56 protein-coding genes and 1 pseudogene (2 of these 57 cut by a window edge) are annotated in these 55961 nt (G+C 58.7%); 34 read left to right on the top strand and 23 right to left on the bottom strand.

Features of this window, described 5'->3' with window-relative positions; all coding sequences use genetic code 11:
* Nucleotides 1-1046: the 3' portion of an alpha/beta hydrolase domain-containing protein gene (locus LOY35_RS14440; RefSeq protein WP_258623824.1), read on the top strand. It extends 424 nt beyond the left edge of the window; 1046 of the gene's 1470 nt are visible here — the last part of the coding sequence; the start codon falls outside the window, past its left edge; it ends in the stop codon at nt 1044-1046.
* A gap of 57 nt (nt 1047-1103) precedes the next feature.
* Here the strand turns inward: LOY35_RS14440 and LOY35_RS14435 are convergent, their stop codons facing one another.
* The 3 genes from LOY35_RS14435 to LOY35_RS14425 all read right to left on the bottom strand — a co-directional run bounded on the left by LOY35_RS14435 (nt 1104) and on the right by LOY35_RS14425 (nt 4648).
* A complete protein-coding gene (locus LOY35_RS14435; RefSeq protein ID WP_258623822.1) occupies nt 1104-1667 on the bottom strand; it encodes a cytochrome b in 564 nt (187 codons plus the stop codon).
* Nucleotides 1668-1773: 106 nt separating this feature from the next.
* On the bottom strand, nt 1774-3228 hold the full coding sequence (locus tag LOY35_RS14430) for an aldehyde dehydrogenase (RefSeq protein WP_258623817.1): 1455 nt from the start codon (nt 3226-3228) through the stop codon (nt 1774-1776).
* A gap of 43 nt (nt 3229-3271) precedes the next feature.
* Entirely contained in the window at nt 3272-4648 is a 1377-nt protein-coding gene (locus tag LOY35_RS14425) for an aspartate aminotransferase family protein (protein WP_258623808.1), read from the bottom strand.
* 206 nt (nt 4649-4854) lie between these two features.
* Between LOY35_RS14425 and LOY35_RS14420 the strand changes: the two genes are divergently transcribed.
* Both LOY35_RS14420 and LOY35_RS14415 read left to right on the top strand, forming a co-directional pair.
* Complete coding sequence (locus tag LOY35_RS14420) at nt 4855-5817, top strand: helix-turn-helix domain-containing protein (RefSeq protein ID WP_258623804.1); 963 nt, start codon at nt 4855-4857, stop codon at nt 5815-5817.
* 327 nt (nt 5818-6144) lie between these two features.
* Nucleotides 6145-7593, top strand: coding sequence for an APC family permease (locus LOY35_RS14415; RefSeq protein WP_258623802.1), 1449 nt, complete (start codon nt 6145-6147; stop codon nt 7591-7593).
* 4 nt (nt 7594-7597) lie between these two features.
* On the opposite strand, the gene LOY35_RS14410 is transcribed toward LOY35_RS14415, so the two are convergent.
* The gene (locus LOY35_RS14410) at nt 7598-8467 is read right to left on the bottom strand and encodes a LysR substrate-binding domain-containing protein (protein ID WP_258623799.1); all 870 of its coding nucleotides are present in this window, start codon (nt 8465-8467) and stop codon (nt 7598-7600) included.
* Between the two features lie 112 nt (nt 8468-8579).
* On the opposite strand from LOY35_RS14410, the gene LOY35_RS14405 reads away from it, so the two are divergent.
* Nucleotides 8580-9194 carry an urea carboxylase-associated family protein gene (locus LOY35_RS14405; protein ID WP_258623797.1) on the top strand — a complete coding sequence of 205 codons (615 nt, stop codon included), beginning with the start codon at nt 8580-8582 and terminating at the stop codon, nt 9192-9194.
* Between the two features lie 86 nt (nt 9195-9280).
* Nucleotides 9281-10222, top strand: a complete 942-nt coding sequence (locus LOY35_RS14400; RefSeq protein WP_258623796.1) for a LysR substrate-binding domain-containing protein — start codon at nt 9281-9283, stop codon at nt 10220-10222.
* Here the strand turns inward: LOY35_RS14400 and LOY35_RS14395 are convergent.
* Nucleotides 10212-11609, bottom strand: coding sequence for an amidase family protein (locus tag LOY35_RS14395; protein WP_258623794.1), 1398 nt, complete (start codon nt 11607-11609; stop codon nt 10212-10214). The two genes, LOY35_RS14400 and LOY35_RS14395, sit on opposite strands and share 11 nt — an antisense overlap.
* Nucleotides 11606-12274, bottom strand: coding sequence for an FMN-dependent NADH-azoreductase (locus LOY35_RS14390; protein ID WP_258623792.1), 669 nt, complete (start codon nt 12272-12274; stop codon nt 11606-11608). The genes LOY35_RS14395 and LOY35_RS14390 overlap by 4 nt, the downstream gene beginning before the upstream one ends.
* Before the next feature lie 322 nt (nt 12275-12596).
* On the opposite strand from LOY35_RS14390, the gene LOY35_RS14385 reads away from it, so the two are divergent.
* The 3 genes from LOY35_RS14385 (at nt 12597) to LOY35_RS14375 (ending at nt 15510) form a co-directional block, all read left to right on the top strand.
* A complete protein-coding gene (locus tag LOY35_RS14385; protein WP_258623790.1) occupies nt 12597-14027 on the top strand; it encodes a cytosine permease in 1431 nt (476 codons plus the stop codon).
* Between the two features lie 38 nt (nt 14028-14065).
* Nucleotides 14066-14617 carry a VOC family protein gene (locus LOY35_RS14380; protein WP_258623789.1) on the top strand — a complete coding sequence of 184 codons (552 nt, stop codon included), beginning with the start codon at nt 14066-14068 and terminating at the stop codon, nt 14615-14617.
* Between the two features lie 98 nt (nt 14618-14715).
* Nucleotides 14716-15510: a creatininase gene (locus LOY35_RS14375; RefSeq protein WP_258623786.1), complete on the top strand. Its 795-nt coding sequence runs from the start codon at nt 14716-14718 to the stop codon at nt 15508-15510.
* Here LOY35_RS14375 and LOY35_RS14370 read toward each other — a convergent pair.
* Nucleotides 15499-16443, bottom strand: a complete 945-nt coding sequence (locus tag LOY35_RS14370) for a LysR family transcriptional regulator (protein WP_258623784.1) — start codon at nt 16441-16443, stop codon at nt 15499-15501. The two genes, LOY35_RS14375 and LOY35_RS14370, sit on opposite strands and share 12 nt — an antisense overlap.
* 131 nt (nt 16444-16574) lie before the next feature.
* On the opposite strand from LOY35_RS14370, the gene LOY35_RS14365 reads away from it, so the two are divergent.
* The 3 genes from LOY35_RS14365 (at nt 16575) to LOY35_RS14355 (ending at nt 20207) form a co-directional block, all read left to right on the top strand.
* A complete protein-coding gene (locus tag LOY35_RS14365) occupies nt 16575-17900 on the top strand; it encodes an MFS transporter (RefSeq protein WP_258623782.1) in 1326 nt (441 codons plus the stop codon).
* A gap of 51 nt (nt 17901-17951) precedes the next feature.
* The gene (locus LOY35_RS14360; protein ID WP_041023536.1) at nt 17952-18701 is read left to right on the top strand and encodes a creatininase family protein; all 750 of its coding nucleotides are present in this window, start codon (nt 17952-17954) and stop codon (nt 18699-18701) included.
* Between the two features lie 87 nt (nt 18702-18788).
* Nucleotides 18789-20207, top strand: a complete 1419-nt coding sequence (locus LOY35_RS14355; RefSeq protein ID WP_258623779.1) for an aldehyde dehydrogenase family protein — start codon at nt 18789-18791, stop codon at nt 20205-20207.
* A gap of 60 nt (nt 20208-20267) precedes the next feature.
* Here LOY35_RS14355 and LOY35_RS14350 read toward each other — a convergent pair whose 3' ends face one another.
* Genes LOY35_RS14350 through LOY35_RS14335 form a run of 4 tightly spaced genes read right to left on the bottom strand, consistent with a single transcriptional unit; the run spans nt 20268 to nt 22061 of the window.
* Complete coding sequence (locus tag LOY35_RS14350) at nt 20268-20441, bottom strand: DUF1289 domain-containing protein (RefSeq protein WP_258623776.1); 174 nt, start codon at nt 20439-20441, stop codon at nt 20268-20270.
* Nucleotides 20442-20443: 2 nt separating this feature from the next.
* Nucleotides 20444-20800, bottom strand: a complete 357-nt coding sequence (locus LOY35_RS14345) for a hypothetical protein (RefSeq protein WP_258623775.1) — start codon at nt 20798-20800, stop codon at nt 20444-20446.
* A gap of 41 nt (nt 20801-20841) precedes the next feature.
* The gene (gene dmeF, locus LOY35_RS14340) at nt 20842-21765 is read right to left on the bottom strand and encodes a CDF family Co(II)/Ni(II) efflux transporter DmeF (protein WP_258623773.1); all 924 of its coding nucleotides are present in this window, start codon (nt 21763-21765) and stop codon (nt 20842-20844) included.
* Between the two features lie 20 nt (nt 21766-21785).
* On the bottom strand, nt 21786-22061 hold the full coding sequence (locus LOY35_RS14335) for a metal/formaldehyde-sensitive transcriptional repressor (RefSeq protein ID WP_258623770.1): 276 nt from the start codon (nt 22059-22061) through the stop codon (nt 21786-21788).
* 154 nt (nt 22062-22215) lie between these two features.
* On the opposite strand from LOY35_RS14335, the gene LOY35_RS14330 reads away from it, so the two are divergent.
* From LOY35_RS14330 to LOY35_RS14310, 5 genes are all read left to right on the top strand, one after another.
* A complete protein-coding gene (locus tag LOY35_RS14330; protein ID WP_258623768.1) occupies nt 22216-22380 on the top strand; it encodes a hypothetical protein in 165 nt (54 codons plus the stop codon).
* Between the two features lie 20 nt (nt 22381-22400).
* Entirely contained in the window at nt 22401-23366 is a 966-nt protein-coding gene (locus tag LOY35_RS14325) for a threo-3-hydroxy-L-aspartate ammonia-lyase (RefSeq protein ID WP_258623766.1), read from the top strand.
* 136 nt (nt 23367-23502) lie between these two features.
* Nucleotides 23503-24774 carry a dicarboxylate/amino acid:cation symporter gene (locus tag LOY35_RS14320; protein ID WP_258623764.1) on the top strand — a complete coding sequence of 424 codons (1272 nt, stop codon included), beginning with the start codon at nt 23503-23505 and terminating at the stop codon, nt 24772-24774.
* A gap of 39 nt (nt 24775-24813) precedes the next feature.
* Complete coding sequence (locus LOY35_RS14315) at nt 24814-25956, top strand: asparaginase (RefSeq protein ID WP_258623762.1); 1143 nt, start codon at nt 24814-24816, stop codon at nt 25954-25956.
* A gap of 66 nt (nt 25957-26022) precedes the next feature.
* A complete protein-coding gene (locus LOY35_RS14310; protein WP_258623758.1) occupies nt 26023-26409 on the top strand; it encodes a RidA family protein in 387 nt (128 codons plus the stop codon).
* A 64-nt stretch (nt 26410-26473) separates the two neighbouring features.
* Here the strand turns inward: LOY35_RS14310 and LOY35_RS14305 are convergent, their stop codons facing one another.
* Together LOY35_RS14305 and LOY35_RS14300 are read right to left on the bottom strand one after the other, a co-directional pair.
* Entirely contained in the window at nt 26474-27100 is a 627-nt protein-coding gene (locus tag LOY35_RS14305; protein WP_258623757.1) for a transcriptional regulator, read from the bottom strand.
* A gap of 52 nt (nt 27101-27152) precedes the next feature.
* Complete coding sequence (locus LOY35_RS14300; RefSeq protein WP_258623755.1) at nt 27153-28061, bottom strand: LysR family transcriptional regulator; 909 nt, start codon at nt 28059-28061, stop codon at nt 27153-27155.
* 96 nt (nt 28062-28157) lie between these two features.
* Between LOY35_RS14300 and LOY35_RS14295 the strand changes: the two genes are divergently transcribed.
* From LOY35_RS14295 to LOY35_RS14285, 3 genes are all read left to right on the top strand, one after another.
* Nucleotides 28158-29294 carry a DSD1 family PLP-dependent enzyme gene (locus tag LOY35_RS14295; protein ID WP_258623753.1) on the top strand — a complete coding sequence of 379 codons (1137 nt, stop codon included), beginning with the start codon at nt 28158-28160 and terminating at the stop codon, nt 29292-29294.
* A gap of 175 nt (nt 29295-29469) precedes the next feature.
* Nucleotides 29470-30162: a type 1 glutamine amidotransferase domain-containing protein gene (locus tag LOY35_RS14290; RefSeq protein ID WP_258623752.1), complete on the top strand. Its 693-nt coding sequence runs from the start codon at nt 29470-29472 to the stop codon at nt 30160-30162.
* Between the two features lie 72 nt (nt 30163-30234).
* Nucleotides 30235-30660, top strand: coding sequence for a DUF1810 domain-containing protein (locus LOY35_RS14285; protein WP_258623751.1), 426 nt, complete (start codon nt 30235-30237; stop codon nt 30658-30660).
* Between the two features lie 3 nt (nt 30661-30663).
* Here LOY35_RS14285 and LOY35_RS14280 read toward each other — a convergent pair whose 3' ends face one another.
* The 7 genes from LOY35_RS14280 to LOY35_RS14250 are packed head-to-tail and all read right to left on the bottom strand — an operon-like array spanning nt 30664 to nt 38806.
* A complete protein-coding gene (locus LOY35_RS14280) occupies nt 30664-31926 on the bottom strand; it encodes a TIGR02270 family protein (protein ID WP_258623747.1) in 1263 nt (420 codons plus the stop codon).
* A 37-nt stretch (nt 31927-31963) separates the two neighbouring features.
* Nucleotides 31964-32872, bottom strand: a complete 909-nt coding sequence (locus LOY35_RS14275; protein WP_258623746.1) for a hypothetical protein — start codon at nt 32870-32872, stop codon at nt 31964-31966.
* Nucleotides 32873-32882: 10 nt separating this feature from the next.
* Nucleotides 32883-33965 carry a PAAR-like domain-containing protein gene (locus tag LOY35_RS14270; RefSeq protein ID WP_258633633.1) on the bottom strand — a complete coding sequence of 361 codons (1083 nt, stop codon included), beginning with the start codon at nt 33963-33965 and terminating at the stop codon, nt 32883-32885.
* Nucleotides 33965-35005, bottom strand: a complete 1041-nt coding sequence (locus tag LOY35_RS14265) for a beta-ketoacyl synthase N-terminal-like domain-containing protein (protein WP_258633631.1) — start codon at nt 35003-35005, stop codon at nt 33965-33967. The genes LOY35_RS14270 and LOY35_RS14265 overlap by 1 nt, the downstream gene beginning before the upstream one ends.
* Entirely contained in the window at nt 35002-36114 is a 1113-nt protein-coding gene (locus LOY35_RS14260; RefSeq protein ID WP_258623740.1) for a DUF2169 domain-containing protein, read from the bottom strand. Before LOY35_RS14260 ends, LOY35_RS14265 begins: the two co-directional genes overlap by 4 nt.
* 14 nt (nt 36115-36128) lie before the next feature.
* On the bottom strand, nt 36129-36587 hold the full coding sequence (locus tag LOY35_RS14255) for a DUF6484 domain-containing protein (RefSeq protein WP_258623738.1): 459 nt from the start codon (nt 36585-36587) through the stop codon (nt 36129-36131).
* 17 nt (nt 36588-36604) lie between these two features.
* A complete protein-coding gene (locus LOY35_RS14250; protein WP_258623730.1) occupies nt 36605-38806 on the bottom strand; it encodes a type VI secretion system Vgr family protein in 2202 nt (733 codons plus the stop codon).
* Nucleotides 38807-39172: 366 nt separating this feature from the next.
* On the opposite strand from LOY35_RS14250, the gene LOY35_RS14245 reads away from it, so the two are divergent.
* The 10 genes from LOY35_RS14245 (at nt 39173) to LOY35_RS14200 (ending at nt 48909) form a co-directional block, all read left to right on the top strand.
* Nucleotides 39173-40267: a DUF2169 domain-containing protein gene (locus LOY35_RS14245; protein WP_258623726.1), complete on the top strand. Its 1095-nt coding sequence runs from the start codon at nt 39173-39175 to the stop codon at nt 40265-40267.
* On the top strand, nt 40264-41295 hold the full coding sequence (locus tag LOY35_RS14240) for a hypothetical protein (protein WP_258623724.1): 1032 nt from the start codon (nt 40264-40266) through the stop codon (nt 41293-41295). The genes LOY35_RS14245 and LOY35_RS14240 overlap by 4 nt, the downstream gene beginning before the upstream one ends.
* Before the next feature lies 1 nt (nt 41296).
* Nucleotides 41297-42286: a DUF4150 domain-containing protein gene (locus LOY35_RS14235; RefSeq protein ID WP_258623723.1), complete on the top strand. Its 990-nt coding sequence runs from the start codon at nt 41297-41299 to the stop codon at nt 42284-42286.
* 32 nt (nt 42287-42318) lie between these two features.
* Nucleotides 42319-43170, top strand: coding sequence for a hypothetical protein (locus LOY35_RS14230; RefSeq protein WP_258623722.1), 852 nt, complete (start codon nt 42319-42321; stop codon nt 43168-43170).
* Nucleotides 43171-43378: 208 nt separating this feature from the next.
* On the top strand, nt 43379-44335 hold the full coding sequence (locus LOY35_RS14225; RefSeq protein WP_258633630.1) for an AraC family transcriptional regulator: 957 nt from the start codon (nt 43379-43381) through the stop codon (nt 44333-44335).
* Nucleotides 44336-44483: 148 nt separating this feature from the next.
* On the top strand, nt 44484-45842 hold the full coding sequence (gene benA / locus LOY35_RS14220; RefSeq protein WP_258623716.1) for a benzoate 1,2-dioxygenase large subunit: 1359 nt from the start codon (nt 44484-44486) through the stop codon (nt 45840-45842).
* Nucleotides 45839-46324 (top strand): benzoate 1,2-dioxygenase small subunit, encoded by a 486-nt coding sequence (gene benB / locus LOY35_RS14215; protein WP_258623715.1) that lies wholly within the window; start codon nt 45839-45841, stop codon nt 46322-46324. Before benA ends, benB begins: the two co-directional genes overlap by 4 nt.
* Before the next feature lie 65 nt (nt 46325-46389).
* Nucleotides 46390-47403, top strand: a complete 1014-nt coding sequence (gene benC / locus LOY35_RS14210; protein WP_258623713.1) for a benzoate 1,2-dioxygenase electron transfer component BenC — start codon at nt 46390-46392, stop codon at nt 47401-47403.
* Nucleotides 47404-47435: 32 nt separating this feature from the next.
* Entirely contained in the window at nt 47436-48197 is a 762-nt protein-coding gene (locus tag LOY35_RS14205; RefSeq protein ID WP_258623710.1) for a 1,6-dihydroxycyclohexa-2,4-diene-1-carboxylate dehydrogenase, read from the top strand.
* A gap of 340 nt (nt 48198-48537) precedes the next feature.
* Nucleotides 48538-48909 carry a hypothetical protein gene (locus LOY35_RS14200; protein ID WP_258623709.1) on the top strand — a complete coding sequence of 124 codons (372 nt, stop codon included), beginning with the start codon at nt 48538-48540 and terminating at the stop codon, nt 48907-48909.
* A gap of 232 nt (nt 48910-49141) precedes the next feature.
* Here LOY35_RS14200 and LOY35_RS14195 read toward each other — a convergent pair whose 3' ends face one another.
* Nucleotides 49142-50425, bottom strand: a complete 1284-nt coding sequence (locus LOY35_RS14195) for an OprD family porin (protein WP_258623708.1) — start codon at nt 50423-50425, stop codon at nt 49142-49144.
* Nucleotides 50426-51515: 1090 nt separating this feature from the next.
* Here LOY35_RS14195 and LOY35_RS14190 point away from each other — a divergent pair.
* Entirely contained in the window at nt 51516-52025 is a 510-nt protein-coding gene (locus LOY35_RS14190; RefSeq protein WP_258623706.1) for a hypothetical protein, read from the top strand.
* Between the two features lie 46 nt (nt 52026-52071).
* On the opposite strand, the pseudogene LOY35_RS14185 reads toward LOY35_RS14190, so the two are convergent.
* A pseudogene (locus LOY35_RS14185) lies at nt 52072-52167 on the bottom strand (IS5/IS1182 family transposase); the annotation flags it as partial.
* A gap of 123 nt (nt 52168-52290) precedes the next feature.
* Here LOY35_RS14185 and LOY35_RS14180 point away from each other — a divergent pair.
* The 4 genes from LOY35_RS14180 to LOY35_RS14165 are packed head-to-tail and all read left to right on the top strand — an operon-like array spanning nt 52291 to nt 54623.
* Nucleotides 52291-52449: a hypothetical protein gene (locus LOY35_RS14180; protein ID WP_258623705.1), complete on the top strand. Its 159-nt coding sequence runs from the start codon at nt 52291-52293 to the stop codon at nt 52447-52449.
* Nucleotides 52450-52466: 17 nt separating this feature from the next.
* Entirely contained in the window at nt 52467-52691 is a 225-nt protein-coding gene (locus LOY35_RS14175; protein ID WP_258623703.1) for a DUF2188 domain-containing protein, read from the top strand.
* Nucleotides 52688-53116 carry a DNA methylase gene (locus tag LOY35_RS14170; RefSeq protein ID WP_258623702.1) on the top strand — a complete coding sequence of 143 codons (429 nt, stop codon included), beginning with the start codon at nt 52688-52690 and terminating at the stop codon, nt 53114-53116. The genes LOY35_RS14175 and LOY35_RS14170 overlap by 4 nt, the downstream gene beginning before the upstream one ends.
* Nucleotides 53117-53165: 49 nt before the next feature.
* Entirely contained in the window at nt 53166-54623 is a 1458-nt protein-coding gene (locus tag LOY35_RS14165; protein WP_258623700.1) for a S41 family peptidase, read from the top strand.
* A 105-nt stretch (nt 54624-54728) separates the two neighbouring features.
* On the opposite strand, the gene LOY35_RS14160 is transcribed toward LOY35_RS14165, so the two are convergent.
* Nucleotides 54729-55961 carry the 3' portion of a methyl-accepting chemotaxis protein gene (locus LOY35_RS14160; RefSeq protein ID WP_258623699.1) on the bottom strand. 393 nt of this gene lie beyond the right edge of the window, so 1233 of the gene's 1626 nt are visible here — the last part of the coding sequence; its start codon lies off the right edge, out of view; it ends in the stop codon at nt 54729-54731.

Genomic DNA, 55961 nt, shown 5'->3' with positions numbered 1-55961 from the left:
GCGTCAACAGGCCGGCGAACGATCCCAAGACCCTGGATTGGGATCCTGAGCCTCGCAACCTGAACCTGGACTTCATGCGGCACTACGACTACAAGCGCTACGCCCCACTTGGCAGCTACTACGACAGTGACCGGTTCCGGCGCGGCAACGGCCCCGATCAGTATCCGCCGCAGTCCCTGGGCATTGCCGCGCAGCTCGCCTTGCTGCTCAAGTCCAACCTTGAACAGGGCCCCGCACCGGGGCTCGACGTCAAGCGCATCTACGTCAATACCTGGGCAATCAACGGGCAGCTCTGGCTCGATTATCTCGATCAGGGCCGTCATCAGCAGTGGCGCATGCCCGACGGGCGCCCCTTGATAGACGCCTACATGACGGGGCACGTTGTTTATGGTGACCTGGGCGGCGAGGTACTGAGAGTTCCGCGACAGATGCCCGAGGATGCGCCTTTCGTGACGGTCTACAGTCAGACCGAGGTGGTGCACGATGCCCGTCAGGCGATCGCTCTGCCGGCCGATACGGATCATCCGAAGCTGCGTTACTACGAAATCACCGGCATGCCGCACCTGCGCCTGGCCGACCAGGGCACGGACGGAGCGGAGCCGCATCCGGCTGACGGCGACAAACGCAACGATCCGCAATGCCAGACCCTCTATGACGAACCGGTGGAGACGGTCGTGTCCGCCATTTTGGACGGGATGGATCGCTGGGTGCGCGAAGGCACTCCGATGCCCAAGGCTGCGCGGGTGCGTCGCGAGGGAGCGTCGGTTGCCCGCGATCCGCAGACCGGTAATCTGCTGGGAGGTGTGCGTCCGCCGTGGATCAAGGTGCCCAGTGCCACCTACCTGACCGACCAGGAGACTGGTTGCGGTTCGGCTTTCGACACCAAGGTGCCGTACTCTGCGCGGCAGTTGAAGGCGCTCTATGGCAGCTATGCAAACTATGCGAGTCGTTTCGACAATGCGAAACAACAGGCGATCAAGGAGGGGTATCTGTTGCCGGAGGATGCGGTACGGGTAAAGGCCGTGGCGTTGCCGGAGGACTTTTGACGGCTGCCTCCACACCGAGCAATGAAGCGTGGGCGTTTGCGCCCACGCTTCATTCAATTACAGCATGCGACGCAGTACGTCTTTTTGCGGATCCCGGTCGAGGAACCGATGCTTGAGGGCGCCGGCGATATGCAGCAGGATCAGGACGAGCAGGGTATAGGCGAGTACTTTGTGCAGCCATTGGAACACGACGAACCAATCGTCATTTTTCGGGAGCAGCTCCGGGAGGTTGACCCCGAAGAAGAACACCCCGTCGCTCATCGTGTACGTGCTCGACATGGAGTAACCCATCAACGGCACGATCACCAGAAGCCCATACATGACCCGTTGCACCAGGTTTGACATCACCTGCTCAGGCCCGGTCAGCGTGTGCAGCGGCTTCGGCAACCTGGGTGTCATGTAGCGCAGGGCGATCTGGACCAGCACCACCAGGAACGTCAACACCCCGAAGGATTTGTGCCAGGGGTAATAGAGCTCGTACTTGCTTGCCACTTCATCATTCATCCCGGTCATGTGCCAGCCTGCCCAGAGGAGACCGGCTACGAGCAAGGCACGCACCCAGTGCAACAGCAGCAGGGACGTTGGATACCGATCAATTATCTCTTGATTTGTGGTGTTCATCGCAGTCGCCTCATCAATCATCAAAGACATCGGGAATGCACTTTGAACCACCACCCTCGGCGCCTCGCAGGGTTTGGAGGGTGGTTCGCTCAGTGCACTATTGTTCTCAGGCAGGTAGTAGTACGGTGATGACCTTCTCCTCGGTATAGGCCAGTGCGCCGCTGAACCCTCCTTCACGGCCAATACCGCTGTCCTTGACGCCGCCCCAGGGCAGGTTGGCATCCAGCGGGCTCCAGCAGTTCACGCCCACGGCGCCGGCCTTCACCGCGGCGGCGACGCGATGGGCACGCACCAGGTTGTTCGTCCACACCGTGGCCGCAAGGCCGTAGCTGGAATCGTTGGCCAGTGCGACAGCTTCTTCTTCAGTGTCGAAGGCGATCACCGTGCCGACCGGGCCGAAAATCTCGTCCCGGGCGATCGCCATGTCATTGCGGGCGTTGGCGAAGATCGTCGGCCGCACGAACCAGCCCTGCTCAGGGTGCGATACACCGCCGGCCAGCAGCGTCGCGCCTTGATCGATGCCCAGTTGGATGTAACGGTTGACCCGATCGAACTGCGCTTTCTTGGCCACCGGCCCCATCTGCACATCGGGCTGCCGAGGGTCGCCTACCTTGACGGCACACGCGGCGTTGGCAAGCGCGGCGGCGAAGCGCTCTGCGAGGCTGCGCTGGACCAGAATGCGCGAACCGGCGGCACAGACCTGGCCCTGGTTGGCGAACAGGCCGAGGGTACAACCAAACAGCGCATCGTCGAAGGGGGCGTCGTCGAAGACAATCTGCGGGCTCTTGCCGCCCAGCTCCAGGGCCACGCGCTTGAACAGCACGCCGGCGGTGCGCTGGATCTCGCGTCCGGCCTCGGGGCTGCCGGTGAAACTGATCTTGGCGACATCCGGGTGTTCGCACAGGGCGCGGCCGACTTCCTCACCGTAACCGGTGACCACGTTGATCACACCGTCAGGGAAACCCGCTTCCTGGGCCAGGGCCGCCAGGTGCAGGGCGGATTGTGGCGTTTCTTCCGACGGCTTGATCACCACGGTGCAGCCTGCCGCCAGCAACGCGGCGAGTTTCCACACGGTGATCATCAGCGGTGAATTCCAAGGCACGATAGCCCCGACCACGCCTACCGGTTCACGTACCGTGTACGAAAGGGTCTTGGTGCCAAAGTAACCGCCGGAAGGGATGGTGCGACCTTCGAGCTGATTGGCCCAGCCAGCGGCGGCGCGCAGGTTGGCGAGCACGTTGGGGATGTCCAGGCGACGCGGCTCGATCGGCGAGCGCCCGATGGCGTCGGCGTCCATGTCGGCGAGCAGGTCGGTGTCGCGTTCCACCAGGTCCGCCAGTTTCAGCAGCAGCCGGCCGCGCTGGGCGCCGTCGAGCTGACTCCAGGCGCCACCTTCAAGCTGCTTGCGGGCGGCCGCCACGGCACGGCTTACATCCTCGGCCGTGCCGCGCGCGGCGCTGCCGTAGATCTGTTCCGTCACGGGGTTGATAAGGTTCGTTCGACGGCCGTCGGAGGCCTCGAAGGAGCCGCCTTCGATGAAGTGATTCAGGTGCTGAGTCATTTTTGGATCCATGAATGATGGGCAGTGGGCGAGTAGACCCGCCTCATGCCTTGAGGGAGGCCAGGGCGTCGCCGAAGATGTCCAGCGCCTTGAAGAACAGCGAGCGTGAGATCGTCAGCGAGGGCATGACACGCATCACGTTGCTGTAGCGACCGCAGGGGATCATCAGCACGCCGTGGTTCAACAGGTAGCCCATGAGTTGGCCGATCTTGGCGCCTTCCAGCGGTGCCTTGGTGGCCGGGTCTTCGACCAGTTCGATGCCGATCATCAGGCCGCGACCGCGCACCTCACCCACGAACGGGCTCTTGAAACCACGGATACGCTCCTGTGCTTCCAGCCCCAGGGTGTGTGCGCGGTTGAGCAGGTCGAGCTCCGGATCCTGCAGGATGCTGATGTTGGTCAGGGCCACGGCGGCGGACAACGAGTTGGCGGCGAAGGTATTGGGTACCGAGCCGTCAGGGATCGCGGCAGCCAGGTCCGAACGCATGATCAGGCCCGCCATGGGCAGGTCGCTGCCGATGCCCTTGCCGAAGGTGAGCATGTCCGGCTTGACGCCCGAGTGCTCGACCGCCCACATCTTGCCGGTACGTCCGGCGCCGGACTGCACTTCGTCGACGATCAGCAGCGCACCGCTGCGGTCGCAGGCCTTGCGCAGGAGTTGCAGGAACTCAGGCGAGGGCGGCACGTAGCCGCCTTCGCCCTGCACCGGTTCGACGATCACGGCGGCCACGTCATCGGCGGCGGTGTAGGGGGTATTCAGCAAATAGTCCACGTAGTCGCCGGCGATCTGCTCGGCGCTTTTGTGGGTGGTGTCGAAGGGGAAGCGGTAGGCGTAAGGGTAGGGCGCGTGAATGACACCGCCCATCATGGCGCCGTAGCCCTTGCGGTAGGCAGTACCTGTCGTCAGCGCGCCCGATGCGTTCCACACGCCGTGGTAGCCTCCATGGAAGGCGATGATCTGGTGCCGCCCGGTGATGCGCTTGGCGAACTTGACGGCGGCCTCCAGCGCGTCGCTGCCGCTTTGGGTGAAAAAGGTGGTGCAGTCGCCGCGCAAGCCATCGGGCGCAATCTCGGATATTTTGGCTGCCAGCTCGGTGCGTCGGGTGCTGTTGACTTCCAGGGCGTGCATCAACACTTCGGACTGTTCGCGAATGGCCTGCACCACTTTCGGATGGCAGCGGCCTACGCTGCTGACGCCCACGCCAGCGGACAGGTCGATGTAGGTGTTGCCATCCGGATCCTTGAAGGTCGCGCCGAACGCCCGGTCCATGGCCACCGGCATCCGTCCGCCACCGCGTGCCATGGACTCGGTACGCGCCGACAACGCCAGGGCCTCGCGGGTCATGGGGCCGGGGAGGGTGCTGGAAATAATTCGCGGGGCATCCGCGAAGTGGAGGGACTCAAGTTTGGCTTCACTCATGACGATCTCTCTGGGTCTCGGTTGTAGTGTGCCGATCATCTCCAGCGTCAGCCTCCAGCCGGTAGCCCGAATCGGCACATGGATGAATTGCGTTGAAGAGGCAGGTGGATATTCCGTTATGGAATTTTGCAAAATTCCTTTAATGTGCGAATATCGGTAAAGAAGGCAGGATAACTACAATAATATTTATGAGGCTTTCGCATATTATGAGAAATATCCACATAAACCACTTTCGCGACGTCCACCTCCATGCCGCTACTGTCCAGGAGTGGAGCCAGGACTACAGCCAGCTCACCGCCGGTTCGGCCGAAAGTACGCTCATGCAGCTGACCACCGCGCATTGCCACATCTTTCGCGAGCAGATCAACCAACGTGTCGTGCAGCACGGCGTGGCCCCTCGGGGCAAAATGTGCTTCGCGGTGCCGATCAACGTCCCGGGCGCGGTTCGGATGCAAGGGCGCGAGGTGGATGACAGCAGCCTGTTCTTTCTTCACGGTGGCGAAGAGTTCATGTTCCATATGCCGATGGGCATGGAACTGCTGTCCATCACCTTCGAACGGGAATTGTTCGAGCAGGCGCTGGCACAAACGGCTTCGGCAAAGGAAATCAGCCAGCTGCTGCGTCAACCGGTGATCAGGGTTTCCACGCCACACTTCGCGCAGGCGCGTCGTCGTTTGCTGGCTATATTCTCCCAGGCCCTGGCGAACGAAGAGTTCGACAATGTGTGGGAACAGGAATTGGAACAGGCCATGCTCGGCGAGATGCTGCAGCTCATGACCGATCCGGCCTGCGACAAGTACCAACGCACCACGAGCTCCACCCGCAGCTTCATTGTCGAGAAATGCCACCGCCTGACCACCGCCGAAATGAACAACGTGCCCAGCGTGGACCAGTTGTGCCAGCGACTCCAGGTGAGTCGGCGTACCGTGCAGAACAGCTTCCGCGCGGTGGCCGAGACGACGCCGCTGAACTACCTGCGCTCCGTCAGGCTCAACGGCGTGCGCCGCACCTTGATGTCCACCCAGGCGTCGCATCTCTCGATTGGCGATGCCGCGGCCCAGTGGGGCTTCTATCACCTGAGCCACTTCGCGGCGGAGTACCAGGAGCTGTTCGCGGAGCTGCCATCCCATACCAAGCGCGCAACCATCCCCGATTGCGCCCTGGCCTGAGCGCGGATTCAAGTCGCGAAGCAACCCCTGTGGCGAGGGGATTTATCCCCGCTGGGCTGCGAAGCAGCCCCAAAATCTGCTTTGTGAAGTATCAGCCAACTATAACCAGCCTTAAGGGGGCTGCTGCGCAGCCCAGCGGGGATAAATCCCCTCGCCACAGTTTTTGTGGAAAGGACCGTCTGATGACCGATTTGGGTTACTGGGACGTTGATAGGCAGGAATAGGATCGAACCTGGCGTGCAACAAGAACAATAAGCCATTCGGTGCCGGTGTACGGACGACTGCATCGATCCCACAGCGACTGCCTCATACAATAAGGTCAAGCACATGAGTGTATCTCTCCCGGTCAACAGCTCCACGGAGCTCAAGCGTGGTGCCCTGGGTGTCGGCTTCATCATTTTCTTCGTGGTGTCGGCGGCGAGCCCGTTGAGTGTCATCGCCGGTGGCTTTCCCATTGGCATCATGCTGGGTAACGGCGCCGGTACACCGGCGTTGCTGATCCTGGCCTTGCTGGTGTTGCTGATGTTCTCGGTGGGCTACACCACCATGTCCCGGCACGTCACCAATGCCGGTGGTTTCTACGCATTTACCTCCCGTGGGCTGGGTGGCCTGGCGGGTGGCGCGGCAGGGGTGTTGGCGATGTTTGCCTACAACATCCTCCAGGTGGGGCTGTATGGCATGTTCGGAGGCGTGGTCAGCGGCACCATGGCCAGCGTGTTTGGCCTGGAACTGCCCTGGTGGGCTTATTCGCTGATGGCAATGGCCAGCGTCGCGATCCTGGGGTATCGCAAGATCGATCTCTCGGCCCGGGTGCTGTCGGTCATTGTGATCGCCGAGTACCTGGCGATCCTGACCCTGGATTTCGCCATCCTCAGTACGGGCGGCGACAGTGGCGTCAATCTCGACGCGTTCAATCGCAGCCACGTGTTCAGCGGCACGCCGTCCATCGGCTTGCTGTTCTGCTTCGCCGCGTTCATCGGTTTCGAAGCCACGACCATCTACGGCGAAGAGGCCAGGAACCCGCAACGGACCATCCCGATTGCCACCTACTGCTCGGTCTTGCTGATCGGCGGGTTCTACGCGCTGTCGGTCTGGTCGATGGTGGTGGGCGTGGGCGCGGACAAGATCGTTCCGATGTTGCAGGCCCTGCAGGACCCCACGACCTTCATCTACGGCATGTCCGATCACTTTGTCGGCCCGCACCTGACCCAGATTATCCGGGTGCTGTTCATGGTCAGTATCTATGCCGGGTTGCTGGCCTTCCACAACGCCGCTGCCCGTTACTTCTACGCCATCGGGCGTGACGGCCTGTTGCCGCGCCGATTGGGGACCACCCATCGCGTCCACCAGAGTCCCCATATGGGCTCTGTCCTGCAGAGCTTGATTTCTGCGGTGGTGGTGCTGATTTTCGCCGCCATGGATGCCGATCCGATCCTGCAACTGTTCGCCTGGCTGTCCAACCTGGCCACGCTGTGCGTGATCTTGTTGATGGCGCTCACGTCCGCCGCGGTATTTGCCTTTTCCCGCAGCCACCCCGAGCTGAAGCTAGGACTCTGGCGTGGGCGGATCTTTCCCGCTTTATCCTGCCTGATCCTGTTGGCGGTGCTGATCATTGCGGTGCTGCATTTCGATGTGCTGACAGGCGCCAGCCAAGCCTTGTCCTATGGCCTCTGCGCGATTATTCCCGCAGCGTTGCTGGCCGGAGTGTTTCTGGCGGCCCGACTGCGCAAAGGGGCGCCGGAGCGGTACCTGGCACTGGGCAGCCACAAGCTATAGGACGTCACAGGTGCTGCTTGAGAAAGCTTACGAACTCAAGGGCCAGTTGCGAGGGTTCCTCCTGGGTCGGCAGCAGCAAGGCAATCTCGTACTTGATGGCGGGCTTGAAGGGTTTCAGGACCAGGTCGCGGGCGAAGGGACGGCTGACCACCGGATCGACCATCCCGATGCCCATTCCGGAGCGGACCAGTTCGCAGGCCGTCGCAAAGAACTCTGTCTCGGCGACTACGTTCCAGGATGATCCGTATGCGGAAAACGCCATTGCCAATTGCTGGTAGAGAGGATCGCCCTTGAACAGTGAAACGAACGGCACGCCATCCAGGTCCGCCGGGGTAATCGCATCCAACGCTGCCAGCGGGTGATCGACAGGCATCATGCACTGGCACTCATAGGCAATCACCTCCATGCGGGACGTCGGGTAGTCGAGGGGCAGTTCGGCAATGGCCAGGTCGAATTGCTGCGTCGTGACCAACTCGCGAACGGACTGGGAATTGCGAGTGATGATCTTCAGCTCCAGGCCCGGGCGCTCCCTGGCGAACTCAGCCATCAGCCGTGGCAGCAAACTGATCGAGATGCTGGCATAGGCAGCGATTGCCAGGTGCCCGCGTTTGCCCGTGCGGATTTCCTTGGCGATGCGCTGGGTCTTCTCCACGGCTTCCAGCGCCCGTTCCGCCTCGATGAAGAACAAGCGGGCCTCGGGAGTGGGTTGCAGGCGACCGCCCTTGCGCACGAACAACTTGAGACCGGTTTCATGCTCCAGGTTGGCAATGGTGCTGCTGATCGCCGGCTGGGAAATATTCAAGAGTTCCGCAGCGCGGGTCATCGTGCCGTGAATCATCAAGGTTCTGAAGCATTCGAGCTGACGGATTCGCATGGGTTTACCTATAGATTCAACTTATACTGAAGCCACTTTATATTATTGGTTTGCGGTTTTCTCCTGTGTTTTCCTTTATCGCAAGCCCATCAGCGCAGAGGAAAACCGCGACATGAACACGATGACTTCGATGCCCCCCGGTGAGCGGGTCCTCCTGCCAGCCCGGCAGGGTGTAGCGCTCCGGTTGAACCAGGGGCAGACCCTCAAGGTGATCAACACCCATGGCAAACAAGTGGTGGATACCTGGGCCTTCAACCCGAGCGACCTGCGGGAGGCCATGTCGATGGAGCACAGTCGTCCCTTCTGGTTGAAACTCAACCCACGGCAAGGGGACAGCTTGCTGACCAACAAGCGCCGCAGGATCCTGACGCTGGTCGAGGACACGACGCCGGGCATCCACGACACCCTGGTCGCCGCTTGTGACCCGACCCGCTATGTCCAACTGGGCGTCGTCGGCCATCACGCCAGCTGCAACGAAAATCTCTTCCTGGCCCTGGAGGCCATCGGCCTGGTGGCGCCTGACACGCCGAGCCCCTTGAACCTGTTCATGAACGTTCCGGTGCACGAAGATGGACGCATCGAGTTTGCCGAGCCTGTCAGCAAGCCAGGACAATATGTCTGCCTCAAAGCGGAAATGGACGCTATTGTGGTCCTGTCCGCCTGCCCCCAGGACGTTACCGCAGTAAACGGCATGCGACCCCAGGACGTGCATTACTGCATCCTCTGACGCACCGCAAGCCTGCCGGCATTTGTTGCTTGCCGGCAGGACACCGAATACCTCGCAAGCACCCCGTCGGGTGCCCGGAGAAAACCATGCGCAAAATACCCCCTCTGAATTCTGTGCGAGCGTTTGAGGCGGTCGCACGGCACCAGAGTTTTTCCGCCGCGGCGAATGAGCTCTCGGTGACGGTCGCCGCGGTCAGCCATCAAGTGCGCCAGTTGGAGGAAGGCCTGGGGCAAAAGCTCCTGGAAAGAGGCCGAATGGTGACCCTCACGCCTGCCGGGAAGGCGATCTATCCGTTGCTGCGCGAGGGCTTCGACCAGATTGCACAGGCGTTTACCTTGTTGGGCGGAGCAAAGGAGGGCGATGCCATCCACGTGTCCACCACACGGGCATTCGCCGAACGCTGGCTCATGCCGCGCCTGGCGAAATTCAATGAGATCTATCCGAACATCGTGGTGTCCATCCACGCCTCGGAAAAAGTCGTGGATCTGCGTGCTGAAACCGTCGACCTGGCGATTCGTTATGGGCCGGTCGATGCAGATGTGCGCGGGCCGGTGTTGTTCGAAGACCGGTTCATCGCGGTCGCGGACAAGAGCATTTGCCCGGTGGAGCGCGATGCAACGATCAACGATTTCCCGAATCGACCGCTGCTGGCGTTCAAATGGAAGAACCAGGCCCTTGAAGCCCCGTCGTGGTCAGCCTGGCTCGCCGGGGTCAGGCGCGATGCCGCCGGGGATTTGCGCATTTCCTGGTACAGCGAGGAAACCCTGGCGCTGCATGCGCTGGAGCGGGGCCTGGGCCCCTTGTTGTGCAGCGATGTGCTGATTGACGATGAGCTGCGTTCCGGGCGGATCCGGCGGTTGGAAGGTCCGGCCTTGGCGGGGTTCACCTATCATCTGATCGAGAGCAGTCATGGCCACCCGCGGCGCAGCCTGGCGCTGTTCAGGGAGTGGCTCCTGGACGAGGCCAGGTCATTCAGGGGCAATGCCCTGAATGACCTGGCAGGAGATCACCGCTTGCTCACGACCTGAGCCCATCCGCGAGCATGGCCGATTCTATGGCCAGACACGCACTGAGCAATGAGTCATCGCGACCTCGCGTCGCCGAGACCAGCACTGAAGTGGCAAGCCCGAGGCTGTCCCGGCCGGATGGGAGGGCGACGCCCGGCATGTCCAGCAGGCTGCCGATCATGGTGAGCGACAAGGTCTCCAGATTGACGGCCGCGAACAGCGCGTCGTCCTGCTCCAGAGGCGCCATGGGCGGGGCGACATGCTTGACCGTCGGCATGACCAGGAAGGCGCCGTCGAGCTCATGCTCGATGGCCGCCATCAGCTCTTCCCGTGATTGTCGGATCCTGGCTTCGGTGGCCGAGTCGATACCCTTGGCCGCTCGCAGGCGTGCACACACGCGTCTGTCCATCCGGGCACCTTGCGGGCTTTCCACGACCGGGCCCAGCAGGCGCCAGGCTTCTATCGCGCCCAACCAGCCCGAATGGGCAATCAGTTCACGGGTTCGGGCAACGGCGGCTACCGCTCGATACTCAACCTGGGCACCGGCGGCGCGTAGCCGTTCCATCGTGGCGACAAGGTTCTGCCGCACCGCTGGCTGCAGCGCCGGGTCGGATAGCACAGCTTCGTCGACCACAAGGCGTAGGTCCGAAAGCCTCGCAGCCTGGCAGCCCCCTTCGTTGCTCCCGCGCATCGCCCTGTCCAGCGCGGCGCAGTCGGCCACGCAGTGGGCGAAGGCGCCCAGGCTGTCGACCGTGACGGCGAGGGGGTGCACGCCTTGCTGGCTGTAACGACCCGTCGAGGCCTTGTAGCCGACCAGACCATTGAACGCCGCCGGGACGCGAATCGAACCGGCGGTGTCCGTACCAATGGCGCTGGTGACGACACCTCGTTGAACCGCGATGGCCGAGCCGGAAGAGGAGCCGCCGGGCATGCGGACTTCATCGACCACGACATTTGAGGTAGGCGTCCCGAAATGCGGGTTCAGGCCCAGGCCGGAATACGCGAACTCCGCAAGGTTGGTTTTCCCCAGCGGGATCATGCCCTGCGCCGTGAGGGCGGCGATGACTGCTGCATCCTCAAGGGCGATCTCAGCGTCGACCCGCGTGATGGAGCCGGCCGTCGTCCGGCTGCCGGCAACGTCCAACAGGTCTTTGACCGCGTAGGGAATGCCGTCGAAGGCGCTCAACGGAGTACCTTGTTGCCAGCGCCGGGTCGATGCCCTGGCGGCGTCGAGAGCGCGTTGCTCCAGCAAGGCGATAAACACATGCTCCGTTTCTCTCGCCGCGGCCAATGCGCAGGCGACCAACTCATCGGGTGTCGTCAGGCCCTGCCTCAATCGCTCGGCGGTTTGCAGCATGGTGATCATGTTCTCTTCCTTGTCGGTTAGGCGACGGTGCTGGGCGCTCAAGCCACCGACACCTGGCGTTGTCTTTCCTCGATCATCTGCCGGACCAGCACCGGAACGGCGTCGAAGGCGTTGGCGATGGAGGCTTCATGGCGCGCGTCGGCAAACTCCTGGTAATCGATGGAAATCACATGGGTTTCATTCACGCCCAGGTAGTGCGCGCAAGTCTGGATGTGCGTGTCCAGGTGATTCATGGTCTCGCGAACGCCACCAGGACCGAAGCCGAATTCGCCTCGGGACGACAGGATGACCAGTTTCTTGCCGCTCATGATCGGTTCCAGTGGGTAGTCGCCGCGCTCCAGGTCGAAGGTGAAGGTTTTGCCGATTCGGATCACCTTGTCAAACCAGGACTTCAGTGCGGCCGGCATCCCGTAGTTGTACATCGGCGTGCCGATGACGATGACGTCGGCGCGGTCGAGCTCATCGATCAGCTCGTCCGAGAGGCGGATTTCCTCGCATTTTTGCGGCGTCATTTGCTCTTCGGGGGTAAAGACCGCGGCAATCCAGGCCTCGGTCACGAAGGGGGGTGGATTGCGGCCGACATCACGGCTGATGACTTGGGTATTGGCATCGCGCTCACGCCAGGCCTCGACAAAGGCCTGGGACAGTTTACGGCTCAGTGAGCGGTCGGATCGTGCGCTGGCGTCAATATGAAGAAGGGTGGTCATGTCATGTTTCCTGTTAAGCCTGAGGTGGAATTACCTCAGCGAAGGCAACAAGTTGGCCACGGCGCTCAGTCGTCCGACTATTGATATTTACTTGAACGACATCAAATAAAACTCAACAAGTGATTGTTCTTTCTCGCGCCATCTTGAAAAGCCGCTATTTCCAGGCCGGAAATGGATAGTTCACATTGCACGCTTGAGGAAAACTCAACCCGACAAGTTTTCTAAAAGACGGTTTAGTTATCGTCAATTACTTAAACTTGCAGACCTCGCTTTAATGAATCCGGGCGATACAGGTGGTCGCCGGTCAGCGAGGAAAATAATAATGTCAACGCGTCGCGAATCTGCAAACAGTTTAATCAACGAGGCCAACTATGATGCACTCGGTATCGAGCCTGTGCCCGATAGCCATCGCACGTCCACGCCCCTGGACCAGTTCTGGATCTGGGCGGGGGCGAACGTGGCGCCGATCAACTGGGTATTGGGTGCCATCGGTATCCAGCTGGGCCTGAGCCTGATCGAAACCCTGCTGGTCATCGTTGTCGGCAATCTGTTGGGCGCCGCCTTGTTCGGCGGCATCTGCATCATGGGGCACCGCACGGGAGTGCCGCAGATGGTGCTGTCCCGGCTGGCGTTCGGCCGGCGAGGTGCCTACCTTCCCACCCTCATGCAAGTGCTGATGCCGATGGGCTGGGTGGCGACCAACACATGGATCGTGCTGGACCTTGCGGTGGCCGCCCTGGACAGAGTCGGCATCAGTGGCGGCATGGAGCTCAAGTACGGCATCGCCCTGGTCGTCATGATCGCGCAGGTCGGGATCGCCGCCTGGGGTTTCAACGCCATCAAGTGCTTCGAGCGCTACACCATGCCGGTGATCCTGCTGATCATGGTGGTGATGACCGGCCTGGCCTTCACACACGTGGATATCCAGTGGCAGCGCTCGACCGTCGAGGGCATCGGCAAGCTCTCGGCCATGAGCAGTCTGATGACGGCGATCGGGATCGGCTGGGGCATTTCGTGGCTGGTATACGCCTCGGACTACACCCGTTTCACTCAGAGCAAATTGTCCGATGGGCAGGTGTTCCGCTCGACGTTCCTCGGCATGTTCCTGCCCACCGTCTGGCTGGCGTTCCTGGGCGCGGCGATTGCCTCCGCGGGGGCCGGCTCGGACCCCGCGCAACTGATCATTGCCGTCTTCGGCACCATGGCGTTGCCGGTCCTGCTGGTGCTGCTTCATGGGCCGGTAGCCACCAACATCGTGGTCATCTACTCGGCGGCCCTGGCCACCTTGTCCCTGGATCTGCGCGTCCCACGCTGGGTGGTTTCAACGGTCTCGGGCCTGGTGGCGCTGTTCATCCTCTATCTGTTCCTTCAATCCGGCGAGTTCGTGCACGCCTTTGAAAACCTTATGGTGTTTTTCGTGGTGTGGATCAGTCCGTGGGCGGGTATCACCCTGGTCGATTTCTTCCTGATTCGCCGGGGTCGGATCGATGTGAAGTCGCTTTATTGCCATCACTTGGAAAGTACCTGCACCGACGTGAACTGGAGAGGCTTATTTGCACTGGCCGTGGGTGTGTTGGCGGCCTGGTTATTCCAGGTAGGCACCATCCAATCGCTGCAAGGTCCTCTTGCGATGGCATTGGGTGGAATCGATTTGTCCTGGTTGGCGGGGTTTTGCGTAGGCGGCGGTATTTATTACGTATTGCATCGCTCGCGCTCCAGCGAAGTTATTAATGCGTCAGTGATGGCTAAGTAGTGCTGTACAACGATTTATCATTAAAGAGGTTATTGCAAATGTCTCATCTTGAACAAACCAATGTGCTGGCGGCATTGAACGGCGGTGCCGAGATCGATGCCTTCCTGGGTAATGTCGTGGAGATCGCGATCGTGACCCGGGACCATAAACGCACCATGGACGGCTTGCTCAAGCTGGGGATCGGCCCATGGCGGGTGTACACCTTCAGCCCGGAGAACACCCGGAACCAGACGTACCACGGTGAACCGGCCGACTTTGTGCTGAAAGTCTGCTTCGCCCAGTCCGGAAACATGGTCTGGGAGTTGATGGAGCCGGTATCCGGGCCAACGATTTTCGCCGACTTCCTGGAGGCGCACGGCGAAGGGATCCAGCACGTTGCCTATGACTGCAACAACATCCCGTTCGAGGAACGCATCACTGAACTGCAGCGACGTGGTTTCAAATGCGTGCAGTCCGGTTCCTGGATGGGCGTGAATCACTTCGCGTTCTTCGGCACCGAGACCAACACCACCACGGTCTTCGAAACCTACGCCTTTCCTGCCGACTGGGACTATCCGGAGCCGGAGTCCTGGTATCCGCCACGGGCATAAATCCGCACGGCATCACCGGTTTCGCCTGGGCGCCACTAGGTTCGTACAGAGCCTAGCGTCCAGGCTTGGCCGCTTTGCAACGACACAGGAGAAAAACCATGAACCCTGTCCGGATGGATAACATCAGTTGGGTGGACTATGAGCGCCGGGTGCAATCAGGTGCAGTGGTCTTGCTGCCCATCGGCGCCACGGAGCAGCACGGCCCCCATCTGCCCTTGGGTACCGACGCCTTGCTCGCCAGTGCAATCAGTGAAGACGTGGCTCGCGAGATCGACGGCGTGGTCGCCCCGGCCTTGTCCTACGGCTATAAATCCCAGCCCAAGTGTGGAGGCGGGCAGCACTTCTGCGGCACCACCAGCGTGGATGGCGCGACGCTGATCGCCATGGTCCGCGATGCTGTGCGCGAGTTTCATCGCCATGGCGTAAAGCGCCTGGTCCTGGTGATCGGTCACTATGAAAACCAATGGTTCGTGACCGAAGGTATCGAGCTGGCGATGCGCGATATCGGGCCCGAGGCCGGACTGGAGGTCATGCGCCTGGAGCACTGGGAGTTCGTCAAAGCACAGACCCTCGACAAGATCTTTCCGAACGGTTTTCCGGGCATCGCACTGGAGCACGCAGCGGTCATCGAGACGTCGATGATGCTGCATTACCACCCGCAACTGGTGTGCCTGGACCAGATCCCTGACCACGGACCGGCCGAGTTCCCGGTCTACGACATGTACCCGACCCGAACCGAATGGGTGCCGGCCAGCGGCGTGCTGTCCTCCGCGCTGGGGTCGAGCGCAGAGAAGGGACGGTTGCTGGTGGCGGATGTCATCAGCGGTGTCGTCCAGGCGGTGCGGTCGGAGTTCAGGCTCGCTGGGGCCGAGTCGCAGGTTTCATACGGCTGAACCGAGTGCTTGTGCAGGGTTGCCGGAAGCGAACATCGGCAACCGTTGCAACATCCAGTTCAGCAATTCCTGGGCAGGGGCCGCCAGCGGGCGTCCGGACTTCACCAGCAGTTTCGCCTCGACTCCCAGGAACAGTGGATGGTCGACGGCCACTGCCGCGAGACTGCCTTGGGCAATTTCCCGATAGGCCGCCACTTCGCCCAACAGCGAGGCAAACTCGCCGCTCGCGACCAGGCGCTTGAGGGCCGCCAAGGAGTTGCTGACCAGCGCCGGACGGATTTCGATCTTCTCGGCGTACTCGAGCATCTTCAGCGCGTGACCGATACCGAAGGTCGGCGGCGTCAGCACTAGTTGGCAGTCGAGCAAGTCGGCGACGGTTGCCATTGTCCCTTGCAAGGCCAGCGGATGGTCCGGGCGAACCAGCAGCATGACGGGCTGCCGGGACGTCGCTCGGTAATCGATGTGAGCGTGGGGCGGCGGGTTATAGGCCAGGCCGATGTGCGCGCGATTTTCCGCGATTTCGTTCAGGACATCGTCCACGGGCAGTATGTCCAGTCTGACATCGAGCTTGGGATACTGTTTGCAGAACGGCGCGAGCACATGGTCCACCAGGGTATCGACGTAGCCTTCGCTGATGACGACCCGCACGTGTCCCTGCTGCAGCCCCTTGATGGCCTGGAGCTGGTCTTCGAGCTTCTCCTGATGTGATCGATAGCCGCGCCAGAACTCCAGCAGGTGCGCGGCAGCCTCGGTGGGCTGGACGCCCCGGGCCTGGCGTTCGAACAACCGGGTACCCAATTCCTCTTCCAGCAACTTGATCTGGCGGGTAATCACCGAGGGGGAGGTGTTGATGCTGTCCGCCGCGCCACGGATCGAGCCGTGGGTCAGCACCTCATGAAAATACCGCAGGCGTTGCTGGTTGATCTCGCGCATGGCTGGTGTCCTTCCGATTTTGCGTTGCTCATGGAGCAACGTTACACGAACATAGTTGCTCTTGCTGCTATTCATGCCGTCGGCGCAACATCTCCGACACGTCAGAGCAACAAGAAAAATTGGAGACTCCCATGTCGACCATCGTGAATCCGGTACCCAGCTCAGCCCTTTCAACGTTGTACCGCAAGCTCAATTGGCGCCTGTTGCCACTTCTGTTCGTTTGCTACGTTTTCGCCTACCTGGACCGAATCAATGTCGGCTTCGCCAAGTTGCAGATGCAAAACGACCTCGGGCTGTCCGATGCGGCTTATGGTGTCGGGGCAGGGGTGTTCTTCCTGGGCTATGTCCTGTTCGAACTGCCCAGCAACCTGATGCTGCCCCGCGTGGGGGCGCGAAAGACCTTCAGTCGCATCCTGGTGCTATGGGGCATCACCTCGGCGTGCATGCTGTTCGTGCGCAACGTGCCGATGTTTTACGCCATGCGCTTTCTGCTGGGGGTCTTCGAAGCCGGTTTCGCCCCGGGGATGATCTATTACCTGTCCTGCTGGTACGGCCCCAAGCGCATGGCCCGGGCCATCGCGATCGTATTCATCGCCGGTCCCGCTGGCGGCATTATCGGTGGGCCGCTTTCGGCCTGGCTGATCACCACCTTCGAAGGCATGGGTGGGCTTGCCGGGTGGCAATGGATGTTCCTGATTGAGGGCTTGCCCTGCGTCCTGCTCGGTGTGTTTGCCTATTTCTACCTGTGCAACCACCCGGCGGAAGCTCGCTGGCTGAGCAGCGAGGAAAAGCAAATGCTCCAGCGCGAGCTGGGAACTGCCCCAGGCGGCGCGCATTCGTTCCGGGCGGTGTTGCGCGATCGCAGGATCTACATCCTGGCGAGCGCCTACTTCTGCATCATCTTTTCTATCTATGCCATGAGCTTCTGGCTGCCGGCAATCCTCAAGGCCCAAGGTGTCCACGACATGATGCAGTTGGGCTGGTACGCCGCCATCCCCTACGTCGCAGCGGGCGCCGGCATGTACTGGATCGGACGCCGCTCCGACCGCTTTGGCGAACGTCGCTACCACTGCGCGGTCCCGGCAGCCGTCGGGGCGGTACTGATACTTTTGTATCCTTCTGCCGATGGGAACCTGGTGCTATCAATGGTTCTGCTGACGCTGGCGATCGCCATGATGTTCATGGCCTACACAGTCTTGTGGGCGATGCCCTCCGAATTGATCAAAGGCGAAGCAGCAGCGGGAGGTATCGCCCTGATCAACACCATCGGCCTGTGCGGCGGATTCTGGGGGCCAGCGGTGATCGGCTGGGCGAAGACATCAACGGCGAGCATGAACCCTGGCATCGTCGCGGTCGGTTGCGTGTTTCTCTGCGCCGCGTTGGTGATCATCGCAAGCAAACCGCTGGCGCGTCGCGACCGGGTCTTGAATCCCGTGCAAGTTGAACAGGTGCTTTGAACGTCACACCCATCGTGTTCCGCAAGGAACCTTTCCAAAGAGAGAACGCAGATGCTTTTACATCTATCGACCTGGGCCGAAATCGAAACATTTCTCCAGCGCAGCCGTACCGTGGTCATCCCGATCGGTTCCAACGAGCAGCATGGGCCTACCGGATTGCTGGGGACGGACTGGATGTGCCCTGAAATCATCGCCCACCAGGCGCAGCAGGCCGCGGACATTCTGATTGCCCCGACCTTCAACATCGGCATGGCGCAGCATCACCTTGGGTTTCCCGGAACGATCTCGCTCAGGCCTTCGACGTTCATCGCCGCCATCGGTGACTGGGTACGCTCGCTGGCTGCCCATGGGTTTGAAAAGATACTGTTCCTCAATGGCCATGGCGGCAATATCGCCTCGATTGAAGCGGCGTTCTCGGAACTGTACGCCGAGGCGAGTTTCGCCCGTCGCCCGGCGGGTTTCGCCTTGAAGCTGTGCAATTGGTGGGATCTGGAGGGGGTCAATGAGCTGGCGCGGGAGCAGTTCCCCACCGGTCACGGTATTCATGCAACGCCTTCGGAAATTGCCGTCACCCAGTGGGCCTATCCCCACGCCATCAAATCCGCTGACTACTCGCCACAGATCGCCAACTGGGGCCCGATCCGGGAGGCCGCCGATTTCCGCGCCCGTCATCCGGATGGCCGCATGGGTTCGGACCCGGCGCAAGCCTCTGCGGAAAAAGGCCGGCAACTGGTGATGCTGGCCGCACAAGGCCTGGTGCAAGAGGTGCAGGCCTTCAGCCGTGAGTCCATGCCGGGTTGAACCGCAGCGCTGCCATTGCACACGCCTGGGCATCCCGGGCGTTGGCGCTTCATCTCGCAAAAACCGCAATCAATCAGGTACGCCGCGATGTGGAAAATCGATCACAGTTACATTGATGGAGCCTTCGTTCCCGTCCATGGAAATGAAACGGTGGAATGCATCAACCCGGCGACCGAGACGGTCATCGGAACGGTCACCCTGGCTGATCGCGATGACGCCCGCCGCGCCATCGCCGCGGCGGCCCGTGCGCAAGCCGCGATGAATCGTACTTCCAAGGCTGAGCGTATCGAAATGCTCAAACGCCTGCAGGCCGCTGTGCTGGCGAGCACGAACGAGATCCGCGATACCGCCATCGAGGAGTACGGCGCGCCGCTTGCCCGTGCCCAATGGGTCAGTCGTTATGCTTCGCAATCATTTGCCAACGCGGCGCAGGTATTGGAGGAGTACGACCTGGTTCGCTCGATCGGCGACGCCACCGTGATGATGGAACCGGTCGGCGTGTCGGCACTGATCGCCCCCTGGAACAGCACCGCCGGGACGATCTGCAGCAAACTGGCATCGGCCATCGCCGCCGGTTGCGCATCGGTCATCAAGCCGAGCGAGTTGAGCCCCTTGCAGACCGACGTGCTTGCCCGCGCATTGCATGGCGCCGGTTTGCCGAATGGCGTGTTCAACATCCTGCTGGGACGCGGCAGTGACGTCGGTGATGAAATCAGCACCAACCCGCAGGTCGCCAAGATTTCATTCACCGGATCCACCGCCACCGGGAAGCTGATCGCTCGCGCCGGTATCGAGACCATGAAACGCGTGAGTCTGTCGCTCACCGGGAAGTCGGCGTCTATCGTCCTCGATGATGCCGACCTCGACACGGCCATCCCCCTGGCCCTGAACGCGGCGTTCATGAACAACGGCCAGGCCTGCGTCGCCGGCACGCGCCTGCTCGTATCGCGCGCGCACGCCAAAGGCATCATCGAACGGATAAAGAAACTGGTCGAGGCCATGGTCGTCGGCCATCCGCAGGACCCGTCCACCGTCATCGGACCGCTGGTCAACCAGGCCCAGTTCGACCGCGTGCAGGGCTACATCCGCCGCGGACAGGCCCAAGGTGCAACGCTGGTCATTGGCGGGGAGGGCAGACCGGCTGGCTTCGAGCAAGGCTATTTCGTCAGGCCCACCGTGTTTGCCGATGTCAGCAATGACATGGCCATCGCACAAGAGGAAATTTTCGGCCCGGTGCTGTCGATCATCGCGTATGACTCGGAGGAGCAGATGATCGACATCGCCAATGCCACTCCCTACGGTCTGCAGGCCTACGTGTTTTCCCGCCAAGCGGACCGCGCCCGAAGCCTGACGAGCCGGCTGCAGGCGGGCTCGGTGCTGATCAACAGAATCACACCGGAGCTGCTGGCGCCGTTTGGCGGAGTCAAGCAGTCCGGGGTTGGGCGGGAGTTTGGAGTGTTTGGGTTGGAGGGGTTTCTGGAGGCGAAGAGTATTGTGTTGGGGTAGTGCGTGGAGAGGTAGGAGCGTGGCTGGTTTGTGGGTAGCGGGTTATAGGATGGCGCTTCTTCAAAATTTCAGCCCCTTCAACCGCATATTCGCCCTTTGCACCGCAGCCATTTTTTCAGGCCGCTTCATGCGTTTCCACTTTCTGATGTCTTCCTTGCTCCGTCCACAACTGACACACAAATCACCCTTCAGTTGGCATAACGAGATGCACGGATTTTCGATTTCCTTGGCCATCGTCAATCACCTCTAGCCAGACGCTTTTGCCAATCGCCGTCATGACTGCGCTGGCATTCTTCCTCGGAGTCAAGACGGACATTGCGATCTGACAAGCTCAGATCAATGCCGGCCTCTTTCAACGCGATGGCCGTCAGCTCAAGGATGCGAGCCTTCGCATCAACCTGGGCCTGCTGTCTGTCAGCGAGGGTTTCGAACACCCAGGTCACCTTCAGGGTTTTGGTCAACGCGTTCAAGTCGGCAGTGTGGGTGAGCCAGGTAAAGCCTTGGATTTCACTTTTTGCTGTTTCGCACGCTTCAGTCAGCGTGGTAATCAACCGGCGTTCGATCCGCGCCATTTCCCGTTGCCCTGGAGGCATTGCAAGTTCCTTTGGAGTTGATGGAGGAGGGGGCCTGAATATCAGACAGGTCGAAACTCGACCGTCAGATGGCTGATTTCGTGAACCGGTTTGAGACGTTCACGGATGCTGTCGGTGTTCGCAGTGGCTTCCCCGAGTACGCTGACGATGGCCGCATGGGCTTGCGGTCCAACCCGCCAGACGTGCAAGTCCGTGATGCTGGCATCCCCGGGTTTTTCAACCAGTTCGCGGATTTCCTCGGCAATGTGCATATCTGTTTGATCCAGCAATACACCTGCGGTGACGCCCATCAAGGTCCAGGCCCAACGCGCGATTACGATGGCGCCGACGATGCCCATGAGCGGGTCCAGCCATACCCAACCCAGATAGCGACCGGCGAGCAGCGCAGCGATCGCCAGAACTGAAGTCAGCGCGTCGGCGATGACGTGGACGTAGGCCGATCTCAGATTGTTGTCGTTTCCATGGTGAGCATGACCATGATCATGATGGTGGTCGTGGTCGTGATCATGGCTGTGCCCGTGCCCCAGCAGCAGGGCACTGACGATGTTGACGATCAAACCCGCCACCGCGATGAGCGTAGCGGTGCCGAACTGGACTTCCGTAGGCTGCAAGAGGCGGATGACGGACTCGACGCCAATGCCCAGGGAAACCATGCCGAGAATCAGTGCCGAAGCGAACCCGCCCAGATCGCCAACCTTTCCGGTACCGAAACTGTAGCGCTGGCTGGAGGCGTGGCGTTTGGCGTATCCGTACGCGATTGCCGCGATGCCCAATGCGCCGGCGTGAGTTGCCATGTGGAAACCATCGGCCAGCAATGCCATCGAGCCTGTGATATACCCGGCGGTGATCTCGCCGACCATCATCACAACGGTCAGTGCCACCACCCAAAGCGTACGCCTGGCATTCTCGTCGTGGTCCGGGCCCAGGAACAGGTGATCGTGTGCGTAGGTAGTGGTGTTGCTCATGTGCGTGTACCTGGATACGTTCACTTGGCGTAACGACGGATGGCTTCAAGCAGCTCTTCGACGCCCTGGCTGCGCTCTTCTTCGCTGAGTGCAGGGTTGGCGACATGCGCCCGCGCGTGATCCTCGATGATTTCCTCCATCAAACCGTTGATGGCTCCGCGAGTGGCGGCAACGAGATGCAGGGTTTTGGCGCAGTCAAGATCCGATACCAACGCCCGCTCAATGGCCTGGATTTGTCCGGCGATCCGTTTTACACGTTTGAGAAGATCGTCTTTGTTTGCTGCGACATGACCCATTGGATATCTCCTGTCCAGGTGATGCGCATGATAGGAATACCCCCTATACCTATACAAGCCTGTTCTAATTTGACAAACGGTTGCATCGCAACTTTACAGATTGTCCAGTTCTGGATATTGTGTCTGAGAAAGCTGTCGTGCCAGGCGCATAAAAATGTCCAAGATCGAAATGCTGAAACTGCTGGACAGGGACCCCGAGCAGATCCTCTTTGCCGTACGCGAAGCGCCTAGCACGGGTGGCATCTTTGGAATCAAATCCGGTGGTATCGCGAAACAGGGCGTGCCCGGGTCCAAAACGGCCGGTTTCTGGCCGTGGTAATTCTTTGAGGACATTTTGCTATGCAAATCACTCTGCCAACTTATCAAGACGTAGTCGACGCGGCTATCCGGCTTGAGGGAGCAGCCAACGTCACGCCTGTTCTGACCTCGCGTACGATCGATGAGGAAGTGGGTGCGAAGGTATTTTTCAAATGTGAAAACTATCAACGTACTGGCTCTTTCAAATTCCGGGGGGCATACAACTCGCTCGCTAAATTCAGCGAAGAGCAACGTCGCGGTGGTGTTGTAGCGTTCTCTTCGGGGAACCACGCGCAAGGCATCGCTTTGGCGGCCAAACTGTTGCAGATCCCGGCCACCATCGTTATGCCAACAGATGCTCCTGCAGCCAAGGTCGCGGCTACCAGAGGCTATGGAGCCGAAATAGTGTTCTACGACCGTTACACCGAAGACCGCGAGGCTATCGGGCGGGCGCTGGCCGCCAAGCATGGCATGACGCTGATCCCGTCCTACGATCATCCAGACGTTCTGTCCGGCCAGGGTACTGCCGCCAAGGAACTGTTTGAAAGCGTCGGTCAACTGGACGTCTTGTTCGTAGGCCTGGGCGGCGGCGGCATGCTGTCGGGAACCACCTTGTCGACGCGCGCACTGGCACCTGAATGCACTCTGATCGGCGTTGAACCTGAAGCAGGTAACGACGGACAACGATCTTTCAATTCAGGCGAGATTGTTCACATCGACACCCCGGACACCATCGCCGATGGCGCTCAAACCCAGCATCTTGGTCACTACACTTTTCCAATTATTTTGAACGGTGTGAACCGAATTGTAACGGTCACTGACGAAGAATTGATTGCCGCAATGAAGTTCTTTGTTCAGCGTATGAAAATTGTGGTCGAGCCCACTGGATGCCTTGGCCTTGCCGCAGTAAGAAAACTCAAGGATGAGCTCCAGGGCAAACGAGTCGGCGTCATTATTACCGGCGGTAACATTGATATCGACAAGCTTGGAACGTTTCTCCAGCTCTAAGAAATAGCCAGCTTAGTTACTGAAAAAATCAGGCGCTCAACAGCGCCTGACGGCAGCGTCTTGCCGAAATCCAATGAACATACATTTAGCCCAGACAATATGGCCAAAAATCAGGCCACTATAAAAAGAGGTGCACATGAAAAGCCGCCTTCTCGTTAAAGCGATAGTTATCGCGATGATTTTCGGCGTAGTCCTGGGAGGCACGCTCCACAGTCAGCTGGATGCTGCGGCCGCAAAAGAAATTTCCGGATACCTGAATCTGGTCACTGACGTGTTTTTACGTCTGATCAAAATGGTTATCGCACCCTTGGTGCTTGCCACCCTGGTGACCGGCGTCGCCAGCATGTCAGGGAACGGTTCGATGGGGCGTGTCGGCTTTAAAGCCATCACCTGGTTCCTGATCGCCTCTCTGGTGTCCCTGTCCATCGGTTTGCTGTTCGCCAATATCTTTCAGCCAGGGGTCGGTCTGAATCTGGCTGTGAGCGGTGAAGCCGTGAACACGGGCTTGAACACTTCCGGCTTCAGCCTGCCGATCTTCCTCACCCATGTCTTCCCTCGAAGCATTATTGAGGCAATGGGTACGAACGAAGTGCTGCAGATCGTTGTGTTCTCACTGTTCTTCGGCTCCGCATTGGCGTTCGTCAAGGGCAAAGGCAAGTCCATCATCGTGGACATGCTCGAAGAACTGGCCAATGTCATGTTCAGGGTCACCGACTACGTGATGTATGTGGCCCCACTGGCTGTATTTGCAGCCATCGCTGCGACCATCACCGTGCATGGTCTGGAAATGGTTGTGACCTTTGGCAAGATGGTGGGGCAGTATTTCCTGGGCCTGGCACTGCTTTGGTCGTTGATCACGCTTGCCGGCTACCTGGCCCTCGGCCCACGCATCAAAGACCTGTTCAAGCATATGCGTGAGCCAGTCCTGATCGCTTTCTCCACGGCGAGCAGCGAAGCCGCGTATCCGAAAACCATTGCCGCCATGGACAAGTTCGGCGCCAACAAACGCGTAAGCAGCTTCGTCCTGCCGTTGGGTTACTCATTCAACCTGGACGGCTCGATGATGTACCAAGCCTTCATCGTGATGTTCATCGCCCAGGCGTACAACATCGAAATGACATTCTTCCACCAGATCATGGTGCTGTTGACCCTGCTGGTTATCAGCAAAGGTACTGCGGGTGTTGCGCGAGGCTCTCTGGTCGTGCTGGCCGCGGGACTGCCGATGATCGGCCTTCCGGAAGCAGGCCTGCTTCTCATCCTCGCCGTTGACCCCATCCTGGACATGGGACGCACTGCCACCAACGTTTTCGGCTGCGGTGTCGCAACAGCTGTCATCGGACGACACGGTAATGAAATTGAGGACGTTGAAACAGCAATCAATGCTGAACAAAGTCCTCAAGCTGTTTAATTAATACAGAGTTCTGACAACAATAAGAGACGCGAGAAAATGACTATTAACTCCCTGAGCTTCAATAGCCGCCATAATTTCAGTCGTAAGCTTTTGGCGGGGTTTATGCTCTCGATTCTGGCAGGCTTAACCGTTGGTGTTCCGTCTGCGCTCGCCCAGGAAAAAACCATGAGTTCGAATCATCAACAAGTGGCATTGCCACGTGTTCTGTTACTTGCAACGGGTGGAACTATCGCAGGCTCCGCCGATAATCGTGGCACCGGTGCCTACAATGCCGGTGCTATTGGCCCTCAGCAATTGGTGGCCGCTGTTTCCGGACTGGGGGATTTGGCTTCTATCTCCGCAGAGCAGATCGCCTCAATCGGCTCGCAGGACATGAACGATGAAATCTGGTTCAAGCTTGCTAACCGTATTCAGCAGGCCTTCGATAAGAACGAAGCAGACGCCGTGGTGATTACCCATGGGACGGACACCATGGAGGAGACCGCCTTTTTCCTGGATCTGGTGCTGAAGACCGACAAGCCCGTCGTTTTGGTCGGCTCGATGCGGCCGGCCACCGGTTTGAGCGCCGACGGCCCGGCCAATATCTATGAAGCGGTTCAGGTGGCAACGGACAAACAATCGAAAGGCCGCGGCGTCCTGGTTGTGATGAACGACCAAATCGACGGAGCGCGTGGCGTTACCAAAACCAACAGCACCAGCGTTCAAACGATGCAGTCTCCCAACCTGGGCTCTCTGGGCTATGTGGACATGGGGCAGGTGCGCTATGTCCAGCCGCTTGATACGCGTCGCACTCCTCCGCTGGCACTGCCTCAGGGCGCGGCTCTGCCACGTGTCGACATCATTTACAGCCACGCCAACATGGATGCCAAGCAAATTGAGCACGCCATTGAAGACAAAGCCAAGGGCATCGTTCTGGCTGGCAAGGGCGATGGCAACACTTCGAAGCAGGCCCTCGCGGCCCTCGAAAAAGCCGCAGCGCAGGGAATTGTCGTTGTCCGCTCGACTCGGGTGAGCAAAGGTTATGTCAACCGCAACGTCGAAGTGGATGACACCAAAAGCGGCTTTGTGGCCTCCATGGATCTAAACCCACAGAAGTCGCGAATCCTCGCTCAACTGCTTATCGCCAGTGGCGTCACCGAGCCTGGCAAGGTTCAAGCGGCTTTCACAAACGCTCATTGATACATCCAAGAGCTGACGCCGTGGGCATCGCCTGCAGCGTCGGCTCCACTCTATACAAGGTCACTTATGAAAATTATTAGCACCCATGCGGCTTCGCAACCGGCCGGTCACTACTCGCAAGCGGTTGTTCACCAAGGCTCGCTCTACATCTCCGGCCAGCTTCCCGTTAGTCCGGACGGTACTCACAACATTGAGGCGTCATTCACCGAACAGGCACAAGTTGCACTCAACAACCTACTGGCCATTCTGCATGCCGCAGGCTGCGAGGCCTCCGATCTGGTCAAAGTCACCGTGTACGTAGCAGGCGTGAAACACTGGCCGGCCTTTGACCGGATCTACTCTGAAATGTTGGGCAGCCACCGCCCAGCTCGTGCGGTTGTACCGGTGCCAGAGCTGCACCATGGCTATCTGGTTGAAATCGAGGCTGTCGCACGGGTGACCAATACAGCTTGAAGCGCTGAGGTCACGTCCAGTGCGAGCATTTTGAGACGATCGATGATGCTGCCATCGCTCAGGATCACCTCGTATCGCTATACACCGTTGCGCGAGATACGCCGAGGTGTGAAGCCACCGTTTCCATGGCCTTTCTGATATCCAGGAGGCCAGACTCCTTCAATTCCTGAAGCAATACTCGCCGGTCGCCAGCCTTCAGGGCACGTGGAGAAGTGGATAGCCGTGCAGCAAACTGATCAATGCGCGCCCGAATCGTTTCTGCACCGCTCGACTCGAGCGACTCATGCGGACGATCGCCGCTGAAGGATCCGAACTGATCCAGCATGCCCTGTAGGCCTCTAAACAGGGTGAGATCAATGTTCATGCAGAGCGCGGCCACATACCGTCCGGTGGAATCCTTGATTCCAATCGAGGTGCTTTTGGCCTGGCGACCATCCTTAAATTGATTGGGATAGTTGGCAATGATCTGGGGGTAGGCTGGATCGGCGATCCGGGCAAGTCCCAACTCCGTAGCGGGGTGTCCGGTCTCCCGGCCAGAAAGATTATTATGAATGGCCAGTATTGCGTGCTCGGGATCTCGCAGATCGTGCAGTACCACTTCGCAAAATGGGCTGAAGGTCTGGCTCAAGCCTTCCGCAATTTGCTCCAGTTGACTGATCAGCGCCTGTTGCTCGGGTGTAGTTTTCTTCATAGTGAAGATATCCAGCAAAAATAAAAGGTTTCAATGAGAATACGATAACAGCCTACGAACGGCTTTTTTCAGTGCCTTTCGTTTTGAATGATTCACTCAGGAAAGAAGCAAGAGCCTGTATTTTACGGGATCTGTTTTTTCTGGTCGGGATCAGCAAAAGAATCGGCGCAGTCTCAAACTCCCAGTCCACCAGCACGCGGATCAGTCTTCCCTGGGCAATCGAATCAACCACGTCCCATTGCGAACGCAGAACCAAACCAAGATCCTGCTCGGCCCATCTGCGCGCCACGCCACCATCATTGCTGACCATGCTCGGATAGACTCGCAGAGACTTGCTCTCGTTTGCCCTGCGAAGGTGCCAGTACGTCGCGTGTTCGTCATTCTCACGAATACAAATACACCGATGAGACGCGAGGTTTTCAGGCGCTATCGGGATTCCATTCTCTTTCAGATAGGACGGGCTGGCACACAACCATCGCTCATTGGATGCCAGCACTTGAGCAGTCCATGAGCTGTCGCTGATGGAGCCAATATGGATGACCGCATCGCAATTGCTTCGATCTGGCCAAGGGGTTTCTCGCAGGTCAAGCTCGATTCTCAGTTTAGGGTGCAGCTTTGCAAACCTTGCCAGCAAGGGAGCTAAACGCAATCGTCCAAAGCCGAACGGTGCGGATAGGCGGATCACTCCTTGAAGGCGCTCGTCGTCAGCCACCATTGAGTCCGACAGCTCCTCCAACGCCAGCAGTAACCGTCGTCCTTCCTCGGCCATGCGTTCTCCATCCTCGGTCAATACCAAGCGCCTGGAGTCTCGGCTGGCGAGCTTCATGCCCAATTCCGCTTCGAGTTTTCGCAATCTCATCGAAAGGGCTGCCGTGGTGACCCTCAGCTTGCGAGCAGCTTCGCTCAATGAGCCGGAAACGGAAATTGCCGTGACCAGTTCGAGATCGGAGAACGTAATCATTAAGTTTTTCTTAACATTTGTTTAAGCGAACGTTAATCAAAAATATACCGTACTGCGTAGAGTTGCAAACACACAGACACCTACGAGATCCAGCTAATGACTTCCCCCATTGATTCCCTCGATACCCCCGTAGCCGTGGTGGATGTAAGCCGTATGCAGCGCAACATTCAACGCATGCAGAACCAGGCTGATCGCCAGGGAGTACGGCTACGGCCTCATGTAAAAACCACCAAATGCGAGCGGGTGGTAGCCGCTCAGGTGAAAGCTGGAGCCCAAGGCATAACGGTCTCCACACTCAAGGAAGCCCAAGCCTTTTTCGCCCAAGGCATCACCGACATTCTCTACGCCGTAGCGATGGCCCCCACCAAGCTCAACCAAGCACTGGAACTGCGCCGCGCCGGTTGTTCCCTGACGATTGTCACTGATAGCGTTGCAGGTGCGAGAGCGATCACTGATTTTTGCCGCACCCATGGCGAGCGGTTTGAGGTTTTCATCGAAATCGACAGTGACCATCACCGCTCGGGAGTTCGTAGTGACGACCCTGTGCTGATCGAGATCGCTAGAATCCTCCATGAAGGTGGTGCCGTGCTCAAAGGCGTGATGACTCATGCCGGCGAAAGCTACAAGCTGAATACCCTGGAGGCGCTGCAGGAAATCGCGGAAATTGAACGTTCAGAATGCGTGGCGGCTGCGCAGGCCATTCGGTCCGCGGGCTTGCCGTGCCAAGAAGTGAGTGTAGGCTCAACGCCCACCGCACTGTCCGCCGTTCACCTCAACGGCGTCACCGAGCTCCGTGCCGGCGTGTACGTTTTCTTCGATCTGGTCATGCACAATGTTGGCGTATGCCAGCTGGACGAACTCGCCTTGAGCGTCCTCACCACCGTGATTGGCCATCAGCCAGAAAAGGGCTGGATCATCACCGACTCCGGCTGGATGGCGATGAGTCGCGACCGGGGCACGCAGTCCCAACAGTGCGATTTCGGTTACGGTCTGGTTTGCGATGCTGAGGGCAAGCTCATCGACGGGCTTCAGCTGCGCTCAGCCAACCAAGAGCACGGTGTGGCGTCTTTCGAGGAGGGCCAAAAGGTAGACGTCGAGCAGCGGTTTCCGATTGGAACCCGGCTGCGTATTCTGCCCAACCATGCCTGCGCCACGGGTGCTCAATACCCAGCCTACGAGGCGTTGGAGGAAAATGGAACGATCAACCATTGGTCTCGCCTGAACGGATGGTGAGGATCAACTACACAGAATGGATACCGCTCCGAGTCGAAATACTGGTTCGCGAGTCGTGAAAGGAAACAATGTCCATTTGGTGTCACGAACGCTTGAACGTCTGCCTCAACGCGGCCTCTGAGAGTAAAGCAGGGCGAGCCCACTTCGCCCGTTTACTCTCGGAGGCTGGATACACATGAACATTCTGATGGTTCTTACCTCTCACGATCAGTTGGGCGACACCGGCAAGAAGACCGGTTTCTGGCTGGAAGAATTCGCCGCGCCTTACTACGTGTTCGTCGACGCCAATGCGACGGTCACGCTCGCCTCCCCAAAGGGCGGGCAACCACCACTGGACCCCAAGAGCAACGAAGCGGACGCGCAAACCGATGCGACCCGTCGCTTTGGCTCGGATACCCAGGCCCAGATGGCATTGGCCGACACGGTGCTGCTGGGTGAGATCGACCCTTATGACTTCGATGCGGTGTTTTATCCAGGAGGCCATGGGCCCCTCTGGGATCTGGCCGAGAATACCGACTCCAAGGTCCTCATCGAAGCTTTCTACGAGGCGAACAAACCCATCGCCGCCGTCTGTCACGCGCCCGGGGTGTTCAAGAACGTCAATGCCCCGGATGGACAGCCGGTGGTGAAAGGTAAAAAGGTGACTGGATTCACTAACTCCGAAGAAGAGGCGGTGGGGCTGACGCAGGTGGTGCCGTTCCTGGTGGAAGACATGCTCAAGGCCAAGGGTGGCGAGTATTCCAAGGGCGCGGACTGGGCCAGTTATGTGGTCGAGGACGGGCACCTGATCACTGGCCAGAATCCGGCCTCTTCCGAAGCCGCCGCCCATGCGCTGCTCAAGCGTCTGAAGCAGGAACAGTCGGCCTGAGTCATGGGTTGTTCGCTGAAACGGACACTGCCGGCTGCGAAGGATGCGGCCGGCGGAAGGAGGAAATGAATCATGAGCGACATTTACAACCTGTCCCGTTTTGTCGAAGCCCAGGCCCCGGTGTTCAGCCGTGTCATGGACGAGCTGCGGGCGGGCCGGAAAACGAGCCACTGGATGTGGTTCATCTTTCCGCAGTTGCAGGGCCTCGGTCGTACCGAGATGGCGGCTCGGTTCGCCATCTCTGGCATGGCCGAAGCCCGTGCGTATCTGCGGCACGAAGTGCTCGGGCCTCGGCTGGAGGCGTGCGTGAGCACTGTCCTGCAACACCGAGACCTGAGCGCCGGGCAGCTATTCGGTTCGCCCGACGATCTGAAGTTTCGCTCCTGTCTCACGCTGTTCATGACGGCGCAGCCGGAGTCCTCCCTGTATCCACAGGCGCTCGATCAGTTCTATTCGGGTGAACCCGATGCCAAAACGCTTTTGCTGCTGGGTGATTGACGATCAACGCCCGAACGCCGCCGTTATGCCCAGCAAGCGCTTTTGCCGCCAGGTCGGCGCGCTGGTGGGAAACAGCATTTCGTTCGGCCGAAAACGGGCCAGACCGCAGGCGGCGACGATGCGTTGGCGTTGCTGGCCGCGAACCAGAGCCTGTTGAAACGTGCGTTCACTGTGTGCCAATCCCAGCAGGTAGCGGGTGCCCACCTGCAACTGCCCGCCGTTGGCTTGCCACCATGTTTCGATGGAACGCGGGTCGGGCCAGGGCAGGTTTTCATCGGGGTCCATGGCGACATTCGGGTCCTCGGGGTTGTCGTTCGGGCCTGCATCGAAGTCCGGCAGGTCCTGCAATTCCAGGTCGAGTAGCGCCAGGTCGGCACCGGTGATCAGGCTGAAGGCTTCACCGGCCACGCGGGCGTAAGGCACCTCGCTCATCTGCTGGATCAGCCAGGGCACGCAGACCGGATCACCCAACAATCCCAGGGCCTGGATGCCGATGCGCAGATGCCTGGGGTTCTGCACCCACTGGCGTATCCAGGCGATGCTGAGCTCGCGTTCTTGCCAGGCCAGTAACACGCCGAGAGCGCGGTATTGAAATTCGCCCGGTTGTTCGGCGAATTGGCGCAGGGCCTCCAAAGCCTGCTGATCGCCCATCTGGACGGAGGCCCAATTGGCCCAGAAGCGGCTGGCGGCATCCGGGTGCCCGCAGTGGGCGCGGAGGTTGGGTAGCAAGTCACACCGGCGCAGCTCTCCGGCGGTGCGGGCGGCACGGGCCAGCACACTTGGGTCAGCGTCACACAGGCCGGTCAGCAGGGCGGGGCCGGGGTCGTGCCGGTGCATGCCGCAGGCTGCGAGACCGAGGCGGCGAAACATCGGCTCAGGCGCGACGAGCATGCGCTCGATCCAGGGCGCTAGCCGCTCCCAGTCGAGCCAGCCCAAGGCCATCAGATAACCGCGTTCCGTTTCTGGGGCACTTCGCAGGTGTTCGCTCAGCCGCGACAATACCTTGCCATTGGCCGACTCGAAGGCCAGCACCACACAGGCGAACATCTCGCCGATGGCATGAGGGCCAAGTTGCGCCAGGAGCGTTTCCACGCCGTCATGGGCTGCGATACGCAACCCGTCGAGGTGAGCGTCAAGACGGTTATCGAGTGTGCCGAGGTGTTCGATGTCGTAGTGGGGCGCGCGCAGGGCATGGTCCCGCAGGTTGGCGAGGAAGCTGGCTTCTTCGGCATGCTGTTCAATCACCAGGGACAGCGAATCGCTCATGGGAAAGGCATCGCAATGATAAAGACTGTGCGCAAACTCACGTGTTGTGTGGGCATATCACCCGCTCCCACTGATGGCCGTCGAACTTGAGGAGGTCGTCGACACCAAAGGAGTAAAGCAGCCCATCTGCCGTATCCAGTCTATGGGCCCCGGGAGGAGGGGTGAGGCCCGTGTCGACATCGAAGAAGGCTTGCCCGTCATAGCGAACGAGGCCATGCACGTGGGAAATGTAGAGCTGTCCGTCATACAGCGCCATATCCCAGAAATTCAGGGTTCTCTCTGTGTCGAGAACATGCCATTGGTGGCGATTGCCAACCAGCAACAGACCGTCATTACCGCAGATGTAAACCTCGTCTTCGCGCTTGCACAGCACGCGGGACAGAGGACGGTTGGTGGGGGAGTCCAGCGTGTTCCAGCGTGACCCGTCGTAGTGCAGGATGAGGCCTTTCTCTCCCACGGCATAAATGTTGTCGCGGGACAGCCCATCCAGGCTTTCCAGGGTAGGGGAGCCCATCTTCGCCCCGGCTGGGCTCATGCTTGCCCAGGCTCCGTTCGAATGTCGATAGACCTGGGATGACTGGCCGCAGATGTACAACTCGTTGGCGATTTCCCGTATGCACAGCAGCTCGCCAAGCCGGCCCGTTTCAATGCGATCGTCTTCGAACTTGCCTCGGATATTGGCGAGGGTGAAGTTCGCCGAGCCAGACGTCACGTGGCGAAGGTTGCCATAGCGTCCAAGCATCCAGAGGCTGTTGTCGCTGCGCCTGAAGCAGACGGCGCCGATGACATCGTTGTCGACGTCGTTGTAGACCCAGTTGTCATCGAAGCAAAAGGCGACCCTGGACATTCGCTCGTCCGGCAGGGAGTTGTATTGTGCAGGCACTACGATTGTGCCGGCCTTCACAACCAGGCCGCAGGTGAAAAACAGCGAGTCTTCATTGTCCATGATGGTTTCTCTATATCAATGGGGCCGGGTTCTTCGGCTTTTTTTCAAGGGCGGGTGCGCGAACTTCTCCCCTGCGCATCCCTGATTCCGGACCAACTCCCATGTCCTGGTGACCCTTGTCGATCTGGGCCTTGACGCAGTCCTTGTCGCAGCCCGTCTCATCGGCGACCGCTTGTGCCGAGAGATCACTGATTTCGGCGTAGGTGAAGTCATCGCGACCATTCAGCATCGCGTCTCGCTTGACCACGTAGCCGCGGCCGATACGTCCATGCTGCATGAGCTTATCTGTTGGCCCTTCACGGGAATTATGGTCGGCGCCCTCGACGCATATGCAGGGTGCCTTGTTGTGGTCATAGGTGGGAACGAAAGGATCGCCCCGGACTTTCAGCTTCCCGGTCTTCGGGTTGATGGGGCGTGGGGTCGACAGATCGGCCACCGGCACCGGGTGGTGCGGCGTCTTTCCTCCGCATTTGGAGCAGCGGCTCTTTGGCGAGTTTGGTACCAGCATGCACTTGCGTGCTTCACAACACTCGGGGCTGGTATTGTCGGCCGGGCCAGGTATGGCTCCGCGGGACAACGACTTGGCCGGCGGAGGACAGGCGGCCTTTACCTTCTTCACGTTTCCTGACTTGACGCAGGGATTTTCGGGATCCGCCATGGCCACCGCATCCAGGTAGGGCCATGTCAGTGTATTGGCCGTCGAACCATGGTTATGGGTGGTCAGGTCCATGTTTCGCACGACGTTCTCGCCTTCGAACTTCACATTCATCGACCAGGCCGTGAAGTAGACCTTCCCTTTGATCTTATTGGTGATGATGCCCTTTTTCGGCGCGTTGCCAGCCTCATCCCCATAGCTGGTCTTGAAGTAGCTCTTATCCTTGAGCATGGCTTCCTTGCCACTGATCTTCACTGTTCGCGTGCCCCGGGTGGTGTCCTTGGCCATGCCGGTATTGGGGTAGGGGATGGGCACGCCCAGCGGAGTGGCCGCGGTTTGCGGCGGGGTGAAACACACGTCCGGAAAGCAGGCCACGGATTTGCCATTCGCCGCCTTGCAGGACACTTCCATGTTGTTGGCGTAGACCTCGTTCCCCATCACGCAGCCCTCATGTTCTGGTAGCTGAGCAGCGCCACGGCGCGTTCGCCGGCGTCGTTGCCGAGATGGCAGAAGATATTCGGGCCTTCGCCGTAGCCCTTGCGACTGGCGGCCAGGGCCACGGCAAGCATCACCGGACCGATGGCGGCGCCGACTTCACCGATGCAGTCGGCAGGATGCCAGAGGTGGAAGAACTCCTTGCGTACCCGCAGGCTGCGGCCCAGGGCCAGAGCGGCTTCCTTGAAGTAGTACTGTTCGCCGGACAGGTCGGTGAGCCGATAATCCATCTGTTCCAGGCCACAGCTGGCTTCGCTCAAGGCAGCGCGGACCGCTTGAGTCAGGCCTTCGGCGCGCAGCGGAATGTCTTCGGCCTCCACCGTGGCCGTCTCCATGCCGAAGCCCAAGCCGACGCAAGTCAGTTGCGGATCTGCGCTGGCGACGGGGGCGGCCAGCATCACGGCGCCGGCGCCTTCGCCCGGGATGAAGCCGTTGGAATTCTGACTGGTGAGCAAGCGTTGGCGCGCTTCGAAGGCGTCCAATGTCGGGGCGCTGAGGAAGGAGTCGACGCCAGCGACCAGCACATGGCGGTGGCCGCCCTGGTAGATCAGCGTGCGCGCATTGAGGAGCGCCACCGCGGCACTGACCCGACCACGGACGATGACGTTGGAACTGGGGTGAAAGCGCAGGCCCAGCTCGGCTTCGATGGCGTGCAACAACCCCTTGTCGAGACCTTCGAGGCGGCCGGGGCGCTCGGCTTCCGCCAACCCCAGCAGCAGCGGGATGTTTTGTGGGTCAACGCCCGGGGTGTTCTGCAAGGCCTCGGCGATGGCGCGGGCCGCCATCTTGATCAGCTTGACGCGCCCGCGCCAGGGTTGCTCCAAGGTCACGCTGGCAGCAATCAGCCATTCACCGCCGCGGTCGATAAAGCGGGTCTCCTGGAAGTTATCGATGGCGCAGCGGATCGCCGCGCAGCTCGCCGGCGCGCTGAGACCGACCGCGCTGACCATGCCGGAGCCGACGATGCAAAGCGCGCTCATCAGTCCGTCTCCTCGGGCGCCTGCCTGGCTTTTACCAGGGAGGAGAGCGACGGGTAGTAGTTCTTGCCCAATTCACGGGCTCGCCACCAACCGGGGGACATGCTCCCGACCAGCACTTGAGCGATTTCGAACAGGTTGCGCCGCAGCGGCCGGGAAACACGCCAAGTCAGTTGTAGCTGACCCGCATCCGTGTCGATCAGCAGGGTATCGATCACCGCTTGCACCGTTTCATGGCCGCCTTTTTTCAGGCAAAAGGTCACCGGCACCTCCATTTTGGGGATGCGAAAGCCGGCGCGCTCCTGAGGGGTGAGGTTCAACAGCAGCACATCCTCGCCGCCGCGCAGGTAATCGGTTTGTTGATCAGCAGGTGCGGCCTGGAAGTAGCGATTGTCGAAATCACCCGGCAAAAACGGAAAGCAGTCCGCCAACCAGGCATCGTCGTAAGTGCCGGCGAAACGGGCGCGCTGCGGCCAGCTACGGCCAATGGGACCGAGGGCCATGGGGCGGAAGTTACCGCAAGGGCTGTCGACTGGCTTGCCCGGCTCCTCCGTGTTCGGCATGGGCCTGCCAATGATGACAGTACTGTCGATGCCGCCAGGAAACCAGCCGCGACCGCTCGGGTTGTCCGGGTAGCACTGCTGCATTTCGGGGGCGTTCGCCCTGGAGTGAGTGCCGCCGAAGGCCTGGGCATACGAAATGTTCTGTTCGGTGAATGGCTGCGGTGAGCCGGGAGAGACGCCCAACACTCCCTGCTGCCATTGCCGTGGGCCGAAGACGGAAAAGGCCTTGCTGACACGACCGACGCGAATGCCTGCGGTCAATTGTGTCACGGGCCTTCCGCCGGGTGCATGGGCTTGGCCGCACACCAGCACATCGCAGCATGGCTTGAACGGCGCGAAGTCCATCTCCCGCTGCGGCGCGCTGAGTCCCGGCTCGCCGAAAAAGGTGTCGGCCATCAGTAGCGGTTGCTGGACGTCGGCGAGGGTCGCAACGCGGCCGTCCAGGGGCAGATTGAATGTGCCCTTGACCACCACGACCAGGGATTCACGGCCATCACTGGCCATGCCCAGGGTATAGGCAGCAAGCAATTTGCTGGCGTTGAGCAGCTCCATGGGCCGACTACCTTTTAGTTGATCTGCACCGACCCGCCCTTGATGCGGTTGACCCCGCTGGAGCGGCTGGAGAGGTAGGCGCCTCGGATGATTACCTTGCCGGCGCGGGTCAGGGTGATGCTGGCCTTGCCGCAACGCAGGACGATTTCCCGTTCGGCGGAGAATTCCAGGCGTTCGCCGTCCAGGTGGGCGAGGGCTGGCGTTGCCGGTTCCTCCAGACGCTGGATGCGGCCGATCACCAGCGGCCGTGCCGGATCGCCCGCCTCGAACATCAACGCGACCTGGACGCCGATGTCTTCGCGGGTCAGTGGGGTGGTGGTGCGCGCGGCGAGGCCTGTTTCACCGGGACAGCCGGGAAAAGCCACCACTGGGGCGTCCGCCTTGGGGACGTCCAGCAATACGCCAATCACCACGCCGTCCACGCGCGTCGGAGCGGAGGTGGGGGTTACGGGGAGCTGGTATTCAACGGTCATAGCGGCCACTCCATGGGCTAGTTCTGCAGGATCTTCTGGCCTTTGACGACGACGTTCCTGTTGGCCTTGATGTTGATGGCGCCGGAGCCGTCGAGGGTGATGTTCTTGCCGCTGATCACGATGGTGCCGTCTTTCTTCATGGTGATGCTGGCCGCCCCCGTGGTCAGCGTGATCGAATCGCCGGCGATGAGGGAGAAATGCTTGCCGACATCCAGGCTGTCGTTCTGCTTGATGTCGGTGTTGCGGTTCTGGGCGACGTCACGGGATTCGTTCTGGCCGATCTGAGTGCTGTGATTGCCATTGATATCGGTGCTCTGGTTGCCGCTGATTTCGATGCCTTCATTGCCTTTGACCGATTCATTGCGGTTGCCGGAAATGCCGATCGTCTCGTTGCCGCCCACATCCTCGCTGCGGTTGCCAACGATGTTGATGGTTTCATTCGCACCGACCTTTTCCGTGCGGTCGGCACCGATGGTGATGGTCTCGTTGCTGCCGACTTTCTCGGTGCGATTGACGCCAATGGTGATTTTTTCGTTGTTGCCCACATCCTCGGTACGGTTCACGCCGATGGTGATGGTTTCGTTGTTGTCCACCGTTTCGGTGCGGTCGTGTTTGACATGCACGGTCTCGTCGTTGTCGATGGTCTTGCTGCGGTCATGACCGACCCAGTGGGTTTCGTCGTTCTCGACCTCGATGTCCTGGTTCTTCTCGGCGTGGATGAACAGTTGCTCCGAACCTTTCTTGTCCTCCATGCGGATTTCATTGAAGTTGGCCGGAGAACCGCCCTTGCTGGAACGGCTTTTCACTCCACTTTGGGTGGCGTTGGCGGGCAGCCCGTAGGGCACGGTCTGTTCGGCGTTGTAGACGCGGCCGGTGATGATCGGCCGGTCCGGGTCGCCTTCGAGGAAACTGACGATCACTTCCTGGCCGATCCGTGGGATCTGCACCGAACCCCAATTCTTGCCGGCCCAGGCCTGGGATACCCGAATCCAGCAGGAGCTGTTCTCGTTGGATTGGTCATGACGGTCCCAGTGGAAATGCACTTTGACCCGGCCATATTGGTCGGTCCAGATTTCTTCGCCACCGGGGCCCACAACTACCGCGGTCTGCGGCCCGCGCACAATCGGCATGGGGGTCAGCGGAAGAGGGCGGAAGGCCTGATGAGCGTCCATGCAGTCCAGCTCGCTGACGAACTGTTCGGTCAGGTCAGACTGCCCGCTTTCATAGGGATCCTGGCGAATCTGATAGCGTGCGGCCACCACCAGGTACTCGCGATTCTGGTCCGCCCGATCGTAGCCTGTGAGGCTGAACAGATGACCGCAGCCCAGCCCTCGGGCGAGACCGCGCAACTGCACCCGCTCGAATTGACTGTGAATGGCTTCTATGCGGGTACGCGCGTAGTGCTCGCCGTCATTGCTTTGCAGGTATTCCCCGGGATAGTCATAAAGCGGGTAGTCGCCGTTGCTATGGTCGCGCATGACACTGGAGCGCACCTCAAGACTGGCGCGAGGGCGCTGGAAGTCATAGTCGTTCAACGCCAGGGAACCGGGTTGGACTTCCCGTGCCAGTTGCCAATCGTAGAAATGATCCCGTTCACGCATCTGTCGATCAGGTGGATAGAAGGGGACGGAGGCGTAGTCCGGCACCGTGGAATGGGCGCCATAGGCATCGGCCAGCACCAGTACATGGCGGGCCTTTTCATGGCGGAAGTAATAGTAGATGCCTTCCTGCTCCATCAGCCGACTGACAAAGTCGAAGCTGGTTTCCCGGTACTGCACGCAGTATTCCCACTCGCGATAGCTGCCGCTCAGGCTGTCCTCGAAGTCGGAGAAACCGAGGTCGCGGAACACTTGCTTGATGATGTCCGGCACCGTCTTGTTCTGGAAAATCCGACAATCCGACGTGCGCGTGAGCAACCAGAACCAGGGCCGCAGCGTGACACGGTAACCGGCGAACTGGCCGTGGCCGGTCAACTGACGGCAGTTGCAGACAATCCCGTGGAAGTAGCGTTTACCGCCCTCATACAGTTCCAGGGTCAAGCCCATCGGCTTGCCCAACAACTGATCGAACGTGATCGCCCGGTCCTCGGAGGTCAGATCCAGTTCGTAGTGAAAACACCGACCTAACTCTTCACTGCCTTCCATGCCTTGGAGCAGCAGGACATCGCCACCGAGGGGGCTGTCGATCTGCACCAGGCGGTTGTTTTGCGTGATTGGCATCAACGGCGTCCTCTGGCTCGGGTCCGGACGTCAGAGGGCCGTCTTGACTGCATAGCGCTGTCTATCCATCAAAGATGATCTCCCTATCGGTCTATTCGGTGCTCAGTCCAATCCGTCTTCCACGGACCGGGGTTGTCGTGCGCATTAGCCACGTTCAGCAAGCGTAGACGGGAATGGCGGGGTTGTTACTCGCCTCATGGTCAAAGAGTCGAGCCCAGCGCCAAGCCAGCAGCATGCTATCGTTGCAGTACAACAACGCAGGTGTGCCAAGGAAGGGAGGGGTGGGCTCATAGCACCACGGCATAGGGTGTTCATGCCCTTCAGGACTGTTGCCAGGCTGTGTGCACGAGCCACCAGACAAGCACTATGCAGATCACCAGCAATACCACCCCGTTTCTCGCCGAACGCTTTGTTTCAACAGATAAAAGCGGACAGAAGCACTGCGTTGTGGTTGTCAGGGCGACCTTTGACGTCAACGAGCAGGGGCGCTGCGTGCCTGCATCGGAGCAGGTCCCCTTTGTCTATTGCGACCAGCATCACGGCGAACCCGGTACGACATCGGTCCGTTTCGAGTCTGACTTCGTGCCGGTGAAGCCACGCGTCGATGTGCTGGTCCACGCCTCGGCCGTTTCTCCCAAGGGTGAACCCGTGACCCGGTTACAGGTTGGCTTCGCGGGTGCGGGTATCCATAAGCTTGCAATGGTGACTGGCGATCGCGTTTGGACGCTCGGGGTTACCGGCATCATCGCGTCGCCGCCGTCGCCCTTCACCTCGATACCGCTTTCCTGGGATCGTGCTTTTGGTGGCAGCGATCTATCCCATGACGACGAGACGAAACGTGGCAGCGATCTTCGTAATCCCACCGGTGTCGGTTTCCATCTGAATGACCGGGACGACAGCATCCTCAATACGATGTTGCCAAACGTGGAGCGCCACGACGACCTGACGAGTGCTTGGACGGATAAGCCGCAACCTATTGGATTTGCGCCCGTCGGCCGGGGCTGGCACCCGCGTATCGGCTTCGCCGGAACATACGACCGCCACTGGTTCGAGACACGCCGGCCCTTTCTGCCGGACAACTTCGACGTTCGTTATTTCCAGGCAGCGCCACTCGATCAGCAGTTGGACCGTCTGGATGCTGGCACACGCTTCACCTGTGCCAACATGAGTCCGGGCGGGGCGTTCGTCGCTCAGACGCCGGCCTTCGACATCCCGATCACCTTTCTCTTCGAAAATCGCCAGGTGCAGGCGGCCATCAACGCCGACACCGTTATCCTCGAGCCCGGTTGTGCCCGGCTTACGTTAATCGGCAGGACATCGGTATCGCTGCCTCGCAAACTGGCGCAACTACGAGAGATACAGGTCGGCAAGCGCCGTTATACAGACCTGCACGGTAAACCGCATTTCGCCAGCCTGTCAGACCTGGTCACCTCATTCGGGCATGGGGCGGCGAAGACATGATGCAGCCCGTCTACCTGTCGTGCCTGGGATTGGTCTGCGCTGTCGGCCTGTCACCCGCGGCCGCTGCTGCTGCAATGCGTGCGGGGATCAGCGGCTTCAATGAAATGCCGTGGGTCGAAGACGGCCTGGAACCGATCATTGGCGCGAGAGTGCCAACGGTGGCGGAGGATCTCCACGGGCGTGCACGGCTCGTCGAAATGCTTGTTCAGGTGCTGGGGCAAAGCCGTGCCACATTGGCGGGCCGCGCGGATCTGGGCGAACTGCCGCTCCTTCTCTGCACGTCCGAGCCGCAAAGGCCGGGCTCGCGTATCGACGGCATCGTGACGGAAGTCGAGGCGCGATCGGGATGGGCGCTGCAACGTAAAGGCGCTGCCCATGTAGCCCTTGGGCATGTCGCAAGCATCGAAGCGTTGTGCCTGGCTGAGCGCGCCATGGACCAGGCTGACCGTGACGCGTGCCTGATCGTGGCGGTCGATTCCCTCGCGGATCCCCGCTGCTTGCTCTGGTTGGAGCAGAGCGGCCGGCTCAAGACCACGCTACGCTCTGACGGCGTGATACCGGGTGAAGGCGCTGCGGTGCTGCTCGTCAGTCGAAAGCCGATGAATGCGGCGCCCTTGGTCGTTCGTGGTGTGGGCACCGGTAACGACGCCGCCACAGTGCTCAATGACGAGCCGCAACTGGGCCTGGGGATGACAACGGCTGTCGCAACGGCCATCGCACAAGCCGGCGTTGCCATGCACGACATCGCGTGGCGTTTGAGCGACGTGTCGGGCGAAGCCTATGGGTTCGAGGACCTGGCCCTGGTCCAGTCTCGCCTGATGCAGCAAACCCGCCCGACCCAGGACCTATGGCATCCGGCGAGCTATGTTGGCGACTGTGGAGCAGCGCTGGGAGCGATACAAATCGCTTGGCTTGAACAGGCGTTTGCGCGTGGCTATGCCCCCGGTCCGATTGCGCTGGTACACAGCTCATCAGCGAACGGTGCACGCGCAGCAGCCGTTATCAGTGGCACAGTGAGGGAGCGCTGACATGTCGCACGAGGTTTATGCCAACAGCAACGAGATTGCCGGAAAAGCTGGCATGGGCAAAGTGATCGCCTCGTTTCCCGATGTCTGCCTTTCGCCACCAGGGCCACCTGCCGGGCCGATTCCAATTCCTTATCCGGACACTTCCTTCTCGTCGGCGCTTAAACAGGGCTCCAGGACGGTCATGTTGCAACGCAAGCCGGCAGCGTTGTCACAACAGTCCTATTACCAGCCGTCCATGCTCGGCGACGAAGCGGCAACCCGGGCCTGGGGAATGTCGGTGATCACGCACCAGATTACGGGCAAGACCTATTTCCAGGCCTGGTCGATGGATGTTCAGATCGAGGGCAAGTATGTCTGCCGACACTGCGACATCACCACCAGCAATCACGCCAGCGCGCCTGGCGTGGGGGCGCCCAATCCGAATCTTGAAGCAGTGGGTTGGGGCGAACTGGAAGATGAAAGGCCTTACACATGCGCGTGTTGCAACGGGCCTCGTCATTCCGCGGGTAAACCGATGACAATGGACGACTGGTACATGAAAGATTCCGCCGGTAATGTGGCCCCCCACGCGGCTACATACACCACCTTGATGAATGACGTGAACAATCGCAAGACGGCAACGCCTCCTTGCACCTGCAGCAGCCGGCTCGTTCCGTCTGCGCCTTGCAACGTATTCAGGCGACCCGTGACGCCAGCGGAGCGGCAGGCGAACAAAAGTGCCTGGAACAGCCTGCGTGACACGTACCAAGGGGTATTCAATGTACCGAGCGAAGCACAAGTGATTGCAGATCTGACGCCGAAGCTGGGTCGCGCACCGGTGCAGGCCGAGATTCAAGACGAACGGCAAGTCAATCACCTGGTTCCCAAGGCAGCGGCCGGCGGCTGCCCCGTCGGTGAAGGTAATCTTGAGAAAAACGGCGACTTGTGTCCTGTATGTCGGAATCTGGACAAGCGCTTTGGTACGCTGCAGTCATTGGCTTCAAAAGCCTGAACCGGCACAAGCGACGACTGTGAGGAGTGATAATGGAGTGGAGTCGTTATGGCAACCCCGCAATGGTCGACTGGGAAGGGCGCGGGTATTTTGCCTACCCTGACGTAGTGACCATGCCTCCCGGAAGGGAAGTCGGGCAGTTGCCGCAGGAGGGTGACTACTTTCAGTGGTTGGAAGCCCTGAGACGGGCAAAGCTTGGCGATTTCAGCTCATTGCCAGGGCTCGTCGAGTTGGGCAGCGGCGACACCCACCCGGTAAACCGACGCCTATGCGCGGAGCTGCTAGGCGATGCCGGACCGACGTCTACTGTCGACACTCTCGCAACACGACTGGCATCCGAAGACGTGGGCCTTGAACTCACACTGGCCTGGGGCGCAGTGCTCACGCGGCGCGGAAAGCTGGCAGACATTCCCATCGTTCTCGCTGCGTTTGAACGGGTCGCGACCATCAGCGATGCCGAGATCCTGCCAGTGCATCTCTCGGGCTGCCTGGAGACGGGATACGAACTCTGCGACCACCAGGACTACGAGTCACTGGACAGCTATCGCAACGCGGTGCTGAACAGATGCGCCGAACTGGCAGGTAGATTCGGTACGGACCAGGTCTGTGTCGACGGCGGTGAACCGCTGAGTGTGATTGGCCTGGCCCAGCGGATTCTACGGCGCCTGCGAGAACCTTGCTTCCCATTCGAACTGCGCCGGCGCTTCGAATGTGCGACCGGCATCGACTGCTCTTCCTTTTACCATGACCGGGTGTTCCGACCGATGCAGGCCGCAGCTCTTATGGAGGCTTTCCTCGAAGACTCCCATGCCAGCAGGTTCGAAAGTGGCGTCCGTTATTTCTTCGGGCATCGTATTCCGGATCAGCTCACCGGTTATCGCTGAGTAATTGTCACGGGGCAGAACGCAATTCAAAGTCTGATGGTTAAGTGGGAGTACACTCGGACTGTGGCATGCTTGATCGTCAGTCCACATGGGGCGCCTCATTGCGGATGCGCCGTTAAGCCTGGAGGCATTCGCACCACGCCAGGCGCAGGTTTCTCTTCGGGTGAGCGTAATGACTCTATTATTTGCAAGTTCGAGTGCCAAACCGGTGGATAGCCATCTGCTCAGTGAGCGCAGTAGCATATTTCGGGATGCGGATCCTTACGCGGTGTCCGACTATGTGAATCTGCATGTTGGATCCCATCGCATCGGCCTCTCTCGAACCGCGCACCCTCAGGCCAGTCTGAACCATCGCAAGTTCGCCGATCTCGACCTGTGCCGCATCAGCTATGGCGGAAGCGTACGTGTCACGTCGCAGGCACTGGAGACCGTTTACCATCTTCAGGTGCTGCTTAGCGGCAACTGTCTGTGGCGAGGCCATAAACGCGAGCACTACCTTCTCCCGGGCGAACTGCTGTTGATCAACCCAGACGATCCTGTCGATCTGACGTACTCGCGGGATTGCGAAAAATTCATTCTTAAATTGCCCGTTCATTTGCTTGAATCGATATGCGATGAGCTGCGGTGGTTTCGGCCTGCGACGGGCATACGTTTTCTGCGTAATCATTACCAACTGGACGAGTTGGAGGGGTTCCTTGGCTTGCTGGCAATGATTTGCCAGGAGTCCGAGGCCAGTACGCCAATCAAGCGGGTGCAAGAGCATTACACCCAAATAATCGGCAGCAAGCTGCTGTCGCTCATGACGACCAATGTCAGCCGAGAAAGCGCCGGATCGCAATCGGCCAGCTTCGATCGCATTCTCGATTACATAGACCGGAATCTGAAACAGGATTTGAACGCTGAGCATCTGGCACAACAGGTCAATGTCAGCACAAGGTCTTTGTACGTGCTGTTCGAGCGCCAATTGGGTATCACGCCTTTACAGTACATTCGCCAGCGCAAACTGGAACGCATTCACGCCTGCCTGAGCGACCCGGGTTGTCCGGTCCGCAGCCTTACTGAAGTGGCGCTGGATTATGGTTTTCTTCACCTGGGCCGCTTCTCTGAACTGTACCGTTCGCAGTTCGGCGAGCTTCCTTCGCAAACCCTCAAATCGCGTTTCTAGATACGCCATCCTGGCATGCTGATGCCGCTAATCCATTCGGTGTGATGGCTGCGCAAAATGGATAGTGATCTGCGGGAACCGGATATTGCCTCCTGAGTTGTCTGCCTAATCTGATCGGGCCTGAACAATAACAATGGAGGCCCTGGCCATGTCCCTGGGAAACGACTACCTGAATGCCCTGCTTGATGAGGACAAGGAGAACGGCGTCTACCGCTGCAAGCGGGAGATGTTCACCGATCCGCGTCTGTTCGAACTGGAGATGGAACACATCTTCGAAGGCAACTGGATTTACCTTGCCCACGAAAGCCAGCTTCCCAACAACAACGACTTCCTGACCACCACCATGGGGCGTCAGCCGATTTTCATCGCGCGCAACAAAGACGGTGTGCTCAACGCTTTTCTCAACGCCTGCAGCCATCGCGGCGCCATGCTCTGCCGGCATAAGTCCGGCAATCGTTCCAGCTACACGTGCCCGTTTCACGGCTGGACGTTCAATAGCAGCGGCAAGCTGCTCAAGGTCAAGGAGCCAAGTGACGCTGGATACCCCAAAGGCTTCAATTGTGAAGGTTCTCATGACCTCACAAAAGTCGCTTGTTTCGAGTCCTATCGCGGCTTTCTGTTTGGCAGCCTGAACCCCAACGTAAAGCCATTGGCGGAGCATCTGGGCGAATCTTCCAAAATCATCGACATGATTGTGGATCAATCGCCGGAGGGGTTGGAGGTACTGCGTGGCTCCAGCTCCTATATCTACGAAGGCAATTGGAAACTGACGGCCGAAAACGGCGCTGACGGCTACCATGTGAGCTCCGTTCACTGGAACTACGCAGCGACCCAGAACCAGCGCAAGCAACGCGAGTCGGGTGAAGAAATCAAAACCATGAGCGCCGGCAGCTGGGCAAAGAATGGCGGTGGTTTCTACTCTTTCGACCATGGTCATCTGTTGCTATGGACTCGTTGGGCCAACCCCGAGGATCGACCTGCCTATGAGCGCCGTGATGAGCTGGCACGCGACTTTGGGCAGGCGCGCGCCGATTGGATGATCGAAAACTCCCGCAACCTCTGCTTGTACCCGAACGTGTACTTGATGGATCAGTTCAGCTCGCAGATTCGCATCGCTCGGCCCATTTCGGTCGATAAGACTGAAATCACCATTTACTGCATCGCCCCTAAAGCCGAGAGCACCGAGGCGCGCGCCAAGCGTATTCGTCAATACGAAGACTTCTTCAACGTCAGTGGCATGGCAACGCCGGACGATCTGGAAGAGTTCCGCTCCTGCCAGACCGGTTACGGCGCTGGTCGCGGATGGAATGACATGTCTCGCGGCGCAAACCACTGGGTAGAGGGCGCAGACACCGCAGCACAGGAAATCGATCTCAAACCGTTGCTCTCCGGCAAACGCACCGAAGACGAGGGCCTGTTTGTACTGCAGCACAAATATTGGCAAGAAACCATGCTCAAGGCCGTGTCCGGCGAGCAGGAATTGATTCCAGTGGAGGCCGTGCAATGAGTACTTATGACGTTGTACGTGACTTTCTCTACCGCGAAGCGCGCTACCTGGACGATGCTCAATGGGACCAATGGCTGGAGCTGTACGCCGTTGATGCCACCTTCTGGATGCCTGCATGGGACGACAACGACACGCTGACCGAAGATCCGCAAAGCGAAATATCGCTGATCTGGTACGGCAATCGTGGTGGCCTGGAAGACCGTGTATTCCGCATCAAGACCGAGCGCTCGAGTGCGACCATTCCGGATACGCGTACCTCTCACAACCTGAGCAACATTGAAATTGTCGAGCAGACCGAAGGGCAGTGCATGGTGCGCTTCAACTGGCACACCTTGAGCTTTCGCTACCAGGTAACGGACAGCTATTTCGGCAGCAGTTTCTACACCCTTGACCTGCGCGGCGATCAGCCGCTGATCAAGGCGAAGAAAGTTGTGCTGAAAAACGATTACGTCCGCCAGGTCATCGACATCTATCACATCTGATCAGGCTGCGGCGAGCGCTATCGACGCATTCGAATATCGGCTCGACGCTGTGAGCGAGGTGCAACATGAGTTTCCAGATCGCATTGAATTTCGAAGACGGGATTACCCGCTTCATCGAGGCCGAGGGGCACGAAACCGTCGCTGATGCGGCTTATCGTCAAGGCATCAACATCCCGCTGGACTGTCGTGACGGCGCCTGCGGCACCTGCAAGTGTTTCGCCGAGGCCGGGCGTTACGACATGGGTGACAACTTCATCGAAGACGCCCTGAGCGAAGACGAACTTGCCCAAGGGTATGTGCTGACTTGCCAGATGCGCGCCGAGAGCGATTGCGTCGTGCGGGTGCCCGCAGGTTCGCAAGTCTGCAAGACCGAACAGGCAAGCTTCCAGGCAACGATCAGTGATGTACGGCGGCTGTCTGAAAGTACCATCACGCTTTCGATCAAGGGCGATTGCCTGAACAAGCTGGCGTTCCTGCCGGGTCAATACGTCAACTTGCAAGTACCCGGTAGCAAGCAGACTCGTGCCTATTCCTTCAGCTCGTTGCAGAAAGGCGGTGAAGTCAGCTTCTTGATCCGTAACGTACCTGGCGGTCTGATGAGCAGTTTCCTGACCGGCTTGGCCCAGGCCGGCGACAGCATGAATCTGGCCGGTCCCTTGGGCAGTTTTTATCTGCGGGAAATCAAGCGGCCATTGTTGCTGCTGGCTGGGGGGACCGGGTTGGCGCCATTCGCAGCCATGCTGGAAAAAATCGCAGAGCAGGGCAGTGGGCATCCGGTGCACCTGATTTATGGCGTCACCAATGATTTCGACCTGGTCGAGCTGGATCGCCTGGAAGCATTCGCCGCGCGCATACCCAACTTCAGTTTTCGCGCCTGCGTGGCCAATCCGCAAAGCACCTATCCGTTCAAGGGCTATGTCACCCAACACATCGAGCCACGGCATCTCAACGGGGGCGAGGTAGACGTATATCTGTGCGGTCCTCCACCTATGGTCGAAGCGGTAAACCGCTACATCCGTGAGCAAGGGATCAACCCTGCCAATTTCTATTTCGAGAAGTTCGCGCCTGCCGCGGCCTGAATCGTTACGGGAACATTCCGTCCGAGGTTGTCATGAAAAACAGATTCGAGAACAAGGTCGCGCTAGTCACTGGCGCAGCTCAAGGAATCGGTCGGCGCATTTGCGAGCAACTGCTGGCCGAAGGCGCGCGGGTTGTCGCGGTTGATCGATCCGAGCTGGTGCATGAGCTCAAACAGGACGACGTATTGACCCTGGTTGCCGATCTGGAGATACATACGGAGTGCATGTCAGTGATGGCCACCGCCGTGGAGACCTTCGGCAGCCTAGATATATTGATCAACAACGTGGGCGGGACAATTTGGACCAAACCGTTTGAGCATTATCAGGCCACGCAAATAGAGTCTGAAGTGCGTCGCTCGTTGTTCCCGACCCTGTGGTGCTGTCACGCGGCGTTGCCCTACATGCTCAAACAAGGGAGTGGCGCGATTGTTAACGTCTCGTCAATTGCCACCCGCAGCATCAACCGGGTTCCTTATGGCGCAGCCAAAGGCGGGGTTAACGCCTTGACCGCTTGCCTGGCTTTCGAGAATGCCGAGCGTGGTATCCGGGTCAATGCGATCGCGACCGGGGGCACCGAAGCGCCACCGCGACGTATCCCTCGCAATACCGCGCAGCCAACCGAAGAAGAGAAGGTCTGGTATCAGGAAATCGTCGACCAGACGATTCAAAGCAGCTTGATGAAACGCTACGGGACGATCGATGAACAGGTCGCGGCGATCCTGTTCCTTGCTTCGGATGAGGCTTCCTATATCACCGGCGTGACGCTGCCGGTCAGTGGCGGCGACCTCGGCTGATTCGGTAAATGGCGCCCGCGCTGGTAAGCATGGTGAACGGCGCCTGCGTCGGTCAGGTTATGCGCTGACCTGCATGTGTTTGTCCAGGTCGTGGGTCATGGACGAACCCGGGAGGGTGTACGATGATAGCTGCGCCTGATTTACTGGGCGTTTGCCCAGTGATCCGCATCGATGCGATCCGGCTGGACACCGAGCCGATAGGCTTGCGTGCCAGCCGATTGCCTCGTCGGTTCGCGTGAATCGTCCAAGTGGGGTTTACGAGATGCTTGAGGTGTTTTTTGAGGCGGCGAATTGTCGGGGACAGAGTGGGCGCATGTAGCCAGAATGGAGGAAGGCGACGATGGCGAATTACCATATCTATTTTGTTAAGTTGAAAAAGAGAAAGTTTAAACATACCCAACCCACAATGAATGATTACCTGGATTCTTTGGTCGCCCATAGAACTCTCGGAAAACAACCAGCTTATAAAACTCCTTTTTTATGGGTGGAGGCTATATCTGTAGGCTTCATAGTCGCCTCTCATGTTGCTGATGCTGCAACTTTTGCCAATACTGGCGCTGGGTTGTTATTGGCTCATGTCGATTTTGATGAGGTCCGGAAATTATCCTCGCTAGACGTTTTTGATTTCGAGCTCAGTGAGGATTGGGCACAAATTGGGCTATACATACAAAATATGAAGGACGACGGAAATACCACGAATGGTTTTCCCTAGGCTCTGTACGAAAAGTCTTGAGACGAAGGTCAGGCAAGGCGAAAACAGCCGAGGAAGCGCAGTGTACTGGAGTACATGAGCATTCCGAGGCTGTTTTCAACGCAGCATGAACGAGTCTCAAGGCTTTTCGTACAGAGGCTAAGGTTCAGGCCGATCCCGAAGTCATAGAGCTGTGGGTAGCGATGCCTCCTCGGCGGTAGAGGATATTCAAGGCCACCGTGAAGCGACCCGGTTAAAAACGTCCCAACTTGAGGGGGTACTCAATCACGATGTAAATCCGGTCAATGTCATCCCCGCCCTGAGCGCTATTGGCCCGATGTGACACTTGGGACACCTGCACGGACAAATCCTTGGCCGGCCCCGATTGCACGATGTAGTGCAGATCGATATCCCGCTCCCAATGGCGTCCGCCATCCCCTTGTTGCGGGACGAACTGGCCGGCGTCCGAAGCAAATGGGTTGTACGCCCCACCTTGGGGGGCGTGGGTACCGTCGATGCCGCGACCGATAACGTAGCGGGTCATGAATTTCAACCCCGGGACACCGAAAGCCCCCAAATCGAGGTCGTAGCGGGCCTGCCACGAGTGTTCGCCGGCACCGTTGAAGTCAGCGTATTTGATGGAATTGGCGAGGTAGATCGAGTCACCGCCGACAAAGTCGAAGGGCGTGTCGCCATGGATCTTCTGATAAGCCAGGGTGAATCCCTGAGCGCCGACAGTATATTTGCCAGACAAGCTATAAGCGGTGTTATCAATCGCGCCGGCCACGGCGTTGCCGTAAGCCTGAGTGTGATAAACGTTGCTGTCCAGAAAGAACCCGGATTGCTTCAGATGCAGGTTGGCGTAGTACTGACGCCAGGTGTCACTCAGCTCGGACGCGTACAGAGCACCGCCCAACGGCTGATCCTCGAATAATTGGGCGCCGAGGAAAGTGATACTGCCGGTCTCGGTGCTCACCCCATAACCGGTGAAATCCCCTTTGCGGGTCGAGGCTTCCTGATTCTTGAAAGCGGTGAAGCGTCCGGCCTGTAAATGCACGTCGTCGACCTCCCGGCTGTCGAGCAGAAACCCCGTGGCGTATTCCGGTTGCAGGCGTTTGTCGGCGGTGTCGAACACCGGGGTTTCCACGGTCATCTCACCGTAGGCCAAGGTGGTTCGGGACGCGCGCAGCTTCAACGCGCCACCGGCACTGGAGAAGTCGCTCTCACTGCGACCATCCGAATCCAGCGGCAGCAAACCCGTTCCGGAATGCCCCTTGCCTCCATCCAGTTTCACACCGAGAAAACCATGGGCATCGACACCGAAACCGACGGTGCCGGGGGTAAAGCCGGAGGCAAATGAGGCGATGAAGCCCTGGGCCCACTCTTGTTTATAGTTTTTGTTCGCCGGGGAGGGGGACCGGTAGTCATTCTGCAGGAAGAAATTTCGGCTCAGCACATCCAGGGTTGAACCGTCCATAAAGCCTTGCGCCGATGGCTCGGCGGCCAGGGCCGTGCCGCAGGTGCCGATTAGCAACATGGATAACCAGAGCCTGGATCGTGGCCATGGTTGCGCGCGGGCCTTATTGCTGTGAAGGCTCCGGGTTTTCAGTACTTGGGTTGCGGTACGCATGCTGTAGCCAGTTCGCTGAAGAGGGCCTGATTATTGGTCGCGGGGGGCTGGCTGGTGAGTTAAACGTTGTTAATTTTGGGTGGTTACGACTCAGTAAAGTGGGTAACCATATCTGATTATCTGAGACCAAATCCTGCCATGGACACAAGGACGCCACCAAGACTGCTTTAGCGCGGGTGATCAATTGTTCGGTGCGGCGAGCCATACTGTGCTTATCGGTCAGAGCCAAGCCGGGATCGGTGGTCTAGATATTGGCTCGCTTTAATTTTGTCTGAAATTAAGCCTGACTCGATTGATAGCGATGTTTCTTTTGTATTCGATATAGGTAGTCGAGGTCTATCGTTTCTCAGTCGATTCTGTGTGATTTTATAGAAACATTGGAAGCGAGAGATATTCGAACAGCTATGAAAACAGCTTATTGCAAATCATACCTGCGGACGTTTGATAATGGATACCACAGGACTTCATCAGATATTTTTTTCCAAGAAGCCTATCGAGTCGTGCAACAACGGTTGCCATTTCCTTATGGCGGCGAAAAACTTACAGAATTTCTCTGGCGTCAAGAATTCTTCATAGACGCGAATCGCAAAATTGACGTCAATAATGCTTTCCTTTCCAAGAGGCGCAAGCAGGGTAGCCTCCAACTAATACTTAACAGAAAATGGCGTGATAGCATTTTGATCTAAGTGTCTTTAGTTCGCCGCAACTTTCTAGTCTACGCTCGCATTAGTGCCTCTTCGTCAGAGGCAACCAGCGCCATGCTACACACTGTTCGCAATAGATAGCATCACTGACTCAGGGGGTTAGAAAGGCTGAACAACCTGATCATTTGATGCACTTAACGGCACCGGCGGATGGCGCAGTTCAGCAATTGGCTATTCACACGGTCGGTGGAGTAGCGACAGCCGCCCAGAGCAGCATCTGTCGGAGGGACTCAGGGCGATGCTCAATCCTGATTGAGCTGGCAAACAGATAATTATTTTTTGGTGGAGAGAAGATGGGTACTAACATTTCCGATCAATCTAGGGTTGCCTACAGAAATTTTGCCATCTTTAGTTTTGTTGGTTATTTGGGGTTTATGATTGTTATTTTGTGGCATCAGTCCATATCACACATTCCGGTTATATTAAACGAGTCGTCAGGTGTTCTTTCAGAGGAAAGGTTTAAGGGTAAAGCCATCACAAAAATCAGCGATGGGGAGAATGTATACCGGTTTACCTGTGCTTCAAATTTAGGAGGCTATCCTACGTGCATAACAAAGCAGAAAAGTTCAGATTTGTTAGGGAAGCGTGCCCGTGTTTTCTGGTATGAGCAAAAGTTTTTGCCTGCGTTGGGCCAGCGGAAATTAGTAGTTCTGGTGGTGGATGGTAAAGAGATCATCAGTAGAGCGATGTCCGAGGAGAGGTTGGCTAAAGGTAAGAAAGATAGTGTTTGGATTCTCGGTGGCGTTGGTTTTTTTGCACTTTGCATTTCCGCCTTCTATTTAAGGAAGGCAAGTAGGAATTGAAGTGGATAAAAATACATTAGAAGCGATTTCCAGTGTCCTGTCTTACCTAGGCTCTGTAAGAAAAGAGATGTCGCAAACATTGCATGGAATAAGCCAGTGAAACCATGGCGGCATAGCTTTTCGTGAGCTTATCGAAGCGTGTCGATCAAGCCTTGCTCATTCAATCTCAGGTAGTCGGGCTAAAGCTAACGCAAACTCGTAAAGCATTGAACGCCTCGCCACGCCTGTCCTCCAATCACTATCAGAAAGATGAAGGAGAACCAGCATGCAGCCTGAGACTGAAGGACATGAAGAGCACGGCCCTAGCGGCGTGCCCTACATAAACGATCCGGAAAAGCCCACTTCACCGCCCTTGAACGATGCCGACGCCACCGATGCAGCCGAGGCGGAGGAAGATATTCAGGACGAAGCAGAATCCATTTAAATGTGAGGAGCAAGGCAATGGACAACTATCACCTGAGCCCTTCTGCAGATGGCTGGGAACTGAAGAAAGCCGGTGCAGAGCGTGCTTCCAAAAAAGCGGCCACCAAGCAGGAGTTGATGAGCGCTCTGACAGATTTCTTTGATGGCAAAACCGCCTCGGTGAAGATTCACAAATCCGACGGCTCCATTGAGGAAGAACGCACCTATCCGCGTTCCGCTGACCCCAGGCGATCGAAGGGGTGACCCCAATTTCCACTGCCGATCTCGGTATTGAGACGGACAACCCGAGCGGCCACGGAGTGTATCGGTGGCTGCTCGCCAGTTTTCTGATCGGTAAAAGGATTCGTTCCTCTGTCGCCATTGAGGCGTACCGGAATCTGGTTGATCGATATGGCCTGGATACGCCTGCAAAGCTCGCCCGATGCCCACATCGAGATCTTGTCAGGCTCCTCGGGCAAGCGGGCTACGCACGATACGATGAATCCACGGCGCGGCGACTGCACGAGCTTGGTGTGGGCCTGGATACCGAACTGGAATCTCGAATGAACGCGTTGCAGAGCGGGTCAATGGAAGTAGCTGAGTTTGAGCAGTGGTTGCTCAGTTTTAACGGTATCGGGCCGAAGACGTTGGAGATCTTCAAGCGCGGAGTTGTTCTAGGAGACAAATAGGTACAATCAGCTTTGGCATGGAAACTCTTACACGGTCGATCGTTTTGATATGGATGTTGTTAAAGGTTTTTTGACTGTAGTTCTGAGCGTCGGGGTTGTCGGCTCTGTGTTTGCCGATGAGTCGCCCAAGGATGGATTAGTCGACATGACGGTGAGAGACCTTTCCGCCGTTCACCAACTGATCGTTTCCTCTCACCCAGGCGCCATAGATCAGGAAAATAAAGGTTTTACTGACTGGGTTGAGCGAGGCTATCGCGAGGCAAAGCAGTTGGCCCAGCGTGTCAGCTCGGAGAGGGATGCTCAAGCCGTTCGGGGTTTCTATATTTCAGGATTCAAGGACGGCCATGTAGGCGTTTATCCATCCAGCAAAGGCAAATCTTCCTGGGCCGGTTACGTGCTGGATAGGAGAGGGGAGGACTTTGTCGTCAGTCGTATCGCAAAGGAGTGGCCTGTCCCTTTGCCTCCAATCGACTCGAGAGTCATCTCGTGTGACGGGAAACCGGTCCGCGAGATATTGGCTGACGAAATATCGCCTTATGTAGATCGCCGACTGGATTTGAAATCCACCTGGAATTACTTGGCCAAGCATTTGACCGTTGATGATGCGGACTATCCAGTGCTTGCCCGTAAACGGGCAAGCCATTGCCTGGTCGTTCTGCCGAACGGAGTGCAGCAAAACTTTACGTTGTCATGGCAGGAGGATCGCGGGCAACTAAACAATTTGCTGGCTCAGCCTCAACCACCTCAGGTCCTGAGGAACCTCGGAGGCGGGCGCTATTGGGTGCACGCATCGAATTTTGCACCTTCGGCAGCCGAGAATACGTCCCTCGAAAAAATGCTCGGCGCTCTCAAGCACATCGATGATGCCAAGCTTGTTGTACTTGATACACGTGGCAATCGCGGTGGTAACAGCTTGGTCGGGGCAAGAATTTTGTCTGCTTTATTGGGTGAACCGTTTGTCGAAAACCTGGATCAATCCTCTCGGTCGTATGCAATGTGGCGGGTTTCTCCTCTTGCGCTTGCCACACTGAATAACGCGTTGGCCAGCATGGAAAACGGTTACGAAAAAAACAGCGACACCTACAAGTTTGTTTCTGGTATGCGTGAGTCGATGAGCGCTGCGCTTGTGGAGAGGAAAGACTGGTTACGACAGCCAGAAACGCCTTCGCTCGATCAAGACCGCTCTAAGGATTCGAACCCAAAGACATTCAAAGGCCAGCTTGTGCTGGTGACGGATTCATTCTGTGCAAGTGCCTGTCTGGATTTTGCCGATGCGGTTCTGGCCGTTCCCGGAGCGATCCATTTTGGTTTACCAACGAGTGGTGACACGTTGTATATCGACATTGGCTCTCAGGTCTTGCCAAGCGGGGCGCGGTTCTGGTTGCCCTTGAAGGTCTGGAGAGATCGAGTGCGGGGGAATAATCAAGGTTATGAGCCGCGATATGTTTTCGATGGCGACATAAATGACACGCCAGCTGTTCAGGAGTGGGTGCTTGGTTACTTTTGAGCGGGGCAGCGGGAACCCAGCCTCCTAGGCCGGCGTAGTTGCTCAAGGTTCAACTCTCTAGCCGATTGCTAAGCCCCGCCTCTTACCCGCCCGCGGTCGTTGCGATTAGACGCTGAACCGCCGCAGAATCACTTCCAGTCCATTGGACATCGCCTTGAGTTCCTGGGTCGTTCGCACGATCCCTCCTTGGGCGGCGGCGTTCTCCTCGACGCTTTGTGCCATTTTTTCTACGTTGCACGCGACCTGCTCACTGGCTGCGCGCTGTTCCTGCAACGACAACGAAATGAAACTGACAGCAGCAAGAGATTCGTCCAGCGCGCTCTTGATCCTGCTCATGGACTCGCCTGCACTTTCGACCAGTTTCTGGCCATGGGTCACGCGCTCGGAGCCTGCGGCCATGCTCTCTTTGGCTTTGCTCATGCCGTTTTGAATCGCGCTGACCAACGTGACGATTTCCGTGGTGGATTGAGCGGTACGAGCAGCCAGGCCGCGAACTTCGTCTGCTACTACGGCAAAACCTCGTCCTTGTTCGCCGGCTCGGGCCGCTTCGATGGCGGCATTCAACGCAAGAAGATTGGTCTGTTCAGCGATGCCCCGGATCACACCGACAATCAGGCTGATGTCGCTCGACTGAATAGCCAACTGATCGATATCGGATGAGCTTTGCGCAACCAGATCGGCAATGTATCCCATTTCCTGAATGGACTCGTGCATCACCGCCATGCCGTCATCGGTGATTTGTCCCGCTTTCTGCGTGGTGCTCTGGGCCTGTTTTGCGTTGTCGGCAATATGGGTGATGCTCACGGAAAGTTGCTCTACCGTGGCGGCCATGGACGAAGCTGTCTCGCTTTGCAGGGCGGCACTGCTCATTCCCTGTTCGGAAGAAGCCGACAATTGCAGGGTGGTACCCTCGATCTGCTCGGAAGCATGGCCGATCTTGCCGATCACTTCGCGCAGGCTATGACGCATAGCCTGAACGGAGTGCAGAACCCCGGTCGATGGCTGTTGCTGATCCAGCTGTGTACTGGCCAGTTTTCCTTGGGCTATGTTCGAGCTGATGGCGGCGAGTTCTGTGGGTTCAGCACCGAGTTGGCGGCTCAATAGCCTGGAAAAGTACAACCCGTAGGCCGCACCGGTGGCCAGCGCCAAGACCAGAATCAACAGGCTGAGTTTGAGATAAAAGGTGTAGGCGATCTGCTGCTGATCGAACTGGCTTTTGGCTTCGACCAGTTGCACTTCGATCAGCTCGGAGAATTTGGCTGATAAGGGGTCAATCAGTGGATACAACTGATCGGTCGCAAAGCGCGCGATACCGGCATCGTCGTTCTGACGCAACAT

The organism is Pseudomonas sp. B21-028 (genome assembly GCF_024749045.1).
Lineage (GTDB): Bacteria > Pseudomonadota > Gammaproteobacteria > Pseudomonadales > Pseudomonadaceae > Aquipseudomonas.
Note: the sequence above shows the minus strand (reverse complement) of the source record. Positions and strands in the feature narration are given on the sequence as shown.

Coding starts and splice junctions, on each gene's coding strand:
- LOY35_RS14435 (WP_258623822.1), bottom strand. CDS start 1,667: ATGAACACCACAAATCAAGAGATAATTGATCGGTATCCAACGTCCCTG.
- LOY35_RS14430 (WP_258623817.1), bottom strand. CDS start 3,228: ATGACTCAGCACCTGAATCACTTCATCGAAGGCGGCTCCTTCGAGGCC.
- LOY35_RS14425 (WP_258623808.1), bottom strand. CDS start 4,648: ATGAGTGAAGCCAAACTTGAGTCCCTCCACTTCGCGGATGCCCCGCGA.
- LOY35_RS14420 (WP_258623804.1), top strand. CDS start 4,855: ATGAGAAATATCCACATAAACCACTTTCGCGACGTCCACCTCCATGCC.
- LOY35_RS14415 (WP_258623802.1), top strand. CDS start 6,145: ATGAGTGTATCTCTCCCGGTCAACAGCTCCACGGAGCTCAAGCGTGGT.
- LOY35_RS14410 (WP_258623799.1), bottom strand. CDS start 8,467: ATGCGAATCCGTCAGCTCGAATGCTTCAGAACCTTGATGATTCACGGC.
- LOY35_RS14405 (WP_258623797.1), top strand. CDS start 8,580: ATGAACACGATGACTTCGATGCCCCCCGGTGAGCGGGTCCTCCTGCCA.
- LOY35_RS14400 (WP_258623796.1), top strand. CDS start 9,281: ATGCGCAAAATACCCCCTCTGAATTCTGTGCGAGCGTTTGAGGCGGTC.
- LOY35_RS14390 (WP_258623792.1), bottom strand. CDS start 12,274: ATGACCACCCTTCTTCATATTGACGCCAGCGCACGATCCGACCGCTCA.
- LOY35_RS14385 (WP_258623790.1), top strand. CDS start 12,597: ATGTCAACGCGTCGCGAATCTGCAAACAGTTTAATCAACGAGGCCAAC.
- LOY35_RS14380 (WP_258623789.1), top strand. CDS start 14,066: ATGTCTCATCTTGAACAAACCAATGTGCTGGCGGCATTGAACGGCGGT.
- LOY35_RS14375 (WP_258623786.1), top strand. CDS start 14,716: ATGAACCCTGTCCGGATGGATAACATCAGTTGGGTGGACTATGAGCGC.
- LOY35_RS14370 (WP_258623784.1), bottom strand. CDS start 16,443: ATGCGCGAGATCAACCAGCAACGCCTGCGGTATTTTCATGAGGTGCTG.
- LOY35_RS14365 (WP_258623782.1), top strand. CDS start 16,575: ATGTCGACCATCGTGAATCCGGTACCCAGCTCAGCCCTTTCAACGTTG.
- LOY35_RS14360 (WP_041023536.1), top strand. CDS start 17,952: ATGCTTTTACATCTATCGACCTGGGCCGAAATCGAAACATTTCTCCAG.
- LOY35_RS14355 (WP_258623779.1), top strand. CDS start 18,789: ATGTGGAAAATCGATCACAGTTACATTGATGGAGCCTTCGTTCCCGTC.
- LOY35_RS14350 (WP_258623776.1), bottom strand. CDS start 20,441: ATGGCCAAGGAAATCGAAAATCCGTGCATCTCGTTATGCCAACTGAAG.
- LOY35_RS14345 (WP_258623775.1), bottom strand. CDS start 20,800: ATGCCTCCAGGGCAACGGGAAATGGCGCGGATCGAACGCCGGTTGATT.
- dmeF (WP_258623773.1), bottom strand. CDS start 21,765: ATGAGCAACACCACTACCTACGCACACGATCACCTGTTCCTGGGCCCG.
- LOY35_RS14335 (WP_258623770.1), bottom strand. CDS start 22,061: ATGGGTCATGTCGCAGCAAACAAAGACGATCTTCTCAAACGTGTAAAA.
- LOY35_RS14330 (WP_258623768.1), top strand. CDS start 22,216: ATGTCCAAGATCGAAATGCTGAAACTGCTGGACAGGGACCCCGAGCAG.
- LOY35_RS14325 (WP_258623766.1), top strand. CDS start 22,401: ATGCAAATCACTCTGCCAACTTATCAAGACGTAGTCGACGCGGCTATC.
- LOY35_RS14320 (WP_258623764.1), top strand. CDS start 23,503: ATGAAAAGCCGCCTTCTCGTTAAAGCGATAGTTATCGCGATGATTTTC.
- LOY35_RS14315 (WP_258623762.1), top strand. CDS start 24,814: ATGACTATTAACTCCCTGAGCTTCAATAGCCGCCATAATTTCAGTCGT.
- LOY35_RS14310 (WP_258623758.1), top strand. CDS start 26,023: ATGAAAATTATTAGCACCCATGCGGCTTCGCAACCGGCCGGTCACTAC.
- LOY35_RS14305 (WP_258623757.1), bottom strand. CDS start 27,100: ATGAAGAAAACTACACCCGAGCAACAGGCGCTGATCAGTCAACTGGAG.
- LOY35_RS14300 (WP_258623755.1), bottom strand. CDS start 28,061: ATGATTACGTTCTCCGATCTCGAACTGGTCACGGCAATTTCCGTTTCC.
- LOY35_RS14295 (WP_258623753.1), top strand. CDS start 28,158: ATGACTTCCCCCATTGATTCCCTCGATACCCCCGTAGCCGTGGTGGAT.
- LOY35_RS14290 (WP_258623752.1), top strand. CDS start 29,470: ATGAACATTCTGATGGTTCTTACCTCTCACGATCAGTTGGGCGACACC.
- LOY35_RS14285 (WP_258623751.1), top strand. CDS start 30,235: ATGAGCGACATTTACAACCTGTCCCGTTTTGTCGAAGCCCAGGCCCCG.
- LOY35_RS14280 (WP_258623747.1), bottom strand. CDS start 31,926: ATGAGCGATTCGCTGTCCCTGGTGATTGAACAGCATGCCGAAGAAGCC.
- LOY35_RS14275 (WP_258623746.1), bottom strand. CDS start 32,872: ATGGACAATGAAGACTCGCTGTTTTTCACCTGCGGCCTGGTTGTGAAG.
- LOY35_RS14270 (WP_258633633.1), bottom strand. CDS start 33,965: ATGGGGAACGAGGTCTACGCCAACAACATGGAAGTGTCCTGCAAGGCG.
- LOY35_RS14260 (WP_258623740.1), bottom strand. CDS start 36,114: ATGGAGCTGCTCAACGCCAGCAAATTGCTTGCTGCCTATACCCTGGGC.
- LOY35_RS14255 (WP_258623738.1), bottom strand. CDS start 36,587: ATGACCGTTGAATACCAGCTCCCCGTAACCCCCACCTCCGCTCCGACG.
- LOY35_RS14250 (WP_258623730.1), bottom strand. CDS start 38,806: ATGCCAATCACGCAAAACAACCGCCTGGTGCAGATCGACAGCCCCCTC.
- LOY35_RS14245 (WP_258623726.1), top strand. CDS start 39,173: ATGCAGATCACCAGCAATACCACCCCGTTTCTCGCCGAACGCTTTGTT.
- LOY35_RS14240 (WP_258623724.1), top strand. CDS start 40,264: ATGATGCAGCCCGTCTACCTGTCGTGCCTGGGATTGGTCTGCGCTGTC.
- LOY35_RS14235 (WP_258623723.1), top strand. CDS start 41,297: ATGTCGCACGAGGTTTATGCCAACAGCAACGAGATTGCCGGAAAAGCT.
- LOY35_RS14230 (WP_258623722.1), top strand. CDS start 42,319: ATGGAGTGGAGTCGTTATGGCAACCCCGCAATGGTCGACTGGGAAGGG.
- benA (WP_258623716.1), top strand. CDS start 44,484: ATGTCCCTGGGAAACGACTACCTGAATGCCCTGCTTGATGAGGACAAG.
- benB (WP_258623715.1), top strand. CDS start 45,839: ATGAGTACTTATGACGTTGTACGTGACTTTCTCTACCGCGAAGCGCGC.
- benC (WP_258623713.1), top strand. CDS start 46,390: ATGAGTTTCCAGATCGCATTGAATTTCGAAGACGGGATTACCCGCTTC.
- LOY35_RS14205 (WP_258623710.1), top strand. CDS start 47,436: ATGAAAAACAGATTCGAGAACAAGGTCGCGCTAGTCACTGGCGCAGCT.
- LOY35_RS14200 (WP_258623709.1), top strand. CDS start 48,538: ATGGCGAATTACCATATCTATTTTGTTAAGTTGAAAAAGAGAAAGTTT.
- LOY35_RS14195 (WP_258623708.1), bottom strand. CDS start 50,425: ATGTTGCTAATCGGCACCTGCGGCACGGCCCTGGCCGCCGAGCCATCG.
- LOY35_RS14190 (WP_258623706.1), top strand. CDS start 51,516: ATGGGTACTAACATTTCCGATCAATCTAGGGTTGCCTACAGAAATTTT.
- LOY35_RS14180 (WP_258623705.1), top strand. CDS start 52,291: ATGCAGCCTGAGACTGAAGGACATGAAGAGCACGGCCCTAGCGGCGTG.
- LOY35_RS14175 (WP_258623703.1), top strand. CDS start 52,467: ATGGACAACTATCACCTGAGCCCTTCTGCAGATGGCTGGGAACTGAAG.
- LOY35_RS14165 (WP_258623700.1), top strand. CDS start 53,166: ATGGATGTTGTTAAAGGTTTTTTGACTGTAGTTCTGAGCGTCGGGGTT.